The sequence below is a fragment of the Peribacillus sp. Hz7 genome (genome assembly GCF_042136355.1).
In the GTDB taxonomy this organism is placed as follows: Bacteria; Bacillota; Bacilli; order Bacillales; family DSM-1321; genus Peribacillus; species Peribacillus asahii_A.
Genome location: NZ_JBHHJV010000002.1, coordinates 230,687 through 288,357, shown reverse-complemented (window position 1 = coordinate 288,357; position 57,671 = coordinate 230,687). Strand labels below are relative to the sequence as shown.

60 protein-coding genes and 1 other RNA gene (2 of these 61 running past the window's edge) are annotated in these 57,671 nt (G+C 38.2%); 57 read left to right on the top strand and 4 right to left on the bottom strand.

What is annotated here, in order from left to right:
* The 28 genes from der to ACE199_RS04855 form a co-directional block, all read left to right on the top strand.
* Positions 1-198, top strand: the end of a protein-coding gene (der, locus tag ACE199_RS04990; protein ID WP_252290482.1) for a ribosome biogenesis GTPase Der. 1,113 nt of this gene lie to the left of the window's left edge; 198 of the gene's 1,311 nt are visible here — the last part of the coding sequence; the start codon falls outside the window, past its left edge; its stop codon occupies positions 196-198.
* Positions 199-215: 17 nt separating this feature from the next.
* Entirely contained in the window at positions 216-1,265 is a 1,050-nt protein-coding gene (locus tag ACE199_RS04985; protein ID WP_252290480.1) for an NAD(P)H-dependent glycerol-3-phosphate dehydrogenase, read from the top strand.
* Between the two features lie 293 nt (positions 1,266-1,558).
* Positions 1,559-1,756 (top strand): DUF2768 domain-containing protein, encoded by a 198-nt coding sequence (locus tag ACE199_RS04980; RefSeq protein ID WP_119115356.1) that lies wholly within the window; start codon positions 1,559-1,561, stop codon positions 1,754-1,756.
* Positions 1,757-1,772: 16 nt separating this feature from the next.
* On the top strand, positions 1,773-2,495 hold the full coding sequence (locus tag ACE199_RS04975) for a hypothetical protein (protein ID WP_375348835.1): 723 nt from the start codon (positions 1,773-1,775) through the stop codon (positions 2,493-2,495).
* A gap of 491 nt (positions 2,496-2,986) precedes the next feature.
* Positions 2,987-4,465: a stage IV sporulation protein A gene (gene spoIVA / locus ACE199_RS04970; protein ID WP_252290476.1), complete on the top strand. Its 1,479-nt coding sequence runs from the start codon at positions 2,987-2,989 to the stop codon at positions 4,463-4,465.
* Positions 4,466-4,999: 534 nt separating this feature from the next.
* Positions 5,000-5,272, top strand: coding sequence for an HU family DNA-binding protein (locus ACE199_RS04965; protein WP_127761182.1), 273 nt, complete (start codon positions 5,000-5,002; stop codon positions 5,270-5,272).
* 332 nt (positions 5,273-5,604) lie between these two features.
* Positions 5,605-6,171 carry a GTP cyclohydrolase I FolE gene (gene folE / locus ACE199_RS04960; RefSeq protein WP_375348834.1) on the top strand — a complete coding sequence of 189 codons (567 nt, stop codon included), beginning with the start codon at positions 5,605-5,607 and terminating at the stop codon, positions 6,169-6,171.
* A gap of 21 nt (positions 6,172-6,192) precedes the next feature.
* Entirely contained in the window at positions 6,193-6,426 is a 234-nt protein-coding gene (mtrB, locus tag ACE199_RS04955) for a trp RNA-binding attenuation protein MtrB (protein WP_127761180.1), read from the top strand.
* 449 nt (positions 6,427-6,875) lie between these two features.
* A complete protein-coding gene (locus ACE199_RS04950; protein WP_375348833.1) occupies positions 6,876-7,700 on the top strand; it encodes a heptaprenyl diphosphate synthase component 1 in 825 nt (274 codons plus the stop codon).
* Positions 7,701-7,703: 3 nt separating this feature from the next.
* Complete coding sequence (locus tag ACE199_RS04945) at positions 7,704-8,411, top strand: demethylmenaquinone methyltransferase (RefSeq protein WP_375348832.1); 708 nt, start codon at positions 7,704-7,706, stop codon at positions 8,409-8,411.
* A 34-nt stretch (positions 8,412-8,445) separates the two neighbouring features.
* Complete coding sequence (gene hepT / locus ACE199_RS04940; protein ID WP_375348831.1) at positions 8,446-9,408, top strand: heptaprenyl diphosphate synthase component II; 963 nt, start codon at positions 8,446-8,448, stop codon at positions 9,406-9,408.
* Between the two features lie 106 nt (positions 9,409-9,514).
* A complete protein-coding gene (gene ndk / locus ACE199_RS04935) occupies positions 9,515-9,961 on the top strand; it encodes a nucleoside-diphosphate kinase (RefSeq protein WP_119115347.1) in 447 nt (148 codons plus the stop codon).
* Between the two features lie 161 nt (positions 9,962-10,122).
* Positions 10,123-10,899: a CheR family methyltransferase gene (locus tag ACE199_RS04930; RefSeq protein ID WP_375348830.1), complete on the top strand. Its 777-nt coding sequence runs from the start codon at positions 10,123-10,125 to the stop codon at positions 10,897-10,899.
* 448 nt (positions 10,900-11,347) lie between these two features.
* Positions 11,348-12,520, top strand: coding sequence for a chorismate synthase (gene aroC / locus ACE199_RS04925; protein WP_375348829.1), 1,173 nt, complete (start codon positions 11,348-11,350; stop codon positions 12,518-12,520).
* Between the two features lie 3 nt (positions 12,521-12,523).
* Positions 12,524-13,609: a 3-dehydroquinate synthase gene (gene aroB, locus ACE199_RS04920; RefSeq protein ID WP_127761174.1), complete on the top strand. Its 1,086-nt coding sequence runs from the start codon at positions 12,524-12,526 to the stop codon at positions 13,607-13,609.
* Between the two features lie 20 nt (positions 13,610-13,629).
* A complete protein-coding gene (gene aroH, locus ACE199_RS04915; RefSeq protein ID WP_127761173.1) occupies positions 13,630-13,992 on the top strand; it encodes a chorismate mutase in 363 nt (120 codons plus the stop codon).
* 22 nt (positions 13,993-14,014) lie between these two features.
* Positions 14,015-15,112, top strand: coding sequence for a histidinol-phosphate transaminase (gene hisC, locus ACE199_RS04910; RefSeq protein ID WP_375348828.1), 1,098 nt, complete (start codon positions 14,015-14,017; stop codon positions 15,110-15,112).
* A gap of 223 nt (positions 15,113-15,335) precedes the next feature.
* The gene (locus tag ACE199_RS04905) at positions 15,336-16,439 is read left to right on the top strand and encodes a prephenate dehydrogenase (protein ID WP_375348827.1); all 1,104 of its coding nucleotides are present in this window, start codon (positions 15,336-15,338) and stop codon (positions 16,437-16,439) included.
* 37 nt (positions 16,440-16,476) lie between these two features.
* Positions 16,477-17,748, top strand: coding sequence for a 3-phosphoshikimate 1-carboxyvinyltransferase (gene aroA / locus ACE199_RS04900; protein WP_375348971.1), 1,272 nt, complete (start codon positions 16,477-16,479; stop codon positions 17,746-17,748).
* Between the two features lie 624 nt (positions 17,749-18,372).
* A complete protein-coding gene (locus ACE199_RS04895; protein ID WP_375348826.1) occupies positions 18,373-19,632 on the top strand; it encodes a tetratricopeptide repeat protein in 1,260 nt (419 codons plus the stop codon).
* A gap of 56 nt (positions 19,633-19,688) precedes the next feature.
* Positions 19,689-20,240 carry a ReoY family proteolytic degradation factor gene (locus ACE199_RS04890; protein WP_119115626.1) on the top strand — a complete coding sequence of 184 codons (552 nt, stop codon included), beginning with the start codon at positions 19,689-19,691 and terminating at the stop codon, positions 20,238-20,240.
* Positions 20,241-20,444: 204 nt separating this feature from the next.
* Complete coding sequence (locus tag ACE199_RS04885) at positions 20,445-20,903, top strand: YpiF family protein (RefSeq protein WP_375348825.1); 459 nt, start codon at positions 20,445-20,447, stop codon at positions 20,901-20,903.
* A 159-nt stretch (positions 20,904-21,062) separates the two neighbouring features.
* Positions 21,063-21,569 carry a Rieske (2Fe-2S) protein gene (locus tag ACE199_RS04880; protein ID WP_375348824.1) on the top strand — a complete coding sequence of 169 codons (507 nt, stop codon included), beginning with the start codon at positions 21,063-21,065 and terminating at the stop codon, positions 21,567-21,569.
* A 3-nt stretch (positions 21,570-21,572) separates the two neighbouring features.
* Positions 21,573-22,247: a menaquinol-cytochrome c reductase cytochrome b subunit gene (gene qcrB, locus ACE199_RS04875; RefSeq protein WP_119115336.1), complete on the top strand. Its 675-nt coding sequence runs from the start codon at positions 21,573-21,575 to the stop codon at positions 22,245-22,247.
* Positions 22,248-22,323: 76 nt separating this feature from the next.
* Positions 22,324-23,094 carry a menaquinol-cytochrome c reductase cytochrome b/c subunit gene (locus ACE199_RS04870; protein WP_375348823.1) on the top strand — a complete coding sequence of 257 codons (771 nt, stop codon included), beginning with the start codon at positions 22,324-22,326 and terminating at the stop codon, positions 23,092-23,094.
* A gap of 134 nt (positions 23,095-23,228) precedes the next feature.
* Positions 23,229-23,819, top strand: coding sequence for a lipoprotein heptaprenylglyceryl N-acetyltransferase LhaT (gene lhaT, locus ACE199_RS04865; RefSeq protein ID WP_375348822.1), 591 nt, complete (start codon positions 23,229-23,231; stop codon positions 23,817-23,819).
* A 156-nt stretch (positions 23,820-23,975) separates the two neighbouring features.
* On the top strand, positions 23,976-24,773 hold the full coding sequence (ypjB, locus tag ACE199_RS04860) for a sporulation protein YpjB (protein WP_127761163.1): 798 nt from the start codon (positions 23,976-23,978) through the stop codon (positions 24,771-24,773).
* A 77-nt stretch (positions 24,774-24,850) separates the two neighbouring features.
* Positions 24,851-25,525, top strand: coding sequence for a zinc metallopeptidase (locus ACE199_RS04855; RefSeq protein WP_127761162.1), 675 nt, complete (start codon positions 24,851-24,853; stop codon positions 25,523-25,525).
* Positions 25,526-25,689: 164 nt separating this feature from the next.
* Here ACE199_RS04855 and ACE199_RS04850 read toward each other — a convergent pair whose 3' ends face one another.
* Complete coding sequence (locus tag ACE199_RS04850; protein WP_375348821.1) at positions 25,690-26,562, bottom strand: YitT family protein; 873 nt, start codon at positions 26,560-26,562, stop codon at positions 25,690-25,692.
* A 221-nt stretch (positions 26,563-26,783) separates the two neighbouring features.
* Here ACE199_RS04850 and ACE199_RS04845 point away from each other — a divergent pair, with 221 nt between their 5' ends.
* The 17 genes from ACE199_RS04845 (at position 26,784) to ACE199_RS04765 (ending at position 42,201) form a co-directional block, all read left to right on the top strand.
* Positions 26,784-27,116, top strand: coding sequence for a nucleotide pyrophosphohydrolase (locus ACE199_RS04845; RefSeq protein ID WP_119115330.1), 333 nt, complete (start codon positions 26,784-26,786; stop codon positions 27,114-27,116).
* Between the two features lie 16 nt (positions 27,117-27,132).
* Positions 27,133-27,933, top strand: coding sequence for a 4-hydroxy-tetrahydrodipicolinate reductase (gene dapB, locus ACE199_RS04840; protein WP_375348820.1), 801 nt, complete (start codon positions 27,133-27,135; stop codon positions 27,931-27,933).
* Between the two features lie 21 nt (positions 27,934-27,954).
* Positions 27,955-28,353: a methylglyoxal synthase gene (locus ACE199_RS04835; RefSeq protein ID WP_127761158.1), complete on the top strand. Its 399-nt coding sequence runs from the start codon at positions 27,955-27,957 to the stop codon at positions 28,351-28,353.
* A gap of 10 nt (positions 28,354-28,363) precedes the next feature.
* Positions 28,364-29,068 carry a bacillithiol biosynthesis deacetylase BshB1 gene (gene bshB1, locus ACE199_RS04830; RefSeq protein WP_252290437.1) on the top strand — a complete coding sequence of 235 codons (705 nt, stop codon included), beginning with the start codon at positions 28,364-28,366 and terminating at the stop codon, positions 29,066-29,068.
* A gap of 1 nt (position 29,069) precedes the next feature.
* Positions 29,070-30,197: an N-acetyl-alpha-D-glucosaminyl L-malate synthase BshA gene (gene bshA, locus ACE199_RS04825; RefSeq protein WP_375348819.1), complete on the top strand. Its 1,128-nt coding sequence runs from the start codon at positions 29,070-29,072 to the stop codon at positions 30,195-30,197.
* Positions 30,198-30,212: 15 nt separating this feature from the next.
* The gene (locus tag ACE199_RS04820; protein WP_375348970.1) at positions 30,213-31,406 is read left to right on the top strand and encodes a CCA tRNA nucleotidyltransferase; all 1,194 of its coding nucleotides are present in this window, start codon (positions 30,213-30,215) and stop codon (positions 31,404-31,406) included.
* Complete coding sequence (locus ACE199_RS04815; protein ID WP_252290431.1) at positions 31,391-32,368, top strand: biotin--[acetyl-CoA-carboxylase] ligase; 978 nt, start codon at positions 31,391-31,393, stop codon at positions 32,366-32,368. The genes ACE199_RS04820 and ACE199_RS04815 overlap by 16 nt, the downstream gene beginning before the upstream one ends.
* Positions 32,369-32,788: 420 nt before the next feature.
* Positions 32,789-33,625 carry a 3-methyl-2-oxobutanoate hydroxymethyltransferase gene (panB, locus tag ACE199_RS04810; RefSeq protein ID WP_375348818.1) on the top strand — a complete coding sequence of 279 codons (837 nt, stop codon included), beginning with the start codon at positions 32,789-32,791 and terminating at the stop codon, positions 33,623-33,625.
* Positions 33,622-34,467 carry a pantoate--beta-alanine ligase gene (gene panC, locus ACE199_RS04805; RefSeq protein ID WP_375348817.1) on the top strand — a complete coding sequence of 282 codons (846 nt, stop codon included), beginning with the start codon at positions 33,622-33,624 and terminating at the stop codon, positions 34,465-34,467. Before panB ends, panC begins: the two co-directional genes overlap by 4 nt.
* A 26-nt stretch (positions 34,468-34,493) precedes the next feature.
* Positions 34,494-34,877 (top strand): aspartate 1-decarboxylase, encoded by a 384-nt coding sequence (gene panD / locus ACE199_RS04800; RefSeq protein WP_127761153.1) that lies wholly within the window; start codon positions 34,494-34,496, stop codon positions 34,875-34,877.
* Positions 34,878-35,045: 168 nt separating this feature from the next.
* Entirely contained in the window at positions 35,046-37,829 is a 2,784-nt protein-coding gene (gene dinG / locus ACE199_RS04795; RefSeq protein WP_375348816.1) for an ATP-dependent DNA helicase DinG, read from the top strand.
* Between the two features lie 383 nt (positions 37,830-38,212).
* Entirely contained in the window at positions 38,213-38,383 is a 171-nt protein-coding gene (locus ACE199_RS04790) for a YpmA family protein (protein WP_375348815.1), read from the top strand.
* A 14-nt stretch (positions 38,384-38,397) separates the two neighbouring features.
* Positions 38,398-38,874, top strand: coding sequence for a cell wall elongation regulator TseB-like domain-containing protein (locus ACE199_RS04785; RefSeq protein WP_375348814.1), 477 nt, complete (start codon positions 38,398-38,400; stop codon positions 38,872-38,874).
* A gap of 19 nt (positions 38,875-38,893) precedes the next feature.
* Positions 38,894-40,078, top strand: coding sequence for a pyridoxal phosphate-dependent aminotransferase (locus ACE199_RS04780; RefSeq protein ID WP_252286572.1), 1,185 nt, complete (start codon positions 38,894-38,896; stop codon positions 40,076-40,078).
* Positions 40,079-40,304: 226 nt separating this feature from the next.
* Entirely contained in the window at positions 40,305-41,003 is a 699-nt protein-coding gene (locus tag ACE199_RS04775; RefSeq protein ID WP_375348813.1) for a DnaD domain protein, read from the top strand.
* Between the two features lie 14 nt (positions 41,004-41,017).
* Entirely contained in the window at positions 41,018-41,674 is a 657-nt protein-coding gene (gene nth, locus ACE199_RS04770) for an endonuclease III (protein ID WP_375348812.1), read from the top strand.
* Entirely contained in the window at positions 41,671-42,201 is a 531-nt protein-coding gene (locus tag ACE199_RS04765; protein ID WP_375348811.1) for a YpoC family protein, read from the top strand. Before nth ends, ACE199_RS04765 begins: the two co-directional genes overlap by 4 nt.
* Before the next feature lie 22 nt (positions 42,202-42,223).
* Here the strand turns inward: ACE199_RS04765 and ACE199_RS04760 are convergent, their stop codons facing one another.
* A complete protein-coding gene (locus ACE199_RS04760) occupies positions 42,224-44,956 on the bottom strand; it encodes a transglycosylase domain-containing protein (RefSeq protein ID WP_375348810.1) in 2,733 nt (910 codons plus the stop codon).
* Between the two features lie 30 nt (positions 44,957-44,986).
* Positions 44,987-45,598: a Holliday junction resolvase RecU gene (gene recU / locus ACE199_RS04755; RefSeq protein WP_119115313.1), complete on the bottom strand. Its 612-nt coding sequence runs from the start codon at positions 45,596-45,598 to the stop codon at positions 44,987-44,989.
* 227 nt (positions 45,599-45,825) lie between these two features.
* On the opposite strand from recU, the gene ACE199_RS04750 reads away from it, so the two are divergent.
* The 4 genes from ACE199_RS04750 to ACE199_RS04735 all read left to right on the top strand — a co-directional run bounded on the left by ACE199_RS04750 (position 45,826) and on the right by ACE199_RS04735 (position 48,294).
* Positions 45,826-46,752, top strand: a complete 927-nt coding sequence (locus ACE199_RS04750) for a DUF2515 family protein (protein ID WP_375348809.1) — start codon at positions 45,826-45,828, stop codon at positions 46,750-46,752.
* A 121-nt stretch (positions 46,753-46,873) separates the two neighbouring features.
* Positions 46,874-47,137: a hypothetical protein gene (locus ACE199_RS04745; RefSeq protein ID WP_127761143.1), complete on the top strand. Its 264-nt coding sequence runs from the start codon at positions 46,874-46,876 to the stop codon at positions 47,135-47,137.
* A 141-nt stretch (positions 47,138-47,278) separates the two neighbouring features.
* Positions 47,279-47,677, top strand: coding sequence for a YppE family protein (locus ACE199_RS04740; RefSeq protein WP_375348808.1), 399 nt, complete (start codon positions 47,279-47,281; stop codon positions 47,675-47,677).
* 71 nt (positions 47,678-47,748) lie between these two features.
* On the top strand, positions 47,749-48,294 hold the full coding sequence (locus ACE199_RS04735; protein ID WP_252282557.1) for a YppG family protein: 546 nt from the start codon (positions 47,749-47,751) through the stop codon (positions 48,292-48,294).
* Positions 48,295-48,495: 201 nt separating this feature from the next.
* On the opposite strand, the gene ACE199_RS04730 is transcribed toward ACE199_RS04735, so the two are convergent.
* Entirely contained in the window at positions 48,496-48,966 is a 471-nt protein-coding gene (locus ACE199_RS04730) for an Hsp20/alpha crystallin family protein (protein WP_375348807.1), read from the bottom strand.
* A 132-nt stretch (positions 48,967-49,098) separates the two neighbouring features.
* Between ACE199_RS04730 and ACE199_RS04725 the strand changes: the two genes are divergently transcribed.
* The 8 genes from ACE199_RS04725 to ACE199_RS04690 form a co-directional block, all read left to right on the top strand.
* Positions 49,099-51,345 carry a DEAD/DEAH box helicase gene (locus ACE199_RS04725; protein ID WP_375348806.1) on the top strand — a complete coding sequence of 749 codons (2,247 nt, stop codon included), beginning with the start codon at positions 49,099-49,101 and terminating at the stop codon, positions 51,343-51,345.
* Positions 51,346-51,378: 33 nt separating this feature from the next.
* A complete protein-coding gene (locus ACE199_RS04720) occupies positions 51,379-52,641 on the top strand; it encodes a ribonuclease H-like domain-containing protein (RefSeq protein ID WP_375348805.1) in 1,263 nt (420 codons plus the stop codon).
* 237 nt (positions 52,642-52,878) lie between these two features.
* A complete protein-coding gene (locus ACE199_RS04715; RefSeq protein WP_375348804.1) occupies positions 52,879-53,349 on the top strand; it encodes a CotD family spore coat protein in 471 nt (156 codons plus the stop codon).
* Between the two features lie 61 nt (positions 53,350-53,410).
* Entirely contained in the window at positions 53,411-53,959 is a 549-nt protein-coding gene (locus tag ACE199_RS04710) for an SLOG family protein (protein ID WP_375348803.1), read from the top strand.
* A 201-nt stretch (positions 53,960-54,160) separates the two neighbouring features.
* A complete protein-coding gene (gene gpsB / locus ACE199_RS04705) occupies positions 54,161-54,475 on the top strand; it encodes a cell division regulator GpsB (RefSeq protein ID WP_375348802.1) in 315 nt (104 codons plus the stop codon).
* 73 nt (positions 54,476-54,548) lie between these two features.
* Positions 54,549-54,938, top strand: an RNA gene (gene rnpB / locus ACE199_RS04700) — RNase P RNA component class B.
* Positions 54,939-55,109: 171 nt separating this feature from the next.
* A complete protein-coding gene (locus ACE199_RS04695; RefSeq protein WP_375348801.1) occupies positions 55,110-57,188 on the top strand; it encodes a sensor domain-containing protein in 2,079 nt (692 codons plus the stop codon).
* 12 nt (positions 57,189-57,200) lie between these two features.
* A protein-coding gene (locus ACE199_RS04690) for a THUMP domain-containing class I SAM-dependent RNA methyltransferase (protein ID WP_375348800.1) crosses the window boundary here: on the top strand, positions 57,201-57,671 show its start. 669 nt of this gene lie beyond the right edge of the window; only the first 471 of its 1,140 coding nucleotides appear in the window; the start codon lies at positions 57,201-57,203; its stop codon lies beyond the right edge, outside the window.

The following is a 57,671-nucleotide window of genomic DNA, read 5'->3' as shown; positions in this document are numbered from 1 at the left end:
ACACCGACACATAATGGCAGTCGTTTGAAAATTTATTACACGACTCAAGTGGCCATTAAACCACCGACATTTGTTGTATTTGTCAATGATCCCGAACTATTGCATTTCTCTTATGAGAGATTTTTAGAAAATCGGATTCGTGAGGCCTTTGATTTTGAAGGCACACCGATTCGAATTTTTGGACGCCAAAGAAAATAGAAAGGGCGATGCTTACAATGGTGAAAGTGAAAGAAAGTATTGCGGTGATTGGGGCTGGAAGTTGGGGGACAGCTTTAGCTATGGTTTTGGCTGATAATCAGCATGAAGTTAGGTTATGGGGACATAATCAGAAGCAGATTGATGAAATTAATCAGTTCCATATAAATGAAAAATATTTACCAGGTATCCAACTTTCCGAAGCGATAAAAGGCTATTTTTCTTTAGAGGAAGCATTAGAGGGAATAGAGACCATTATTTTGGCTGTTCCAACAAAGGCGTATCGTGAAGTGCTGGGGAACATTGCTGTTTTGGCGAAACAGCCGCTTACAGTTGTACATGTGAGTAAAGGGATTGAGCCGGATACGTTATTGCGTATTTCTGAAATGATTGAAGAAAATGCTGCGCCAACCTGGCTGAAAGATGTCGTTGTACTTTCCGGACCAAGTCATGCAGAAGAAGTCAGCTTACGACATCCGACAACGGTTACCGTTTCTTCGAAAAATATGAAAGCAGCTGAGAAAGTACAAGATTTATTTATGAACCACCATTTTCGGGTCTATACAAATCCTGACTTGATTGGAGTCGAGATTGGCGGAGCGTTAAAAAATATTATTGCATTAGCTGCCGGGATTACAGATGGACTTGGTTATGGAGATAATGCCAAGGCTGCTTTGATTACGCGTGGTCTTGCTGAAATTTCAAGACTTGGAACGGCAATGGGAGCGAACCCTTTGACATTTTCTGGACTGACGGGTATCGGTGATTTAATTGTGACATGTACAAGCGTTCACTCGCGTAACTGGAGAGCGGGGAACATGCTAGGAAAAGGTCAAAATCTTCAAGATGTGCTCGACAATATGGGAATGGTTGTTGAAGGTGTCCGGACGACTAAAGCTGCTTATCAGCTAGCGAAGAAATATGAAGTAAATATGCCGATTACAGAAGCTCTTTATGGCGTGCTTTTCAATGGACAAGATCTAAAGGGTGCTGTTGATCAATTGATGACACGCATGAAAACGAGTGAGATGGAAGAATTATTTAATATTTTAGACAGCAGACAACAATAGTCATACATTGTTTTAGTATATAAATAAAAGAATTTTCTGAAAATAGGCATTTGAGGAGACCACTTTTTGTTTATATGCATACAATGCAACGATAATAAACTAGTAATTTGACCTCGGTATGGGGCATTTAGTCAAATGACAGAAGATATTTTAAATATCTTCTGTTTTTTTTTTGCTAAGCGATGGTGGATAAAACTTTGATTTTTGGTTTATTTCATACAGGAAGATAACTCATTTATCCAATTATTTTACAGTATATGGTATAATAAAATAGGAAAAGGGGTGGTATTTGGATGACGCCTGGATTGCAAAAAATGTGGATTTCATTTGCTGGAATGGGTTTTATGTTTATTTCCCTTTTATTTATTTATGTTAGTCGTTATAAATTAAAAGGTATTTGGAAGGGACTTGCAGCGGTCATTGCTTATACATGTATGCTTTTAGCTGGTTTTATTATTTTTGTAGTAGTAGTGAGTGGACCTACTGGTTGATTGCGAGGCGATGAGGATGAGAATTTTTGTACAATTGATAGTAGTAATTAGTATTTCCTTTCTTTTAGGAGGATGTTTATATCCTCAAGCAGAAAAACTAAAAAATCAAGTTCCTTATAAAGCACAGATTGACATGGTCCAAAGTGCAGTTGATCAATTTCAAGAAGCTGAACAGGGCATTTTGCCGATTGACACGAAAGATGCGACAACACCGATTTATCATAAATATGTGATAGATTTTTCAAAGCTTTCGCCAAAGTATATGGCAGAGTTTCCTGAAAATGCTTATGAGTCTGGTGGCTTTTTTCAATATGTATTAGTGAATGTAGAAAACGACCCGACTGTGAAATTATTAGATGTTCGTGTCGCTCAAAAAATACAAGACTTAACTTTACGCTTAAATGCATATCGACAAGCAAATGGTTATCCTCCGTTTAAAGAACGGTTAGCGAACCACGTTTTTACGTTAGATTATGAAAAGTTAGGGTTGAAAGAAGCACCTACTGTGACAAGTCCCTTTTCACAAAAAGAACTTTCTCTTATTGTTGATGGAGAAGGAGAGATTTATGTCGATTATACTCCTGATTTATATGAGGCATTACAACAGTATGAAGGGGAGGTTAAGCAAGGGGATGACATTCGTGAAATTTTAGTGAAAACAAGTGATTTTGTCCCAGCGTACTCTCTTGCTTACACGATAAATCACGAACGAACAAAACCGGTATTTCTTGAACAATAGCTGTAGACAAGCTTTCGGTTTGATCATACTTAAGACAGTAAGTATAAACTGTGTTCCAATCTCATTTAGGAGAGTATAAAATTATTGAATTGTGAATCATTGTTTTGATACCCAGCATAAGCAGCTTAGTCCTTGAGCTCTTGGTTTGCTCATCTGCTGAAGTGAAAGAGCGAATTGATTTTTCTGGGTTCGCAAACAGCTGTTGGGGTTAATCAAGTCGTTTGCGCTTTCGTTCTTTGCTACATATGCTCACATTTTTTCATACAAATTTGTCATAACCTTTTTTCTGCAAAATATATTGTAGGGGAAGGGTTATTTTCATTCTTCTTAACTATTAAAATAACAATTCTTATATACATGCAGGGGGAAGGGAGAAGAAGTTCAAAATAACCGGAATAATTTTTTAGGACAACAACATAGATATGGACTATCCAATATAAATGAAAGTGGATAAATGAGATCCCAAAACGCTAATTTCGGGAGGGGATACCTTGGAAAAGGTGGATATTTTTAAAGATATTGCTGAGCGTACAGGCGGTGATATTTATTTAGGAATTGTTGGAGCTGTGAGGACCGGAAAATCGACATTTATTAAAAAGTTTATGGAACTTGTCGTCCTTCCTAATATAGCGACAGAAGCAGATCGTGCTAGAGCACAGGATGAATTACCTCAAAGTGCAGCTGGAAAGACGATTATGACAACAGAGCCAAAATTTGTTCCGAATCAGGCTGCTTCTATTCATGTTGCTGAGGGGCTTGACGTTAATATCCGTCTTGTCGATTGCGTAGGATATACCGTACCAGGGGCTAAAGGTTATGAGGATGAGAATGGGCCAAGAATGATTCATACGCCGTGGTATGAGGAGCCAATTCCATTTCACGAGGCAGCGGAAATTGGCACACGTAAAGTTATTCAAGATCATTCTACACTAGGTGTTGTTGTAACGACAGATGGAACGATTGGTGAAATTCCACGTAGCGATTATTTAGAGGCAGAGGAACGGGTCATCGAGGAGCTGAAGGAAGTTGGTAAGCCATTTATTATGATTATCAACTCTGTACAGCCACATCATCCGGACACTGATTTACTCAGAGAGTCGCTTCAAGAAAAATATGATATTCCTGTACTTGCCATGAGCGTCGAGAGCATGCGTGAATCAGATGTATTAAATGTTTTACGTGAAGCATTATATGAATTTCCTGTGCTCGAAGTGAATGTCAATTTGCCTAGCTGGGTAATGGTTTTAAATGAAAATCATTGGCTGCGTGAAAGCTATCAAGAAGCCGTTAAAGAAACGGTGAAGGATATTAAAAGACTTCGCGATGTAGACCGTGTTGTTGGCCATTTTAATGAATTTGAATTCATTGATCATGCGGCCTTAGCAGGAATTGAGATGGGGCAGGGAGTAGCCGAAATTGATTTATATGCTCCAGAGGAATTATACGATGATATTTTGAAGGAAATTGTCGGAGTTGAGATTAGAGGAAAAGATCATTTGCTAGCTTTAATGCAGGAATTTGCTCATGCGAAAGCAGAATATGACCAAGTCGCAGAAGCCCTTAAAATGGTAAAGCATACGGGTTATGGGGTAGCGGCCCCTTCATTGCATGATATGAGTCTTGATGAGCCGGAAATTATTCGCCAAGGTTCTCGGTTTGGTGTACGGTTAAAGGCAGTAGCACCGTCTATTCATATGATTAAAGTAGATGTCGAATCGGAGTTTGCTCCAATTATCGGTACAGAGAAACAGAGTGAGGAGTTAGTTCGTTATTTAATGCAGGATTTTGAAGAAAATCCATTGTCCATTTGGAATTCTGAAATTTTTGGTCGGAACTTAAGCTCCATTGTTCGCGAAGGAATTCAGGCAAAGCTGGCAATGATGCCTGAAAATGCCCGTTATAAATTAAAAGAGACCCTTGAACGGATTATTAATGAAGGATCGGGTGGTTTAATTGCTATTATTTTATAGTCCATTCACTTCGTTTTATACAGTGTGTTAGGCCACTCCTTAGGGAATGGTCTTTTTTCTTGCTTTATTTAATAGCACGGTCTTACACAAAGGAGCCATAAATCAACAGCGCCATATAACAGAAGCTTTTTATTAAAAAAGTCATCTAGAAATCGAATATATATTTATAAAGTGATATATTTAAAAGATAAGTGCATTTATTGTAGAAAAAACGTGAATTTAATCAGATTTTCACTCTTTTTTCCCATAAAAGATTATACTCATGAAAAGATTCCCATTATTTTTTGAATTTCCTTGCTAAGCAAATAGGATTTGTGATAATCTACATACAGAAAACGCGTTATAACAGCGATTTCGGCTAGTTTTAAATATTTAGCATAAATAATTTTTACGGAGTTTAACCAAAAATCCCCTAGTAAGCAGTTTGAGCTTTAAGGGAATATATAATCTATTTAGAATGGGTAACAAATCACTATTATGTCGTTGTAATAATGATTTTTTATAAAGATCCTTTTTTGGGAGGAGGTGAATGGCATGAACAAAACAGAACTAATTAATGAAGTTGTAGCAGCAACTGAAATTTCTAAGAAAGATGCTACAAAAGCTGTTGATGCTGTTTTTGATACAATCTTAGAAGCTTTAAAAAATGGAGATAAAGTTCAACTAATCGGTTTTGGAAACTTTGAAGTACGTGAACGTGCGGCTCGTAAAGGTCGTAATCCACAAACGGGTGAAGAAATTGAAATTGCAGCTAGTAAAGTGCCAGCTTTCAAACCTGGTAAGGCACTGAAAGATGCTGTGAAGTAAAATTATACATACGGGTGCTTACCGTGAAAAGGGACCGCGTGCGAACGCGGTCCCTTTTTTTGCTTTTCTATGTATGATAAGATAAAAGATGGTGTAAAAGAAAGTATAAACCTATTTGTTAGTTTTCGTTTATAATCTGTGGGATACCTTCGGATTTTCTATTTACGTACGCAGTACACAGCTTACCTTGGACCTTCTGTTTAGCCAGAGGAACAGGTTGTTACTTATACGATGGATTTAAACTTGTCAGCAACGTCGAAAGGAATTCTATGCAGCCAATTGATAAATGCTAATCATATAAAAAATTCATGGGTGTATTAGGAGGAAAAGTAATGGCAAATGTGAATCATGCCAAAATTGAAGAAGCAGTGAAGATGATTTTGGAAGCAGTTGGAGAAGATCCAGAGCGAGAAGGTTTACTTGATACTCCACAGCGAGTAGCGCGAATGTATGAAGAAATTTTCTCGGGTTTAAACCAAGATCCGAAAGAATGTTTCGAAACGGTTTTTGGAGAAGATCATGAGGAACTTGTGCTTGTGAAAGATATTCCTTTTTACTCAGTATGTGAGCATCATTTAGTTCCTTTTTACGGAAAAGCCCATGTTGCATACATTCCGAGAAATGGACGAGTGACAGGGTTGAGTAAATTAGCGCGTGCTGTAGAAGCGGTGTGCAGACGTCCGCAACTTCAAGAGCGAATTACAGCAACAGTTGTTGACTCGATTATGGATAAACTTGAACCGCACGGCGCAATGGTTGTTATTGAAGCAGAACATATGTGTATGACAATGCGCGGGGTGAAAAAGCCTGGTTCGAAAACGGTTACATCTGCTGTAAGAGGAGTATTTGCAGAAGACTATCGAATGCGAACGGAAGTATTAGCCTTTATTAAAGAGTGATAAAGTGGAGAGGATAAAAGTATGGAAAATAAAACGATTAATGAATTTGTAGTTATTAAAGCATTAGAAGATAGTGTAAATGTCATCGGGTTAACAAGAGGGACGGATACTAAATTTCATCATTCTGAAAAATTAGATTCTGGAGAAGTGATGATTGCTCAATTTACGGAGCATACCTCAGCCATTAAAATTAGAGGGGCTGCTAAAATTTATACAGCTTATGGCGAAGTAGAGAGTGAGTCTAAAAAAGGATAATTTAATCCTGAGTACTTGTACACCATTTATCCCACTCTTAACGGGCAGTAAGACCCCCACCTCAAGATTCAGGGTGAACAAGGAAGATAGGTGGGGAACAACTGCCCGTAAAGGTCCGATTGGTTCAACTAACCATCAGTGGGGATGGAGAAAACCCCCCACTGATGGAAGTTTCACTTTATCGTTTGATTCGTGACGAAAGTTTAGTTATTACAGTATAGAGGCATTCCATCTGATTGTTTTTATGGTATAATGGTGTGTGTTTTATACAAAATGTACAGATTAGACGAGTAATGAATTTTTGCGTCGGCCTTTATGTAAAGAACCTGATGAACGATTTCCTTTCATAGGCTGTGCGCTTTACTTAGTAGAATACTCCTTGCTGGCTTATTAGGGCAGAGGCGGGAATGCATTTAAAATTATCATTCGGGGATGCAGGGTGATCTCAATTGTTAAACATAATAAATGATGTAAAGGAATTACGGCAATTAATCGAAACAAAAGCCCATCATTCTTATTTACAAAAATATATAGAAGAGCCATTTGTTGATGAAGATAAGCTGCTGTTACTGTGGGGCTTGTTTAACGAATTGGAGATTTCAGACAATGAACGGAATCATTATATGCTGTCGACGATGCTTGTTCAAATTGCACTAGATACGCATGAAAAGGTATCGAATACAAATGTAATGGAGAGTCCGGGTTTACTTAAGAATCGTCAATTAACAGTTCTTGCTGGGGATTATTACAGTGGTCTGTATTATCAGGTGCTGGCGGAAGTGGGAAATATTAATATGATTCGTGCGCTATCGAGCGCTGTCAAAAAAATCAATGATCATAAAATTCTTTTGTATCAATATACGCTAAATAACATCCCTGCTTTGCTCAATAGCTTCCGGGCAGTAGAATCTTCGTTAATTTATAAAATAGCGGAATATTATCAAAAACCTGTTTGGATGAATGGAGCAGAGAATCTGCTGTTATTAAAACGATTGTATCGAGAAAAAGAGCAGTATCGGGAAACAGGACAATCTCTTCTTGTAGAAGGGATACGTCTCATTTTATTCCCTCATATAGCAATGGAAATAGAACTTTCTAAAGAACAAATGTCACAAGTGGAAAATACGATGGATTCTTGTATTGAGTATGCGATACAGTCTGTCAAACAGTCAAAAGGTGAACTTTCTTTAGCTAATGTGGAACTTCATCAGCGGATGGATGACATGTTATCGTTTACAGAGCTTAAAGTAAATTCATATGTGAAAGAAGGGTGAGCGATGGAACAGTCTAAAGAGCAAAAAGTTCATCATGTATTTGAGAAAATTTATGACAATTATGACACGATGAATTCAGTCATTAGCTTTCAACAACATGTTAAGTGGCGAAAAGTGACAATGAATAAGATGAAGGTTCCTAAAGGGGCTAAGGCGCTTGATCTTTGCTGCGGAACAGCAGATTGGACGATTGCACTTGCTGACGCGGTTGGAGAAACAGGGGAAGTATATGGCTTAGATTTTAGTAAAAATATGCTGAAAATCGGTAAAGAAAAAGTACAAAATCGTAAGCTTAATCAAGTAACATTATTGCATGGGAATGCGATGGATCTTCCGTTTCCTGACAATAGTTTTGATTACGTGACCATCGGGTTTGGACTTCGAAATGTACCGGATTATATGCAAGTCTTAAAAGAAATGAATAGAGTATTAAAGCCAGGAGGTATGGGAGTATGTCTGGAAACATCCCATCCAACTTTATTTGGCTTCAAGCAATTGTTCTCTTTTTATTTCCGTTTTATTATGCCGGTATTTGGGAAAATATTCGCTAAAAGTTATAATGAATATTCATGGTTGCAAGAATCAGCCCGAGATTTCCCAGGGATGAAAGAGCTTGAAAACATGTTCAAGCAAGCTGGTTTTGAGCAAGTGAGTTATAAGGCTCATACCGGCGGAGTAGCGGCAACTCATTTCGGGATTAAACCAAATTGAGCATGTTAGCAATGAACAAAGCTGGGTGGAATGTATGAAATATAAATTGAAGTATTCGTTTTTAAATTCTGATTTACAATTAGTTGAAAAAGAATTGGAAGCTGCTATTCATGCCGATTCAAATGTTTTGACAGAGGCATCCCTTCACTTGCTGCAATCGGGAGGGAAGCGAATCCGGCCTGTTTTTGTATTGCTAGCTGCAAGGTTTGGCGATTATGATATCCATGTTGTAAAGCATGTAGCAGCGACGCTGGAGTTGATTCATACCGCTTCATTAGTGCATGACGATGTTGTCGACGATGCCGATTTACGTCGTGGATCTGCGACGATTAAGTCTAAATGGGACAATCGTGTTGCTATGTATACGGGTGATTATATTTTTGCGCGGGCACTTGAAATGATGAGCGAGATTAACAATCCACGGGCACATCAGATTTTAGCGAATACTATGGTTGAACTATGTCTAGGGGAAATTGAACAAATTAAGGACAAATTTAATTTCGAACAAAATTGGCGGATTTATTTTAGAAGAATTAAACGGAAAACAGCCTTATTGATTGCCTCTAGTTGTCAATTAGGAGCTATTGCTACAGGGGCCGATGAATGGATACAAAGAAGGCTGTTTAGATTCGGTTATTATGTCGGGATGAGTTATCAAATCATGGATGACATCTTAGATTTTACCGCTTCAGAAGCAGAGCTTGGAAAACCTGCAGGCAGTGATTTGCTTCAAGGAAATATTACATTACCTGTATTAATTGCGATGAAAAATCCTGCTTTAAAGGAAATCATCAAAACGGTGCATGAGGAAATGTCGAAGGAAGATATGGGGGCAATTATTCAGGCTATTAAAGCATCCGGAGCCATCGAACAAGCCACAAGGATTAGTGATCAATATTTGGAAAAGGCTTTTAGAGAATTAGAAGGGTTACCTTCTAATAAAGCTCGGAAAACGCTGTCTCAAATTGCGCAAAACATTGGAAAAAGAAAGTTCTAGAGGTTTTTTATACTTAGAGTTGCGAAACTTAACAAATGATGATAAGATTTCTAGGTGATTGCCTGAAAAAGGCAAATAATTTTGATACATAGTAGGAGTGACTATAATGGAAAGAACATTTTTAATGGTAAAGCCTGACGGCGTACAACGTAATCTAATCGGAGAAATCGTTTCTCGTTTTGAAAAGAAAGGCTTCCAACTTGTAGGAGCTAAATTAATGCAAATTTCTCAAGAATTAGCTGAGCAACATTACGGTGAGCATAAAGAGCGTCCTTTCTTCGGCGAACTAGTTGATTTCATTACATCAGGCCCAGTATTTGCAATGGTATGGGAAGGTGAAAACGTTATCGCAACAGCTCGTCAAATGATGGGTGCTACAAACCCTAAAGATGCTGCTCCAGCAACAATCCGTGGTGATTTTGCAGCAACTGTTGGTAAAAACATTATTCACGGTTCTGATTCACCAGAAAGCGCAGTACGTGAAATTGGTTTATTCTTCAAAGAAGAAGAAGTAGTAGAATACTCTAAATTAATCAGCGAGTGGGTATACTAATTCAATGTATGGCAATCAAACAGGTTTTTCGTTCTAAACGAAAAACCTGTTTTTTTATGTCTTTTGGTACTTGATTATATTTAAATTAGTAAAGATTTGTATCTTTAAGCCGATATACACAATGAATAGTATACATAAAAATAGATGAAGGGGTCGGAGCGATGCCTCAAGGGTACGAAGAATTTACTCAAAATATAAAAAAACTAACAGGAGTTGATCTTTCCTTATATAAGGAAGGGCAGATGAAGCGAAGGCTTACTTCTCTTTACGAAAAAAAGGGATGTAAGTCGTTTCAAGAATATTTTCGAGTGATTCAGTCTAATCGTGAAGCATTGAATGAATTTTTAGATCGAATGACGATTAATGTATCTGAATTTTATCGAAATCAAAAACGATGGGAAGTATTAGAAAAGAAAATTCTGCCTTCACTTTTAGCTTCTTCAAAGAAATTAAAAGTTTGGAGCGCGGCTTGTTCGACAGGAGAAGAGCCTTATACGATTGCAATGATTTTATCCAACTTTATGCCGCTTCATCAAATTGATATTTTAGCGACAGATATTGATGAAAATGTGATTGCACGAGCTAAGCTAGGTTTGTATCCTGAACGTTCCTTGGCAGAGGTTCCTGCTAATATGAGGCAAAAATATTTTACACAAGAAGGAAGCGGCTTTTATAAAGTAGCAGATGAAATTAAACGAACAGTAACGTTTAAAAAACATAATTTGCTTGCGGACCGATTTGATGCGGGATACGATTTAATCGTTTGCCGTAATGTACTTATTTATTTTACAGAAGAAGCAAAGAACACGCTGTATGAGAAATTTAGTACGGCTTTGAAGAAAGATGGCGTGTTTTTTGTTGGAAGTACAGAGCAGATTTTTAATCCGATTAACTATCAATTAGAAACGCTTGATACATTCTTTTATAAAAAGATTTAATGAAAAAGGGCTGTCCGTTTTAAACGGAGGGCCCTTTTTGTTGGAGGCATTGTTAAACAATCATGTATGATCTCCTGCAAATCAACATGTCATATATATAAACTGCTAATCGACTTCTAGTACTCGTGCTTTATCCCTCGTTATATTAAAGCAATAGCGTTAATCAAATGAGTTAGCAATTAACACTGATGTTTAAATAAAGCTTTTTTGTTAAATAACGGTAGAAAGGGTAAGCTAGAAGCAGTTCATTTTGAGGTAATTGACTTAATATTCCGTAAAAGATAGGAGAGTTCGTGATTAAAATATATCGAAAAAAGTCGATAACGTGTAAAATAATATAAGGACGTAAAACAAAAAGTCATTTTGTTTCTTTCATATTCCCACTTTTCTTAAAATTGTGGTATATTGATACATACATCCTTTAAAGTGCTAAAAGGGGGCAAATCAAATGAGATATTTAACAGCTGGGGAATCACACGGTCCACAACTGACGACAATTATTGAAGGATTGCCGGCAGGAATGCCGATTGAAAATGTTGATATTAATGAACAATTGGCGCGTCGCCAAAAAGGACATGGCCGTGGCCGCAGAATGCAAATTGAAAAGGACACAGCGTTTATTTCGTCTGGAGTGAGACATGGCTATACGCTTGGATCACCAATTGCTTTAGTCGTTGAAAACGATGACTGGAAGCATTGGACAAAAATTATGGGCAGTGAAGGACTTACAGAAGAAGAAGCCGAAGAAATTAAACGAAAAATTACTCGTCCACGACCAGGTCATGCCGATCTGAATGGTGGAATTAAATATGGTCATCGCGATTTACGAAATGTATTAGAACGTTCATCAGCTCGTGAAACAACAGTTCGGGTAGCAGCGGGAGCGGTTGCTAAAAAATTATTATCTTTGCTTGGAATTGAAGTAGCTTCACATGTAGTAGAAATTGGAGGCATCAAGGCAAATCCAGCACCTTATGAAAGTATTCAACAATTGCAAGAAGTAACAGAAGCATCGCCTGTTCGTTGTTTTGATAAGGAAGTAGAACAACAAATGATGGATGCAATTGATGATGCGAAGAAAAAAGGCGATTCTATTGGTGGAATTGTCGAAGTGATTGTGGAAGGAATGCCTGTAGGTGTTGGAAGCTATGTGCATTATGATCGAAAACTTGATGCAAAGCTTGCAGCAGCTATCGTCGGGATTAACGCCTTTAAAGGTGTCGAAATTGGTTTAGGCTTTGAGGCAGCGCATCGCTTCGGCAGTGAAGTGCATGATGAAATTGCATGGGATAAGGAAAAAGGCTACTACCGTAAAACAAACCGTTTAGGCGGCTTTGAAGGTGGAATGACTACAGGAATGCCAATTGTTGTCCGCGGTGTGATGAAGCCGATTCCAACACTATATAAGCCATTAAAAAGCGTAGATATTGATACGAAAGAAGTATTTGAAGCAAGCGTTGAACGTTCAGATAGCTGTGCCGTGCCAGCAGCAGCAGTAGTGGCTGAAGCTGTCGTTGCATGGGAATTAGCAGTAGCGATTGTAGATCAATTCCCTTCCGATCGTTTTGATCAGTTAGCAGATTATTTGAAAGCGTACCGAGAAGAAGTGAAGGAGTTTTAATTCATGGAATCGATTACGGTTAAAACATCCTCTAAGCAATACCCAGTATTTATTGGGAAACAAGCAATCGATACATTGCCGCACTTCATCGAGAGTCATGTATCGAAAGCCAATAAAATTTTAATTATTACGGATGAAAAAGTGGCAACACTTCACTTAGAAGCTGTTCAAGCAGTGCTGTCGGCTACGGGTAAACAAGTGTTTACACATATTGTCCCACAAGGGGAATATGCGAAAACATTTGATGTGTATTATGAATGTCAAAGCTATTGTCTATCACAGCAACTCAATCGAAAGTCATTAATTATCGCTCTTGGAGGCGGTGCTGTCGGTGACCTTGCTGGTTTTGTTGCAGCTACATTTATGAGAGGCATTCCGTTTATTCAAGTGCCAACGACATTGCTTGCTCATGATAGTGCTGTCGGTGGGAAAGTAGCGATTAATCATCCGCTTGGTAAAAATATGATTGGTGCTTTCTTTCAACCGGAAGCAGTCATTTATGATTTGAACTTTCTTGCAACATTACCCGAGCAGGAATTACGATCAGGTTTTGCGGAAGTGATTAAGCATTCCTTAATTGCAGATAGAGAATTCTATCATTGGTTAATGACAAATATTCAAGATTTGACGAAGATTACCGATGAACAATTCTTCAAGATGATTAAAAGAGGAATTGAGATTAAAGCAGCGGTTGTGGAAGAAGATGAGAAAGAAAATGGCGTACGTGCCTATTTGAATTTTGGACACACTCTCGGGCATGCAGTAGAGGCTTCGATGGGGTATGGTAAGTTTACACATGGTGAATCGGTGTTAATTGGGATGGTATACGCGCTTAAACTAAGCCAGAAAAAGCAACAGCTTGTATTTGATTACAATTCTTTTGTGGAGTGGGTTCAAGCGTTGGGGTATCGAACAACGATTCCGAAGCATCTGAAGATTGAGCCGTTATTACAGCTCATGAAAACGGATAAAAAATCTGTTACCAATTCAGCGACATTCGTTCTTTTAGAACAGGTTGGTGCACCGTTATTAACGGAAATGGCGGATGAAGACCTATTAAATGAAATGGCGAATTTCATCGAAAGATAATAGGAGAGGACGGAGAAATAGTGATTAGAGGGATAAGAGGTGCAACGACGGTCGAACATGATACAGAAACCGAAGTAATGGCTGCGGTTGAAGAATTAATGGCTGAGATGATTGCGGCAAATGATATTGACCCTGAGATGGTTGCTTCTGTATTTTTTTCTGCAACGGATGACATTAGCTCTGTCTTCCCAGCAAAGGCGTTACGAAATATAGAAGGCTGGAGATATGTTCCCGTTACTTGTATGGCTGAAATTGCAGTCGAAGGGGCCTTAACATCTTGTATTCGAGTAATGCTGCATGTCAATACGACGAAATCTCAACGAGAGATTCAACATATTTATCAAGCTGGTGCAAAAGTGTTGCGACCAGATTTAGCGGAATAATTCATTTATAGAGGTGAGCGTAATGAAATGGAATAAGGCAGTGCTTTCTTTAAAGCCTTACCAACCTGGTAAATCAACAGATGAAGTAAAACGTCAATATGGACTTAAAAAAATTGTGAAATTAGCTTCCAATGAAAACCCTTTTGGTTGTTCAGAACAAGTAAAGAAAAGTATTCAAGAATTTAATAAATCTTTTGCTATTTATCCAGATGGCTATGCAACCGTGCTTCGTTCAGAGGTTGCTAAGCATACTGGAGTTAAAGAAACAGAGCTTATTTTTGGAAATGGATCAGATGAAAATATCCAAATTATTTCACGAAGCTTACTTGGACCGGGGAAAAATACAGTAGCTGCTACAGGAACATTCTCACAGTATCGTCATAATGCAACTCTTGAAGGGGCGGAAGTGCGTGAAGTACCTCATGCGGATGGCGACCATGATTTAGATGCTATGCTTGCAGCTATTGATGAAAATACGGCTGTCGTTTGGGTATGTACACCGAACAATCCAACAGGAAAGTATATTCCAGAACAAAAGCTGCGTTCTTTCTTAGATCAAGTACCTGAAGATGTACTTGTTGTGTTAGACGAAGCATATTCTGAATATGTTGTGGCAGAGGATTATCCACGAACAAATCATTGGCATGATACATATAAAAATATTATTGTGCTACGTACTTTTTCAAAAGCTTATGGTTTGGCAAGTCTTCGCGTAGGGTATGGAATTGCTTGTGAAGAGATTATTCAAAGATTAGAGCCTGCACGTGAGCCATTCAATGTTAATACATTAGGGCAAATAGCGGCTGTTGCGGCTCTTTCTGACCAAGAATTTATCGAAACGTGTCGTGTGGCAAATCGAAAAGGTATGGAGCAGTATTACCAATTCTGTGAACAGGAAAATCTATCGTATTATCCTTCACAAGGAAATTTCATTTTCATACATTTTAAACAAGATGCGGATGAGGTTTTCCAATATTTGCTTGAGCGTGGTTTTATTGCTCGTTCTGGTAAATCATTTGGTTTCCCAACTAGCTTGCGTGTAACGGTTGGTTCTCAAGAAGAAAATGCAGGTATGATTGAAGCTATTAAAGGGTTTTTGCGTGCCGCTTCAGAGAAATAACTAAGGGAAGCCTCCAAGTCTAATAGATGGTTATTGTAAATCATTTTGTAAATCGAACTTAATCATGTTTTACAATATAGCCAAATATATAGAAAAAAGCGACGAAGTGGTTCTCGAGTAGATGAGCCACTAGTCGTCATGATATTTATACTATCGTCGAATGTTCAGGATTTCTAAACAAAGGGCATTTGAACGGGCAGTATAAAAAGCGGAGGGAAGCAACGTGAATGGTAAGGTTTTTATAATTGGTCTTGGCCTAATCGGCGGGTCGTTAGCAATGGCTATTCGTCAAGCTCATGAAAGTGTTCATATTGTTGGTTACGATGTGAATGAAAGTAATATTCAGCTCGCTAAATTACTAGGCATTGTAGATGATTCTGTTGATTCCATTGCAGAAGGTGTTCTTGAGGCGGACTTAATCTTACTTGCTGTTCCGGTTGAACAAACAGAAAAAATTGTTATACAATTAGCGGATATGAAGCTGAAAGATGATGTGATTGTAACAGATGCGGGCAGTACAAAAAGTACCGTCGTTGAAGCGGCAAAGCATCTAATGAATCGAGGCATTACTTTTATTGGCGGTCATCCGATGGCAGGGTCACATAAAAGTGGGGCTGGGGCGGCTAAACCGCATTTATTTGAAAATGCTTTTTATTTATTAACACCTTCAGATGACCACCATACGAAGGAAATTAATCAATTGAAGGAATGGTTAAAAGGGACAAAAGCGAACTTTTTAGTTGTTAGTCCTCATACGCATGATTGGTTAACAGGTGTCATTAGTCATTTTCCGCATATTGTTGCCGCGGGACTTGTTAAGCAGGCGCAAACATATAGCGAAGAAAATGAGCTTGTTGCGCGATTAGCGGCTGGAGGTTTTCGCGATATTACAAGGATTGCTTCAAGCAGTCCAGAAATGTGGCGCGATATTCTTTTACATAACCGCGATGTTCTGTTAAATCTAATGGATGATTGGATAACGGAAATGACCAATATTAAAGAGCTTGTATCGAATCGAGATAGCGAAGAGATTTACCGCTTTTTCGCTGAGGCGAAGGTATTTCGTGATGATATGCCCATTCATGCAAAAGGCGCTATTCCTGCCTATTATGATTTATATGTCGATATTCCAGATACGCCAGGTAGTATATCAGAAATTACTGGCTTATTAGCGCAAAAAGGGATTAGTATTACGAATATTCGTATTATCGAGACGCGAGAAGAGATTTATGGAGTACTCGTTATTAGCTTCCAAAACGAAGAGGATCGTTTAAGAGCAGCAGAAGCTATTGGAAACTATACGACTTATGAAACGATTTTGGCGTAATTTTTAAAAAGTAAAGGGTGATTGCGTGAATACAAAAATATTGCAAACAGACATACAATCATTACGTGGAGAAATTGCCGTTCCGGGCGACAAATCTGTCTCGCATCGTTCCATTATGTTTGGAGCCCTTGCTAATGGAGAAACAATTGTTACAAACTTTCTTCCTGGTGCAGACTGCTTAAGTACAATCGCTTGTTTTCAAAAGATGGGGATTACGATTGAACAGACGGGCAAGCAGGTTCGTGTGATGGGAAAAGGGTTTAAGGGATTAACGGAACCAAGTGAAATTCTCGACGTTGGTAATTCTGGAACTACAATACGATTGATGATGGGGATTTTAGCTGGACAAGACTTCTCCGCTGTATTAGCAGGTGATCATTCGATTGCCAAGCGAACAATGAAGCGAGTTGTTGAACCGCTTCGAGAAATGGGCGCTGTTATTGATGGTAGAAATAATGGGGAATTCACTCCGCTTCACATTCGTGGAGGAAGTTTAAAACCAATTCGCTATAAGCTTCCAGTTGCTAGTGCTCAAGTAAAATCTGCTATTTTGTTAGCAGGCTTGCAGGCTGAAGGAGAAACGGTCGTTATTGAGCCAGAAGAAACGCGTGACCATACAGAGCGAATGATTCGTCAATTTGGCGGACAAGTGGTAAAAGAAGGTCAAGAGATTAAAGTGCAAGGTAATCAAGTGCTCACAGGTACTGAAATTTATGTGCCGGGAGATATTTCATCTGCTGCTTTCTTCATGGTCGCTGCCGCTATTACACCAAATAGCGAAGTAGTGTTGAAAAATGTCGGACTTAATCCGACACGAGTAGGAATTATTGAAGTTATGCAAAAGATGGGGGCGGATATTACGGTTGAAGAGCTTCCGTCAAAAGGTGAACCAATCGGTACGATTACCGTTCGCAGTTCGAAGCTTAAAGGCACGACGGTAAGTGGAGAGTTAATCCCACGTTTAATTGATGAAATCCCTATTATCGCTCTTTTAGCAACACAAGCTGAAGGTACGACCGTTATACAAGATGCAGCTGAATTGAAAGTGAAAGAAACGAATCGTATTGACACAGTTGCTCATGAGTTATCGATATTAGGGGCGGATGTGAAACCGACGGATGATGGTTTAATTATTCAAGGCGGCACACCGCTTCACGGTGGAGAGGTAACGAGTCATGGTGACCATCGAATCGGCATGATGCTTGCTGTTGCTGGTTTAATTGCTAAAGGGAAAATTGAATTGCATGACCCTGCTGCAATTAATGTATCTTATCCAGAGTTTTTCGAGCATTTAGGACAGTTGATTTAAAGATGGTGTATGAGTTGAGCCACGTCCTTCATGTAGGATAGCTATAGATGCCCTTCCTAATTGATTTGCTGAAATCAATTGGGAGGGGTTTTTATGTGCCTGCTTCTATATACGATATAACAACTAGCACAAAAAGTATGTGCATCCAATCGAGAATAAGCTGAAAATATGGTTCAAATAGCGAAAAATGTAGAAAACGTATCACATATTGCCGAGATTTTACATGATAGTGTAAGTGCATGTACTGTATAGTACGGCAATCTTAGTTAAAATAGGCCAAAATTCAACAAGATTATATAATAAATGATAGAATCTTAATTTTTAACACCCACTGTAAAATACATGTTTACGATGGGTTTTCTTTATCTGACTGGAAAATTTTAAAAAAAATCACTTTTAATAGAAAAAGGAGAATGAGTATTAGGTGGAGAATGTTATTTTAATCCTTTTTTTAAGTAAGCGATGCTGAACAGCGTACGAAAGTGCGGTTTCACAAGAGATGAGCTAAAGCAAAAAGTTGTGTGTACTCGTAAGGAGTCCAGCAACCGAGAATGGAAATAAACGATATGTATGTGATAAACTAAGGACGGTTTGATTAATGAGCGATAAAGGAAGGAAATATGTATGAGTTCAGTGGATAAAGTGTTACAACTTTTAAAAAAAGGGGAATTAACCGAAGCAACTTCACATATAAATCGAATAACAACAATGGAATCAGCGGAGAATATATTATCATTAGCTGAAGAAATTTCTCAATTAGGGTTCTTGGATGAAGCGAAGAGATTGTATGAACATTTGCTTCAATTATATCCAGGAGAAGGAGAATTGCTTATTTCGATTGCTGAGATTTTAATTGACAGTGATCAAGAAGACGAGGCAATGCTAATGCTTGAACAAATAAGCTCCGATGATGAGATGTATCCAAGTGCTCTTCTTTTGGAAGCAGATTTGTATCAGTTGCAGGGAATGGATGAAGTAAGTGAAAGAAAGTTGCTTCAAGCAAAAGACTTACTGCCTAGTGAGAGTATTATTGATTTTGCCCTAGGAGAGTTATATTATCAGCAAGGAAGAAATCAAGAAGCCATTTCAGCATACATAAAGGTATTAGAACATGAGGAAGAAATTGGTGGAGTGAATCTAAATCAACGTCTTGCTGAAGCATTAAGTGGGGCAGGAAAGTTCGAAGAGGCACTTCCATACTTTGAGAAGGCACTCGAAAATCATTTGGAAATTAATACGTTATTTGAGTATGCGCTGACTGCTTATCAAGCGGGAATGTATCAAACAGCCATCCAGAAATTTGTCGAATTGAAGGAGCTAGATCGTGAATATCACTCGATGTATTTATATTTAGCTCGTGCTTATGAACATCTTGAAAATGTTGACGAAGCACTAAAGACAGTAAAAGAAGGAATTCGAGCAGACGAGTATAATAAAGAGCTGTATTTCTTTGGCGGCAAGCTTGCTTTGAAAAAAGGATTAGACGAAGAAGCGGAAGAATTCTTCAAAGAAGCGTTAGCGCTTGACCCAGGTTATTTAGAAGCGACTCTTACTTTATTAAAATTGTATATGCATCAAGAAAAGTATGAAGATGCGCTTGAATGTATGGAAGAAGTGCGAAAATACGGTGAAGATGACCCTCAATTTGATTGGATTGAAGCTGTCAGTTATCAAAAATTAGAACAATATGAAAAGGCATTAAATAGTTATAGTAAAGCATATAATGCATTTAAGCACAATGAAGATTTCTTAGAGGATTATGGTTTCTTTTTAGTAGAAGAAGGAGACCGTACTACAGCCAGAGAAGTATTTACTACATTACTTCAAAGCAATCCTGCTAATGATGAATATGTACAAATCTTAGAGAGACTTCATGAGAACTAGGGAGAAGATACGAAGCCGAAATGAAAAAAATATCAAGACAGAGGAGGGAATTCATGATGGCTGCCCCTGTTTCTGTGAACGAGAAGAAGGATTTTATTCGCTGGTTTTTAAATCATTATCAATTGAAGCGTAGGGAATGTGTGTGGATTTTAAACTATTTGATGAGTCATGATCAATTGATGAAGAAAGTGCATTTTGTTGAAAGTGCCCAATACTGTCCGCGTGGATTGATTATGTCGACTCATTGTGTCGATGAAGTACCATTTAGATTTTATAAAGCTAATATTATGACTACAGATGCTGAAAAATCTTTTCATGATATTCGACTAAACCGTGATGAAGAAATTTTTATTCAACTTAATTTTAAGTCTGCCTACTCCTCTCATCAATATGCGGCAGTGTTAGAAGAAAATCCTTATATGCCTAAATCCAAAATTGCTAATGAAAAAGATCAACAGCTAGTTGAACAATTTTTAGAAAACAGTATCGTCTCTTTCCAAAGGGAGCGCCTCCTTAAAAAGATTGATGAAGCACTTGATCAGCATGATGAAGAAGCGTTTAAGAGTTTAACGAAAAAACTTCATTCTTTAAAAGTTGACTTAAAATGATAATGAACGCCTTTCCGTTTATCGGAAAGGTTTTTTTATTGTATCGCTTTGTTTCAATAACATTGTGGAATATTATTGGAGTCTAATGATAAAAACTGGTTTTTTGTAAATAATAAGGATATATAGTAAAGATATTCCACTTAAACAAAAGATGATACAATAAAAAGGAGTTGATTATACAAAAATTGGGAGTGGTGAATCGGTATGAAATGGAATGCAACAGATGTCGAATTATATATAACAGCTAAAGAATATGTGGATACGGCGTTAGTGCCGCTTATTCCAATTTCCTTTGATGATCGAATGAAACAAGTATCATCTATGAGTGAATTTCTATCCATTTTAAGTACGGAAATTGAAAAAAAATTTAAAGGTCGTATTTTATTAATTCCGACGTTTCATTATGTAATGGATGACGAAAAAAAGGTCGAAGGATTACAAATTTGGGAAAGGAAATTACAGCAAGCCGAATTTAACCACATTTTTTTCTTAACATCCGATATTAACTGGAAAAAAGAGGAGAGTTATCTGTCTAGTTCACTCGTTTGGATTCCAGCTATTAACTTAGAATCCTTGCCGATGGAACAGGCTAGAGAGGTAATGAAACAACAAGTAGAACAGATTATTTCCTTATTTATGAATAGATGGAAAGATGGGTATTAAGAGGATTTTTTTTGATTTTTCCAAAACATTTGGTATCTTTTGGAATTTCCAAATATTGACCTTGGTAAATTATTGATATATCATGGAATTGTCCTAGTTTTATAGTGTTACTATGAATGGGTCTATTTGACTCGATTTAGTAATAAGGGGGGAAAATGCATGAGCAAGCGTAATGTTTCGCGTCGTCAATTCCTTAATTACACACTAACTGGTGTAGGTGGTTTTATGGCAGCGGGTATGTTAATGCCAATGGTTCGATTTGCGGTTGATCCCGTTCTTGCGGGAGGCGGTGAATCAGACTTTGTTGCCACAAAACAAAAAATTAAAGATCTTAGTACCGAACCAACACGAGTGGACTTCAGTTTTACCCAAGTTGATGGCTGGTATGAATCAGAGGTAACAAACACAGCTTGGGTGTATAAAACCAAGGATGGCAAGATTGTAGCCTTATCGCCTATCTGTAAACATTTAGGGTGTACAGTAGACTGGGGCGGTGACAAAGAACATCCAGACCAATTTTTCTGTCCTTGTCATTATGGGCGGTATACAAAAGACGGGATGAATGTGAAAGGAACACCACCGATTAGTCCACTTGATGTTTTTACAACAAAAGAGAAAGATGGAATTCTTTATTTAGGTCAACGAAAACCACATGGGGAGGCGTAAACATTGTTAACAAAAATTTATGATTGGGTTGACGAACGTTTAGATATTACGCCACTATGGCGGGATATAGCTGACCATGAGGTTCCAGAGCATGTGAATCCTGCCCATCATTTTTCAGCATTCGTTTATTGTTTTGGGGGATTAACATTTTTTATTACCGTTATTCAAATTCTTTCAGGTATGTTTTTAACAATGTACTATGTGCCTGACATTAAAAATGCATGGGAATCGGTTTATTATTTACAAAATGAAGTGGCTTTTGGCCAAATTGTCCGTGGAATGCACCACTGGGGAGCGAGTTTAGTCATTGTTATGATGTTCCTACATACTCTTCGTGTGTTTTTCCAAGGAGCTTATAAAAAACCACGTGAATTAAATTGGATAGTAGGCGTTTTAATCTTTTTCATTATGTTAGCTTTAGGTTTAACAGGTTATTTATTGCCATGGGATATGAAAGCATTATTTGCGACAAAAGTAACATTAACAATTGTAGATTCTGTGCCATTGATTGGCCCGGCTATGAAAACATTAATAGCTGGAGATGCGACGATTGTTGGGGCACAAACATTGACTCGATTCTTCGCCATTCATGTGTTCTTCTTACCAGCCGCTCTTTTTGCTTTATTAGCTGCTCACTTTTTGATGATTCGTAAACAAGGAATTTCTGGCCCACTGTAAAGTGTGAATGAAACCGTTTTAAAAATCAGATTAATCAGAATTATAAAAACCTTTTCATGAAGGAGGGGGATTATTTATGCACCGTGGGAAAGGGATGAAATTCGTTGGAGATTCTCGAATTCCTGCAACGGGTCGTAAACCGAATATTCCGAAAGACTATTCCGAATATCCAGGAAAAACAGAAGCATTTTGGCCAAATTTCCTTTTAAAAGAATGGATGGTAGGAGCGGTTTTTCTTGTCGGTTATTTATGTTTAACAGTCGCACATCCATCTCCGTTAGAGAGAATTGCGGACCCGACGGACACAGCATATATTCCATTACCTGACTGGTACTTTTTATTTCTTTATCAATTATTGAAATACACGTATGCGTCAGGCCCTTACAATATTATTGGAGCGCTTGTAATTCCTGGTTTAGCCTTCGGGGCGTTATTACTTGCACCATTTATCGATCGTGGTCCAGAGCGAAGACCGGCTAGACGTCCATTTGCGGTAGGTTTTATGCTGCTGGCACTATCGGGAATTGTGTATCTAACTTGGGAGTCAGCGGCTCACCATGACTGGGAAGCGTCTAAAAAGCAAGGAGCTATTATAGAAGGAGCGGAGTTTGATAAAGAAAGTGAAGGTTATCAATTACTTGATGCTAATGGCTGTATTAGCTGTCATGGAGCTGAATTAACGGGCGGGGCAGCTGCACCGAGTTTAGTAGATACTGGTTTAACACCTGAAGAAATCGCAAATATTGCGGTTAAAGGTCAGGGTGGAATGCCAGCTGGCATGTTTAAAGGAAGCGATGAAGAATTGGAGAAATTAGCTGAGTTCGTTTCGAGTTTGACGGCAAAATAAAGTGAAAAAACTGATGACTTTTGTTATCAGTTTTTTATTTTGTATTGAAAAAAAGCAGGGAGAATGAAAAACTTGGATTTATAGGGGAAGAAAGGGTAAGATGAGAATATGAGACGTTGAAAGAGGGAACTTATATGAATTGGATGTATAGTATACTGGCTAGCAAGCAAATCCTTCTGCTGCTATTACTAGTTAATATTTTTGGAACAATCTATGGGTATATATGGTATGGAAGTCAATTGGCAGAAACGCCTGATATCTTTTTGGCCTTTGTACCAGATAGCCCAACAGCTAGTTTATTTTTTGTCTTTGTCTTGTTTGCTTTTGTACTTAAAACAAATTGGGGCCTTATGGAGGCTTTAGCGATTATAACATTGTTTAAGTATGGAATATGGGCTGTTGTGATGAATATATTAACGCTTATAACAACAGGAGAATTGCCATGGGAAGGCTATATGTTAATTGCTTCTCATTTAGGGATGGCGATTCAAGGTGTGCTATATGCTCCTTTCTATCGCATCAAGCTTTGGCATCTCATTGTCGCTGCCATTTGGACGATTCATAATGAGATGATTGATTATGTGTTTAAAATGATGCCGCGTTATGGGGATTTAATGCAATATATGGATGCTATTGGCTATTTTACATTTTGGCTTAGTTTATTTTCTATTTTTGTTGGCTGGTATTTTGGCTATCGTAAAGATCGCTGGACTCTTAGGATTTAGGATTTGTTAGCTGCCGTTGTTAACTTTAGTGTGATTACATAGTTGTAAACGTCCAGCATAGGACCTGTACTTGTTATAGGTCTAATATAAAAATTTGGTCTACTCTTGTTTTCTTATTCATATCGTGTAGTAGAGATATGAGGAGGGACAAGGAGTATGCTTAAAAAAATCTTATTATGCATCATCGCATTATTAATTGTGATCCAACATCCTGCTTTTGGACAAACCTCTTCAAGTTTAGAGCAATTAGATGCTCTGTCTGATAAGGCGCTTGAAATGACAAAACTAAAGCGATATGAAGATTCAGAAGCCATGTTAACGCATTTTTCAGATGTATTTTTACAGTTAACGGCAGAAGAGTCGATTTTTGATATGGATGAATTACGTATTATAACAGTGGCTCATAACGAGGCGTTAGGCGCGGTTCAGGATGAGGAGATTACTGATAGTGAGAAGGTTAACGCCGTAACTAAGTTCCGTTTAGTCATTGATGCTGTTAAATCGACTCACCAACCACTGTGGACGAACATGGAATCTTCGATGATGGATACATTTAGTCAAACAAAAGAAGCAGCTCTTCAACAAAATGCCGATAAGGTTGAAGAAGAACTGTCTACATTATTTGCTCAATACGATATGATTTATCCGAGCTTGAAGGTGGATTTATCATCGGAAACGATTCAGCAATTGGATACACGCATTCATTTTCTTAATCAAACGCGCACAGACTTAATGACTGATCAACAGGCTCAGCGTGAATTAGACGCACTTCGCTATGATTTAGAATCAATTTTTGAAAATATGGAAGAGGATGAAGCAGATCCATCTCTGTGGTGGGTTATTATAACGACAGGAAGCATTATTATTAGTACACTTTCTTATGTTGGGTGGAAAAAATATGCTGCTGGTAAAAATGAAATTAAAACACGAAAGAAACAAGATGATGAATACTAGGTATATAGGAACACTATATTTGACATGAAATCCTTCGTTTCATACAATAAAAATAACTACATTATGAGGAGGACGCTATGTTTTTCGTTTATTTGGCGATTATTATTTTAATCCCGATTTATGCACAAATGAAAGTTAAAAGTACGTATAAGAAGTATTCACAAGTTGCTGCATCTTCAGGAATGACGGGGGCTGAAACAGCACGGGCAATTCTCGATCAAAACGGCCTTTATCATGTACGCGTAGAGGAAACGCCAGGCGTGTTATCTGATCACTATGATCCACGTGATAAAACGGTTCGTTTGTCAACAGATAACTATCATGGACATTCTGTAGCTGGTGTGTCAGTTGCTGCTCATGAGGTTGGCCATGCGATTCAAGATCAAGAAGGTTATGCATTTCTTCGTATTCGCCATGCATTAGTACCGGTTGCGAATTTCGGGTCAAATATATCGTGGATTTTGATTTTAATTGGGATGCTTGCAAGTATGTCAGGCTTGCTGCTTGCTGGTATTATCTTTATGGCAGCAGCTGTATTGTTTCAAATTGTGACGCTTCCGGTAGAATTTAACGCCTCTTCACGAGCAATGGACCAAGTCGTCGCTTTAGGAGTTATTCGCAATGATGAAGAGCGTGAAACGAAAAAAGTTTTAAATGCTGCCGCTATGACGTATGTAGCAGCTGCGTTAGTCGCTGTACTAGAATTAGTTCGTTTAATTTTAGTGTATACGGGTATGAGAAGCGAAGATTAATCAAAGAAGGGATTCCTAATTCGGAATCCTTTTTTTGTTATGTACAAAAGCATTTCGGTAAGTCTTAATGTTTAGTGTAAGAGCATAGCTCCTCTATGTCCGATCTACTTGAAAGGTGAAGTCCAAGAACGGCTCCACCTTCTAGCTTGCCACTTTCGCGCTTTTTATGAGTGAAGCGGGTTTTTATTTTCATCTAATGTAAACCCTTCTCCTAGTACATCATGTACTTCACTAACCGAAACAAAGGCATGTGGATCAATAGAAGTAATAACGTTTTTCAGGCGAAACAGTTCATTTTTACTGACTACGCAATAAAGAACTTCTCGTTGTTGTTTTGTGAATGAACCGTATCCGTTTAAGACGGTTACCCCTCGATCCATCTCTCTCATTATTTTTTTAGAAATTTCCACGTTTTTTTCCGAGATAATGATGGCTCCACGTGCAGAGTAGGCTCCTTCTTGAATAAAATCAATGACCCGTGCTCCAATAAAAACAGCAACAAGTGTATACATTGCTTCTCGATAACTTAAATAAGTCAGGATAGATAAACCGATTACCATCGCATCAAACATAAACATGGCTCGTCCAATGCCAATCCCGAAATAGCGGTTTGCAAAACGGGCAATAATATCCACTCCTCCTGTTGTTCCTCCGTAACGAAAAATAATGCCGAGTCCAACCCCGATAGATACCCCGGCAAATAGTGAGACAAGCATTAAATCGTTTCCAAGAGCCATCGGAATTTGGTAGCGTTCGAAAATCCAGAGCCAGAAAGATAAGCCGACCGTACCAATAATGGTATAATAAAAAGCAGTTCTGCCTAAATACTTCCACCCAATAATAAAAAGAGGAATATTTAAAAGCAAGTTTGAATAAGAAGGTTTGAATCCAGTTAATTGATATATAATCAGAGTGAGACCGGTGAATCCGCCTTCCGCTAAATTATTTTGCATATTAAAGTGAACTAAGCCAAATGCAAAAATGGCTGCTCCTAACAGGATCAATACAATATTCTTGATTCGTAAGCTATGGTTCATATTGAGTACCTCCAAAGCTTAATATACGTTCAATTCAGTTATTTTAATCAAATGACTCGTTTCTTATGAAGTTTCCTGTGGTGACCCGTGCTGAAAATGTTGTCATTAGCGTCAGTTTTAGCTAACATAATGAGAGTAGATTTTAAATTGCAGCTATTGTTAATTAACAGAGTCATTTAACATAGCTGATTGTACAAATTGTTGGAAGAATGGGTGACAAGATGGACAAGCAAAAAACGATGCAAGAAATGCAAGCTGAAGTTGACCAATATATTAGTCAATTTAAGGAAGGATATTTTAGTCCGTTAGCGATGCTAGCGCGTTTATCGGAAGAACTTGGTGAATTAGCAAGAGAAGTTAATCATTATTATGGAGAAAAGCCAAAGAAAGCGACAGAAGAGGCTAATACGATTGACAATGAATTAGCGGACATGCTATTTGTGATTATTTGCTTCGCCAATTCACTAGGCATAGACTTACAAAAGTCACACGATCAAGTCATGCATAAATTTGCAACACGTGACAAAGACAGATGGACAAAATTAGAAGACTAGAAGGGGTAGAAACAACATGGCAAATATTAAAGTAATCGTAGCAGGCCCACGCGGGAGAATGGGCTTTGAAGCAGTGAAATTAGTACATAATACAGAGCATTTTGATCTTGTGGCCGTTATTGATCGCAAACATAATGGGGGAAATCTTTCGGATGTAGAAGGCTTTCAAGGAATTGATGCGCCGATTTTTTCTGATATAAAAGAATGTTTTTCAAAAGTGGAAGCAGATGTACTAGTTGATTTAACGACGCCAGAAGTAGGGATGTATCATACGGAAACAGCTTTGCAATATGGCATTCGTCCTGTCGTTGGAACGACTGGTTTTACAAAAGAGGATTTAGCTAAGCTTGATGCCTTAACGAAGGAAAAAGGGTTAGGCTGTATCATTGCCCCTAACTTTGCAATCGGTGCTATTCTTATGATGAAATTTTCGCAAATGGCTGCTAAGTATTTTAAAGATGTAGAGATTATTGAAATGCATCATGATCAAAAGTTGGATGCTCCATCAGGAACAGCAGCTAAAACAGCAGATTTAATCTCTTCTGTTCGTGAAGCAAAAGTTCAAGGACATCCAAGTGAAAAAGAAACGATTCCAGGAGCACGTGGTGCAGATGTGGAGGGGATGCGTATTCATAGCGTTCGCTTGCCTGGTCTTGTTGCACATCAACAAGTGTTATTTGGAAGCGCTGGTGAGTTATTAACGGTTCGCCATGACTCTTTTAACCGCGGTTCATTTATGTCGGGTGTAAAGCTTTCTGTTGAGACGATTATGAAGCTTGATGTGCTTGTCTATGGTTTAGAAAATATTATCGAGTAATATACAGAGGAGCGGGAATTTATGAAAATCGCTTTAATTGCCCATGATAAGAAGAAAGAAGATATGATTGGATTCGTCACAGCCTATAAAGATATTTTTGCACAACATGAGTTATTTGCAACAGGGACAACAGGAAAAAGAATTATTGAAGAAGTTTCATTACCTGTTCATCGCTTTCATTCGGGTCCCCTCGGTGGTGATCAGGAGATTGGTGCGATGATTGCAAAAGATGAAATGGATATGGTTTTGTTTTTCCGCGATCCACTTACTCCGCAGCCGCATGAACCAGATGTAACAGCTCTTATTCGTCTTGCGGATGTTTATCAAGTTCCTCTCGCTACAAATATGGGAACAGCAGAAGTGCTCGTAAGAGGCTTAAAAGATGGCTTTATGGATTGGCGTAAACTAAGAGATAATTAAGGTGAACAATATGAATGAAACAATAGATATATTAGCTTTTGGCGCTCATGCTGATGATGTTGAAATCGGCATGGGTGGTACGCTTGCGAAATATGCGCAAATGGGAAAGAAGATTATGATTTGTGATTTAACAAAAGCAGAAATGTCTTCTAATGGAACGGTAGAACGAAGAATCGAAGAGGCAAATCAGGCAGCTAAGATTTTAGGTGTTGAACGAATGTCACTGAATTTACCTGATCGTGGATTGTATATGAAAGAAGAGTATATCCAAGAAATTATTACAGTGATTCGTACGTATAAGCCGACTCTCGTATTTGCGCCATACACAGTGGACCGGCATCCCGATCATGGGAATGCAAGCCGTTTAGTAGAAGAAGCTGTCTTTTCTGCAGGTGTTCGTAAATATATGGAGAATGTCGGGTTGGGTGCGCACCGTGTACAAAATGTCTATTTTTATATGATTAATGGTTTTCATAAGCCGGATTTTGTTATGGATATTTCAGCATTTATGCAAAAAAAAATAGATAGTCTTAAAGCATATGAAAGTCAATTTGTTAAAAGTGATGCAACGGTAGATACACCGCTTGTAAATGGCTATATCGAAACAGTAGAAGCACGTGAGCGGATGTTTGGGAAAGAAGTGGGAGTAACATATGCAGAAGGCTTTATGTCGAAAAAGCCGTTGCTGATTAATGTCGATTTATTAGGAGAATAATATGAAGTTGAAAATTGGGATTACGTGTTACCCAACTGTAGGTGGGTCAGGGGTTATTGCTACTGAACTTGGTAAACTGCTTGCTGAAAAAGGACATGAAATTCATTTTATCTCGACAAGTCTGCCATTTCGTCTAAATAAAATGTATCACAATGTATATTATCATCAGGTAGAAGTGAATTCTTACTCCGTGTTTCAGTATCCCCCTTATGATTTAGCGCTTGCTAGTAAAATGGCCGAAGTAATACAACGGGAGAATCTTGACATTCTGCATGTGCATTATGCGATTCCACATGCCGTTTGTGCGATTTTAGCCAAACAGATGGTTAAAACCGATGTGAAAATTGTGACGACTCTTCATGGTACCGATATTACTGTCCTTGGAGAGGATCCTTCGCTCACCAATTTAATTAAATATGGCATTGAACAATCTGATGTCGTCACCGCTGTTTCTTCTTCGCTTGTTGAACAAACAAAGGAACTAATTGCTCCTGATAAGGAAATTAGGACGGTTTATAATTTTATTGATGAGCGCGATTATCATAAGGTAGATTCCAGTTATTTACGCACGGAATATGGCATTGAAGAGCATGAAAAAGTTATCATTCATGTTTCGAATTTTCGGACGGTGAAAAGGGTAACCGATGTAGTGCGCACTTTTCAATTAACTGCCGAGCAAGTACCTGCTAAGCTTTTACTCGTTGGAGATGGACCAGAAGTGACCGTCGTTTTAAAACTCGTTCGAGATCTTGGCATAGAGGAGCGAGTATTATTTCTAGGAAAACAGGATAATTTAGCTGAACTTTATTCGATAAGTGATTTAATTCTTCTATTATCAGAAAAAGAAAGCTTTGGTTTAGTGTTATTGGAAGCAATGGCTTGCGGTGTTCCTGGCATTGGTACAAATATTGGCGGTATTCCGGAAGTTATTGTGGATGGTGAAACAGGCTTTTTATGTGAAGTAGGAGATGTAGAAACGGCAGCAGCCCATGCAGTTAAACTGCTGCGTGATGATCATTTCCATCAACACTTCTCGAATGCAGCTTTTAGACGAGTTCATGAAACATTCGGCTCAGCTTTTATTACCGCTCAATATGAAGCGATTTATCGACAACTTCTCGTTCGATAAGGAGGACTCACATTGATGGATTCATTATTTATACAGGCTGTGCCGATTATTGAAAGAATCGAACAAGCAGGATATGAGGCCTATTTCGTCGGCGGTTCAGTTCGTGACCAGATTATTGGCCGAGCGATTCACGATGTCGATATTGCTACGTCAGCAACGCCAGGAGAGATTAAAGCAATCTTTCCACGCACCGTCGATGTTGGAATTGAACATGGGACCGTTCTTGTTATCGAGAAACATGGTTCATATGAAATTACTACTTTTCGAACAGAAAGTGGCTATAGTGATTTTCGCAGACCAGATGAGGTAAGATTTGTCCGATCATTAACGGAAGATTTAATGCGTCGTGATTTTACAATGAACAGCATGGCTATGGATAAAAACGGTAATATCATTGATCCATTTGGCGGTCAAAAAGCAATTATGGATAAGCGAATTGTTACCGTTGGCAATTCTTATGAACGCTTTCATGAAGATGCTTTACGGATGATGCGAGCGATTCGATTTGTGAGTCAACTTGGCTTTACATTAGATTCAGAAACATTGCGTTCCCTTCAGGAAAATGGGGCACTGCTAAAGCATATTGCTATCGAGCGTGTCCATGCTGAATTTGAAAAGCTTTTGGCGGGACCGTATCGTGTTCAAGGCTTACAGCTTTTAGTGCAAAGTGAGTTATATAAATATATACCACGTTTACATAATCAAAAAGACACGCTTAAGCAACTGACAGCGCTGCCAATTGATACACTTAGTGTTAGTGAAATTTGGGCACTGTTACTGATTCAAGGGCGTGTAGAAGATGTTTCGTCATTTTTACGTGATTGGAGGCTGCCCGTAAAGCAAATTAAAGCAATTCAAAGAGTCGTTTTCTTTGCGGATAAACCTTCATCCTTTGTAGAACATGTATATGATTTGTTTGAAATTGGATTAAGTGAAGGAGTTCAGGCTGCTAAAGTTAGAGCGGTCGTTCATGGAGACAGCGTGTCTGATGCAGAGGCTTTGGTACGGAAAAAGTACGCTGATTTAGTCATTAAAGACATGTCGGAGCTCACGGTTGGCGGTGCTGATTTATTAGTTTGGCGTAACGTGAACCCTGGTCCATGGCTAAAAGAATATTTACAAATGATTGTAACAGCGGTATTAAAAAGAGAAGTAGAAAACGATAAACAGAAAATAAAGGAGTGGCTAGTACAGTGCAATCTGATGTAAGAACGAAGCTAATAGAAGCCTTTTCAAATGCCAATGGAACATTTATTTCAGGTCAACAGATTGCAGACTATATCGGATGTTCAAGAACCGCTGTTTGGAAGCATATTGAAGATTTGCGAACAGAAGGCTATGTTGTCGAAGCGGTCCGAAATAAAGGCTACCGAATTATTACAACACCTGAAAAAGTGACAGCCAATGAGATTCAACTTGGTCTACAAACGAAAATACTTGGGAAAAAAGTTCATTATGAGGAAAGCGTAGAGACAACACAGAAAATTGCTCATAAGCTTTCAAATGAGGGAGCTCCTGAAGGAACGCTTGTCGTAGCTGAAGAGCAAAGAGGTGGAAAAGGGAGACTGATGCGTCCTTGGTATTCACCGAAATATACGGGAGTATGGATGAGTTTAATTTTACGGCCATCGATACCTTTTCATCAAGCCCCTCAGTTAACATTGCTTGCCGCTGTTGCTGTTGTTCAAGCGATTGAAAATACAACAGAGTTGAAGCCGCAAATTAAATGGCCGAATGATATTTTAATTAATCGTAAAAAAGTAACAGGTATTTTAACCGAATTACAAGCAGAGTCTGATCGGATTCATTCTGTTATTATTGGAATCGGGATGAATATTAACCAAAAACAAACGGATTTCCCTGAGGAACTGCAAGATATTGCTACGTCTCTTGCAATAGCTGGCGGACAAAATATTTCACGCGCAAAAGTCATTCAAGAAGTGCTTATACGTTTAGAAGCGTTGTATGAGCTTTATCTAGCAGAAGGGTTCTTACCAATTAAAGGTTTGTGGGAAAGCTATGCTGTTAGTCTTGGTCAAGAAATTAAAGCAACGACTGTGAATGAGACGATTGTTGGAAAGGCATTGGGCATTACAGATGCTGGTGTATTACTTCTAGAAGATCAAAATGGCAAAGTTCATTCTATTTATTCAGCAGATATTCATATTTAACGAATGGATGATTGTATATAGTGTTGTTAATTGGGACTTCTTGTTGAAAGGAGTCCCTAATTGTTTCATTAACAAGATGATTCATCAGAGTGCGTGAACAATTTTTGACGAAATGTGAAAAATTATAATAGAAATTTTTGACGGAGCTTGTTATAATGCAAGTGGGCAGTATCGAGAGAGCTGCACCTTTATTTGCCCAAAAAAATTTGAAAATCTGCCTTGATCCAATGGGACAGGGACGGAGGGATGAAACTTCTGATGTTAACAAAGAGATTAGCTAATGATTTATAAACTGTAGTTGGAACGATGTTCGTTCATGCGGTTTTTTATTTAGCTAGTCTCTTTTTTACGTAACGAAACTAGACACCAGTGCAGTCAACTGATGTTTTCATCTCCTCTATGTAAATAAGGGGGAACGTTATGAAATTATCTGGAGATTTTTTGAAAATGAAGCAAAATAAAGAAAAGATTGTGATGCTGACGGCTTATGATTATCCAGCAGCGAAGCAGGCGGAGCAAGCGGGAGTCGATATGATTCTCGTTGGAGATTCGTTAGGAATGGTTGTGTTAGGATATGAATCGACAATTCCTGTTACGGTCAATGATATGATTCACCATACAAAAGCGGTGAAACGTGGAGCTCCTCATACATTTGTTGTAACGGATATGCCGTTTATGAGCTATCATCTTTCTCTTGATGAAACGTTAAAAAATGCTACACGCATTATGCAAGAAGGCGGAGCTGATGCGGTTAAAGTAGAAGGCGCAGGTGAGGTCGTAGAAAAGATTGCCGCGATGACAAAGGCTGGTATTCCTGTTGTAGCGCATCTTGGTCTAACACCGCAATCTGTAGGAGTTCTTGGTGGTTATAAAGTACAAGGAAAGAGCCTAGAAGCAGCTCAGCAACTATTAGAGGATGCGAAGAAATGTGAAGCGGCTGGAGCTTTAGCCATTGTGTTTGAGTGTGTTCCTCATCAAGTAGGTACACTTGTGACGGAAGCGCTTTCTATACCAACAATTGGAATTGGTGCTGGAGTGGATACAGATGGACAAGTTCTTGTGTACCATGACATTCTTTCGTATGGAGTTGATCGTGTTGCGAAATTTGTAAAAGTATACGGAAATGCTAATGAATTAATGAACCAAGCCATTTCACAGTATGTAAGCGAAGTGAAAACGGGTGAGTTTCCAACACAACATCATACTTTTACGATGAAAGAAGAAGAACTGATGGCTTTATACGGAGGAGTCAAATGAAGATTGTTACTACTATAGCAGAATTAAAGCAAGCTTTACGGGCTGAGAAACAGAACGGAAAAAGCATTGGATATGTTCCGACGATGGGGTTTTTACACGAAGGTCATGTGAGCCTGATGGAGCGTGCACGTAAGGAAAATGATATCGTTGTATTAAGTATTTTTGTAAATCCATTACAGTTTGGACCCAATGAAGATTTTGAGACATATCCACGTGATATTGAACGAGATGAGAATATTGCTAGAAATGCAGGCGTGGATTATATCTTCTACCCTCAAGTAGAAGAAATGTACGGCTCAAAGCCATCTGTTACTGTACGAGTAGAAAGTCGTACAGATTGCTTATGCGGGACAAAACGTCCGGGACACTTTGATGGTGTTGCGACGGTTTTAACGAAATTTTTTAATATCATTGGCCCCGATAAAGCGTATTTTGGGCTGAAAGATGCTCAGCAGGTGGCAGTCGTGAGCGGGCTGATTGAGGACTTTAATTTTCCAGTAGAACTTGTACCGGTTGATATTGTTCGAGAGGAAGATGGCTTAGCTAAAAGTTCACGAAATGTTTTTTTAAGTGAAACAGAGCGCCAAGAGGCGAAAGAGCTGTACCAAGGTTTATTGCAAGCGAAAAAAGCAATTGAAGCTGGCGAGAGAGACCCAAATCAAGTTGCTCAGATTGTAGAGAATCATATTAACACGCATACGAATGGTACTATTGACTATGTTGAAGTATACCGATATCCAGAATTGCAACCAATGGAAACTCTTTCAGGGCACATCATTATTGCAATGGCTGTGAAGTTTGCAAATGTTAGACTCATTGATAATCTTACACTAACAATATAAAAGCTTAGAAAATAGGGGGAGTTTCCATGTTTCGTACAATGATGAATGCCAAAATCCATCGTGCTCGTGTAACAGAGGCGAATTTAAATTATGTAGGCAGCATTACAATTGATGAGGATATCCTTGATGCGGTTGGTATTTTACCTAATGAAAAAGTAGCAATCGTCAACAATAATAATGGAGCGCGTCTAGAAACGTATGTGATTGCCGGGGAAAGAGGAAGCGGCGTTGTTTGTTTAAATGGTGCAGCAGCAAGACTTGTCCAACCAGAAGATGTTGTAATTATTATTTCCTACGTTATGGTAGCGGAAGAGAATCTTCCTAATCACAAACCAAAAGTAGCGATTATGAATGAGCATAATGAAATTGTTGAATTAATTTCCCATGAACCAGCAGCAACAATTATGTAAGAAATGAACCGGCTGAAAGCGATGAAACGCTTGAGGTCGGTTTTTCTTGTTATCAAGATTGAACGAATTGTAAAGTTTCTAGTATTATATAGAAGTTTCACTTTATTTCTTCTTTGTGGTATAAAAAAGTGAGGGAAACAAGGAAAGTAAGTTTGAGGTGTACAAAACATGACACAACGATATGTAGTGATCGATTTAGAAACAACAGGGAATTCTTCGAAAAAAGGAGATCGAATTATCCAGTTTGCGGCAGTAGTGATCGAAGAGGATCAAATTGTTGAGGAATTTTCGACCTATATTCATCCAGAACAAGAGATTTCTTTGTTTATTGAAGAGTTAACCGGAATTAGCAATGAGACAGTAAAGGATGCTCCTATTTTTGAAGAGGTGGCGGAACACATTGTGAGCTTATTGGAAGGCGCTTGTTTTGTTGCTCATAATGTCCTGTTTGACTTATCGTTTTTACAAGAAGAGTTGACTCGATGCGGGCATGAGCCATTTTACGGGTCTACATTAGATACAGTTGAGTTAGCAAAAATATTAAAACCGACTTCGGATGGTTACAAGCTTCATCAGTTAGCAAAGGAAGATCGTATTGAGCATTTACGGCCTCATCAAGCTGATAGCGATGCGTATGCAACGGCTTTATTGCTGTTATCATTTAAAGAAAAGCTGCTAAGTTTGCCTTTGATGACGTTAAAGCAGCTTTATCGATTGTCTTTTTCATTACAAAGTGAAGTGTCGGAGCTCATTAATGACTGTATGGCTATCAAGCTATCTAAGGCTGAAGTGCATGAGCCAAATCTTGTTACCTATCGAGGACTTGCTTTTAAAAAGGGCAAGCAAGGATTAGAAGATAACTATCAAGAAAATGAGTATCCAACCGATCGACAGATGAAAATAAAGATGTTAAAAGCAGCATTTCCTGAGTTTGAGAGTCGATTCGGGCAGTTGCAAATGATGGATGTCATTTATGGTTCTTTTGAAAGCGAGAAGGATGCTATTATTGAAGCCGGTACAGGGATTGGTAAATCGTTAGGATACTTACTGCCGGCGGTTTATTTTGCGAAAAAAAAGCAACAGCCTGTCGTTATTTCTACTTATACATTACAGCTTCAGGATCAGTTATTGCAAAAGGAAATACCGAAGTTAAAGGAAATCCTCCCCTTTGACTTTCAAGCTGTTCTTCTGAAAGGACGAAGCAATTATTTGAGTTTAGCAAAGTTTGAGCGAGCTCTTCGGGAAAAAGATGATCATTATGAAAGTGCGTTAACCAAGATGCAGATTATCGTTTGGCTAACAGAAACTGAGACAGGTGATCGGGATGAATTAAACTTGTCAAGCGGCGGGCAGCTCGTATGGAATCGACTGCAAAGTGATCATTTCGTCTATCCAGGGTTAAAAAAACCATGGATAGAGATGGATTTTTTTGAGAAAGCAAAACGGACGGCGGCAAGAGCAGATTTGATTATTACCAATCATGCTTTTTTAATGACAGATTTAATAACAGACGATGCTATTTTGCCAAAACAAGGCTATATCATCTTAGATGAAGCTCATCATTTAGAACAGGCAGCTTCTAAACAATTTGGACGTCGCCTTGATTATATATTTGTCAAAACGTTTTTGAACCGTCTTGGCACGTCTGAGCAAAAACAGCTTTTGTATCGTTTGGAACGAATCGTTGCTAATCATGGGCTAGAAATAGAAAGAGCTAAAGAAAATTTAGATGGAAAACTGACTGATTTTGCCTATGAGTTCGAGCAATTATTTGTTATCATTGCGAACCAGACTAATAAGTTAGTAAAAGGAATCGTTCCTAAGCGGCTTGCTTTCAAAATAGAAGAACATATTCATTGGCAGCGAGCAACATTGTTAGCGGAACGATTATATGATCTGCTTCAGTCCATTGTACATCTGTTAGGAGAAAAATTGGATGTTCTAAAACAGCATGAAGCATCTTTAGGAAAAAATGCGTTATTTTATATAAATGATTGTGAAGTGATTCTTGGGCATTTTATTGAAACGAAAGATATCCTTTTTGAATTTTTTATTCAGCCTAGAGAGGATTATATTTACTGGCTGGATTGTATGAATACATCTATGCCAAATGGAGTTGTTTTATCTGCTCAGCCTGTACTAGGAAGCGAAGAATTATGGAATGCATATTTTGGTCAACAAAAAAGTGTGATTATGACATCGGCAACCCTTTCTGTTAAGCAATCGTTTCAGTTTTTTAAAACACAGTTAGGTATCGAGAAAAAAGACATCTATACCGCAAGCTTTCCTTCGCCGTTTCATTATAAAGAACAAGTAAAAGTACTTGTTCCGCGTGATATACCTGATATTCAAACATTGTCGATTGAAGAATTTGCAGAAGCATCTGCAAATTACATTATTGCTGGTGTTCAAGCGGCACAAGGTCGAACGATGGTGCTGTTTACGTCGCATGAAATGTTACGCGCTGCTTATTATACGATTAAAGACTGTGGTTTATTGGATGATTATACGTTATTTGCTCAAGGGATTTCAGGCGGAAGTAAGATGAGGCTGCTTAGAAACTTTCAAACGTTTGATAAAGCCGTTTTATTTGGGACGACAAGTTTATGGGAAGGAGTCGATATTCCAGGTGAAGACTTGTCTTGCTTAATGATTGTTCGCTTGCCGTTTTCGCCACCGGATGAACCTATAACGGAAGCTAGATGTCAGTTGTTAGCTAAAAAAGGAAAGAACGCTTTTTCCAGCTATTCTTTACCTGAAGCATTGTTAAGGTTTCGACAAGGATTTGGTCGGCTTATTCGTACATCCAGCGATCGTGGTGTATTGGTCGTGCTTGATCGCCGTGTTTTGACGGCTAAGTACGGAGTAGAATTTCAACGCGCGCTTCCGCCTGTGGAGTGGCAGGAAGTATCGATCAATGAAATGGCGACGGTGATTGAAGAATGGGTATAAGAGAATTGTTCCATGTTCTTGAAAAGAATGCGTTCCATAATAAGATGGATTAACAGTTTTTTTGAAGTAGAGTCTTCAACAAAGAAGCAAGAATAAAGATTCGATATGTATGGATATTCAGTGTTTGTGAAGGCTCTATTATATGAAGTTGTTGATTTTTGGCGGATGTGTGACCGTGGTCTCACAGGCCTTTTGGCAGAGCTAAGGGATGTATTATCCACAATATTATGTAAAAAAAGTCTTTATGAAAATAGTTAAAATTTTTATAAAATAATAAAGAAAATGAACGATGAAACTGATATAATGTGAAATGAAGTGATGTCAAACCCCTTAATCTGACAGTGATTATTGACAATTTTCAGGTGATTGGAGGATGGATTTTCATGGAGAGCAAAGTTGAAGTGATTTCAACAGTCAAGGTGCAAGCTTCACCTGATTTATATAAAATTGTCGATGCATTGAATCGAAATTTGAAAAAACAAGATTTAATGTTTGGGTTGGCATTGGATTCAGAGGATCAAAAACAAGCTATCTTTACCATTTATCGTACATAGAAAGAGGGAAGAGATTGAAAAAGTGGTTAATCATTTCTTCTGTTCTTGTTGTTTGTTTTCTCGTCTTCGTGGCGGGTGCCTATATTAGAGCATTACAACCGAAAAATGAGGCGGCAGACATTGCGCTTGCAACAGCAGAAGAAAAAGCGGGAATAGAAAAGATGGATGAATTTTACCTGTATAATGGACACGAGTCTTATTCAGTGGTCGTCGGTACAACAAGCGGTGGAGATAAGCAAATCGTGTGGATTCCCGAAAACGATGAACAAAAAGTTGTCGTTGAACATGCTCGCAACGGTAAGTCTAAAGAAGACATACTTTCACAGGTTAAGAAAAACCGTAATCCTGCTGAAATTGTATCTGTTAAGCTTGGAATGGAAAAAAATGTGCCACTTTGGGAAGTGACGTATTTAGACGAGTCCAATAGCTATAACTACGATTATTACGATTTTAAAACAGGTGAATGGCTTAAATATTATCGCAGTATATAGAATGGAGGATTTTTTAATTATGAAATTAGCAAAACGAGTTCAAGCATTAACACCATCTACTACATTGGCTATTACAGCAAAAGCAAAGGAACTAAAAGCTCAAGGATTAGATATTATTGGACTAGGAGCAGGGGAACCAGATTATAATACACCAGCTCATATTATTGAAGCAGCGGTTCAATCAATGAATGAGGGACAAACAAAATATACGCCATCTGCTGGTTTACCAAAGTTAAAAGAAGTAATTATTGCTAAATTAAAGAAAGACCAAGGCTTAGACTATACACCATCTGAAATAATCGTTGGTACTGGTGCGAAGCATGCTCTATATACATTATTCCAAGCGATTCTAGATGAAGGCGATGAAGTGATCGTTCCGACTCCATATTGGGTAAGCTATCCTGAACAAATTAAATTAGCAGAAGGAACACCTGTATATGTAGAAGGAAAAGAGGAAAATCAATACAAAATTACAAAAGAGCAGTTAGAAGCAGCCATCACAGACCGTACAAAAGCGATTATCATTAATTCACCAAGTAACCCAACTGGTATGCTTTATACGAAAGAAGAGTTACAAGCGCTAGGAGAAGTATGTTTAGCACACGATATTCTAATCGTATCTGATGAAATTTATGAGAAATTGGTTTACGGTGGTGCACAACATGTATCAATTGCACAGCTTTCACCACAATTAAAAGAACAAACAATCATCATTAATGGGGTATCTAAATCTCATTCAATGACGGGTTGGAGAATTGGATATGCTGTAGGGAATGAAGCAATCATTAAAGCGATGACAAATTTAGCGAGCCATAGCACATCTAATCCTACAACAACAGCTCAATACGGAGCAATTGCTGCTTATGAAGGCACACAAGCACCAGTTGAAGAAATGCGTCAAGCATTTGAAAGTCGTCTAAATACAATTCATGCTAAATTAGTAGAAATTCCAGGCGTAACATGTATTAAGCCTCAAGGTGCGTTCTACTTATTCCCGAACGTAAAAGAAGCAGCTACATTAACTGGATATAGCAATGTTGATGATTTCGTAAAAGCGTTACTAGAAGAAGCGCTTGTTGCTGTTATTCCTGGTTCAGGTTTCGGTGCGCCTGATAATATTCGTTTATCTTATGCAACATCTCTTGAGCAGTTGGAAAAAGCCGTTGAAAGAATTCATACATTTGTTACAAATAAATTAGCATAATAAGTATTGAAAAGCTTGCAGGCTGTAACAGGCCTGCAAGCTTTTTTGCTTTGTTAAAGGCGTGTGAAACTATTGTTTCACACGCCTAAGCTAAAAATTATATGAGTCAATGTTATTTAGCAAAGTTTTATTAAAAAATCAACCGCGCTCGGCTTTTCTCGTTAAAATTATCCGCTTATTCGAATGCTGTGATTCATGTTATACTAAAATGGAGGTGTTCAAATATATGATAAAAGATCAACTGCAAGCGTGGTTTAAGCAAGGAACGCTTACCATTCCAACTTACTTATTAACTCATTATAAAATCATGGGGTTAAATGAACAGGAACTCGTCCTTTTACTTCAACTTCAAAACTTCACAGAAAAAGGGAATTCCTTTCCAACTCCTTCTCAATTATCAGAAGTCATGACATTTCAGGAATCGGAATGTCTGTTTTTAATTCAAAGCTTAATACAAAAAGGCTGTATTGGAATAGAAGTGGAGAAGAGTCAGGAATTTGGAAATGAGAAATATACTTTAGAGCCGTTATATGAAAAAATGCTGACCAGCTTTTTATTAACATTAAAAAAAGAGGAAGCGCTTGAAGCGCAACAATCAAGCGAGAGCCTTTATACGATTGTAGAACAAGAATTTGGCCGGCCTCTATCTCCATTTGAATGTGAAACATTGGCTATGTGGATAGATGATGGTCATGAACCGGATATTATTAAAGCAGCTTTAAGAGAAGCGGTCATTTCAGGGAAAATAAACTTCCGCTATATTGATCGAATTTTATTTGAATGGAAGAAGAATGGAATAAAAACACTAGAACAAGTACGTAAACAAACACAGAAATTTAGAGCCTACCAAAAACGAGATCGCACACAAGAGCAAACATCTTCTGTAGTAAAAGATATACCGTTTTATAATTGGCTTGAACAATAAAAAGGAGAGTACCTATGTTAACGAAAGCTCAAATTCGTCATTGTTTGGATGTTATGGCCGATATGTATCCAGATGCCCATTGTGAGCTCAATCATTCAAATCCGTTTGAATTGGTCATTGCGGTTGCTTTATCAGCGCAATGTACAGATGCGCTCGTCAATAAAGTAACGAAGAATTTATTTCAAAAATATAAAACACCGGAAGATTATTTGAGTGTGCCACTTGAAGAGCTGGAAAATGATATTCGCTCTATTGGACTATATCGGAATAAAGCAAAAAATATTCAAAAGCTCTCTAAAATGTTAATTGAGGATTATGGAAGAGAGGTGCCGCAGGATCGCGATGAATTAACGAACTTACCTGGTGTAGGCCGTAAAACAGCCAATGTCGTTGTTTCCGTTGCATTTGGTATTCCAGCTATGGCTGTGGATACTCATGTTGAAAGAGTGTCCAAGCGTCTTGGTATTTGTCGCTGGAAGGATAGTGTATTGGAAGTAGAAAAAACGTTAATGAAAAAAATTCCACGTGAAGAATGGTCGATTACGCATCATCGACTTATTTTTTTTGGCCGTTATCATTGCAAAGCACAATCACCGCAATGTGAGAAATGTCCGTTGCTTGACTTATGTCGAGAAGGAAAGAAACGAATGAAAAAGGTTATAGCTCCATGAGTGGAACGAATCGGTTACGTGTTCCAATAGAACTGCAATGTTCTTTGTTTTTTTCTGAAACAGAAATTATTGTGCCTGTTCAGGATATACAAAAGTGGGGAAAAATTGACAGGTGTATAATATTTCCTTATGACATGGCTTTTTTTGCTGGAATAGAGGCATATAAACCGTGGGAACATGTTCATAAACATATCCCGGATCTTTTGGGGAAGTGGAAAGAAATAGAGGAGTCTTGTCGTACCTACTTTACGGAACGGCAAGCTAAACGGGCTCTGGAGCCGATGAAAGAGGGAATCGCTCTTTTATTTATGATGTTGTTTTGGGTGCATGGTAAGCCTGTGTATCTGCAGGATTGGCCATTACACGTCGATACACTTGATATTAAACCAGTGAATGCAGTAGAACGTTTAACCTTTATTATGCAAGGTCCAGCACGTTATCATGCTTTTGTTCAACTGAGCGAATTGTTTCGCGAATTAGAAAAGCACTATGTAAAGAATCAAATAAAAAATCGCCTAAGGCAGTGAGCCTAGGCGATTTTTTATTTGATTATTGGCTTTGGTCCGTTTCACCAGGATCTGTTGTTTCTTCTTCTACTGCACCATCTTCTTCATCATCTTCTCGATTTCCTGGATTATTATTGGAACCATTGCCATTCCCATTACTATTGCCATTATCATTTCCATTACCGTTACCATTTCCATTATTTTTATCTGGATTGTCTGGGTTAGTTTCTGGATTATTATTCTCTTGGTCTGGTGGTGTGACATCATCTGGCTGTTCTTGTTCAGGGTTCGTTTCTTCAGGATTTTCTTCTGAACCATCCTCCAGTGCAGGATCTTCGTCAATTAGCTCTTCTTCTTCTGTACCATCAGGTATTGAAACGGAAGCTGAAACAGGTTTACTAGATTGACCATTCACAGTAGCAACAACTGAGAATGTATACGTACTACCAGGTGTAGGAGCATTCATCGTTAAGCCCATATCCTTTGTTGACGAAAGAACGGTTGCAGCTCCACCATCGACAGATACTTTTACCTCAAATTGAGGTGAGTCTTCTGGCTTTGGATAGCCCCATGATACATTAATAGCGTTACTTTCAGCATTATAGCTTGCGGATACACCTGTTGGTGCATTGGATTCTTTTTCTTTTTCTTTTTCCTTTTCTTCTTCTGTTTCTTTAGTATACTCTGTTGTGACTTGTTTTGGTTCGTGTCCTTGTACATAATACTCATAAGTTATTTGATCGCTAGGTGTGTATTGGTTAGCCTTTACAGCGGGATTTGACCCTTTAATAATGCCTACTTTTACGACACTGCTTGGCTGTTTAAAGTCTTCGGTTTGTTTTCCATTCGACACGTATTGCATGATGTTTTTGAAAATATACTTTGGTATTCTTTGAGAGGATTCTCCGAGATAATCAAAATCCTCCTTCGAACTATTATTATATCCAGCCCAAACCGTGAGTGTATAATTTGTTGTATACCCGGCCATCCAACTGTCTTTTACAGCAGAAGATGGAATATTATGTTCCGCTCGTTCAGCTGGAGTAAAGTTTGTTGATCCTGTTTTACCGGCTACTGGAAGACCTGGAATATTCGCAAGTTGACCAGTACCGTAGCTTTCTGAAAGAACACTCTGCAGCATATTTGAAACGATGAAGGCTGTTGAGTCTTTCATAACCGGCTCTGATACGGTTTTATTTTTAATTTCTGTTTTATCACGTAAAACGATTTTTTTAATCGTATGCGGCTTATTATAGATACCGTTATTTCCAAAGGCACTGTAAGCACCGGCTAGTTCCAATGTAGAAACTTCCATTCCGCCGCCGAGTGCAGATGATTCAACAATTCCTTCTTTCGGGAAGGAGATGCCTAGATTTGTAGTGAATTGTTTAGCATTGTCTAAACCTACTTCTTGTAATGTTTTTACAGCAGGAATATTCAATGAACGACCTAGTGCTTCACGAACGGTCATCGTACCATAATGGCGACCAGATGCGTTTTTAAGCGGTGTGCCATCGCTATATGCGTAAGGTTCATCGGTAATTTGATGATACGTAGACCAGTTTAAATATTCAACCGCTGGACCGTAGTCAATAATCGGTTTAATCGTTGAACCTGGAGAACGTTTCGTATCTGTTGCATAGTTCCAACCGCGTTTTACGGTTGTATTGCGTCCGCCGCCTATAGCTCGTATTTCGCCTGTTTGTGTGTCGAGCAGCGTAATACCAGCTTGAAGGGTTTCGTTTGGATAGCTGATGGTATCATTGCTATTTAATAGATTAAAGACATATTCTTGAGCATCTTTATCAATCGTTGTATAGATTTCAAGTCCATCTGTAAAGATGTTATAGTCGCCCATTTCTTGTACTTCCTCAATTACTAAATCGACAAAGGCATCATAAGGCGTTGTGTCCACTTGACTTGTATCTTTTGGTTTTAATCCTTCTTCAATGCTCTTGCTTTGAGCGTTTTTCATTTCTTCGTCTGAAATGTATCCGTGTTTATTCATTAAATGTAACACTACATTGCGGCGTTCTTTTGCTCGATCTGGGTGTCCGTATGGTTCATAGCGACTTGGGCTTTGAGGAAGACCCACAAGCATTGCTACTTCATGTAATTCTAATTCATCTAAATCTTTTCCATAATACGTTTTAGCAGCCGTTAAAATCCCGTTTGCACTATTAGCGAACCAGATTTTATTGACATACATTTCTAGTATTTCTTCTTTTGTATATTTACGTTCAAGTTGAATAGATAACCACATTTCTTGTACTTTTCGTTTAATCGTTTTATCTGGTGTTAGATAAGAACGCTTGACGACTTGCTGCGTAATCGTACTACCGCCTTGTGACCCGAATCCGCTAGTGATATTAGCCATAACAGCGCTAGTGAAACGAAGAAAATCGACCCCGTTATGTTTATAAAATCGACTATCCTCCGTTGCTAAAAAGGCGTTTTCAACGAGATCTGGAATGTCTTCATAATTGACGTAATCGCGCTTTTCTTTACCGACTTCGGCTAATAATTCGCCGTCTACATCTCTAATTTTTGAAGAAACGGGATCTTTTAACAAGCTTTCATCTAAGTCTGGAGCATCGCTAATAAAATAAGCTAAAGTTCCTAATCCAGCGAGTAGAACGACAATTCCAATTGTTACGAGAGTCAGAAAAATTCGTTTGAGCAACGTTTTAGGCTGTTTAGGGCCTTTGGATTCCTTTTTCTGTTTTTCCGCTTGTTTACGACGTCGTTCGCCTCGCGTTGTATATTTTTCATCCATGATGCTAACCTGCCTTTCTAAACAAACATACTAAAAATTTTCTTTAATAAGTAAATCTATTACTTTAATATAGTCAATTCTTGGTTGAAAGCCAAGAGGAATCTTTGTTGAGGTTGTCTCTACCTCTTGGATTGTAATGGATTTACGCCCCCCGGCATGCATTCTTTCCCAATAAACAAACAACTCCTTTGCAGGCATAAGGTAAATCGTATCTGTTATTGAAAAGCGCATAATGACAAAGGCAATTCCTCCTTGTGCCGTAACAGCCTGCATATGCTTAATCTGATGGTCATGAAAGTTTTTTAATGGAAAGGAAGCCGTGCTCTTTGTTTCCTTCGCTTCAAAATCAATATATTTTCCTTTATATACACCATTATAATCAGTTGTTGATGCCTGTTTAAAGTAGGCTTCTTTAATAATTGCGGCACTTCTTTTAGGGTAATGGACATCAACGATTTGAATCGGCGTTGGTTTTTTGTGAATAACAGCAATTCCATTTGTTAAGTAGTATTGATTGGTTTCGTTTAAATCGTCCTCCAATGTTTTTCCTCGATTACTATAGCTCATTTCTTTTGAGTGTGAGGGTTTTATTTTAGCTGGTTGCGGCATAAATTTACGCCCATTGGGATAATGAAAGGCCAACGTTCTTCCTCCTTTTTCACCTAATCGTATGATAGCAAAAAAAGTGAAAAAAAGGTGAATAAAACGAATCATTTCTCAAAACGATAGAGAATAGCTACGAAAAAACTATAAAATTGTCACAATTTACCATGAATGGTTATGTAATGACGGTAATGTCGTTGTTTGATTCCTTTCATTAATCATAGTATCTCACATAGTCTATCAAAACATAAATAGGTGGTATGTAGATGAATCAGCAACTTCTTAACACAATAAAAGGTTTAACGGAAAAAGGGAATAGAGATAATATCTCAAGAACAAAGGCCTATGAGCATTTTTTTAGCAAACATCCGGAAATTAGATGGTCCTTATTGGCTGGCGTAGTGTCTAGAAATGCAGGGTGGAATATGTGTGATCTTGCAGGGGACTGGTTGCCGCATATTTTGACAGAACGCTATCGACGCCAATTATTTTTAACGTATGAAGAAGCTAATTGGAGAATTTTTCAAGATGCTTACCCGCAATTATTGCTCTACCATTATTCGAAGAAATACAATCGTCCTTTGTTCCATTTAGGGAAACATTTTTTTATGACGACTTTCATGGAGAAAGAGTGGCAGCGGTTTTGGCAGCTTCGAGATGAAAAGCGGCTCGTATATGCCTTAATTATTAATGAGCAGCATGTTATTGAGCGGCCGGTTATTCGAAAACGCTCGTTTGTTTTTCATTCTGTTTTATTTTTACTGCAAGATTGGCTTCATTACAGTATGGTTTTGTTTCCAACTTGCTTCGGGCAACTGTATGGTTTTTCCGTTGCGAATTTTTGCGATGTAGATGCCCGTATCCATCTTGGGAAGAAACTATATGAGCTTCTATTTTCACCGGACCTATTTCCTTTCTTCTATCAATTTGTTCTTACAACAGAGCCGACGGGGGCGCGCTATGATTATGAACAATATGGGAATCATATTCCTACAGCAATGACACCGACCCTGCGAAAGACATATCCCATTATTTATCATTCAATAGATGGAACGGATCAATGGGATGTAAGAAATAGGATTAAATCGAAGTGGTTCCGTGCACCCAAAACGATGAAAAAAGCTTGCTTAACAGATTCGTATTATAAGAAACAGCAGCATATAGAGACAATAGTTAATATAATGTCGAAGTAACTGATAAATAGAGAATTTAGCACTTTTTTTGCCGATTTCCTTCTAGTTTTGTCAGGCAAGAAGGTCTTAGCTAACAAAGCAAGAATAGTATTAACTAGTAAAGACAGGGAGGGATGAACAAATGAGAAATAAAAACGTTGCAATCGATGAGATGTTGGCGATGATTGCAGATATTCATTCAAGCCTAGATGGTTTAGAAAAATCCTATGGCCTTGCTGTTAATACGGAGCGCTGTAAGCTATGGGCTGAGCAATATAAAATGGTCAATCAAACACAAGAGGCATTAGACGCAGTTGAGTCATCCTTAAAACAGAGTCCTGCGTATTCGATAAAGTTAGAGAAAGTACCTAAGAACATACAAGTAACGCCTAGTTTAGGCTATTAATAACAAGATGCAGCTGGAATTCAGCTGCATTTCTTTTTGAGCCGTTCTCTATTATAATTTAGAAGGCTATGTTTATTGATATTATTGAATTTAGAAGATATTTAACAGTGCTAATTAGAAAAAAGTAAAGTAGGGGAACGTATGGATGAGTACCAAAAAGTTATAGATTTAACAGAGCAATTAATTGTATTGGCAAAAGAAGCAGATGCAATCTACGAAGAGGTTCGAAAGGATGGGGAAGAGAAGGATTTCTATCATGAAGTTAAGCCGTTTGCAGATCGAGTACAGCTCGCCTGTGAACAATGGGAACAAAGAGTAAAACAATGGATGAAAGAAGCGGAGTTTAAGCACTTATTTCCGCAACAAATCGAACAGACTGCTCAGAACCTCACAGATGTATCTGTTCAAGCTTTTTTTCCGAAAACAAGTTATAAACGATTTAAGAGTCATGTGCAGTCAGTGTTATTTATTCTACAAAATGTTAAGATGGAAAGCGTGCGTATATTGGCACAAAAAGGTAAAGAAGACTCCTCACTTTAACTCACTATCTGTTGTTTCTTCACATATAGTATAGAAGAGAATGTCAGGAAATGGAGGAGGTTTCTTTCAAGATGATGAGAGCGAATTATCATCAAGGACATCCAAATCCCGGTTATTATCCGCAATCGATGCCGAATTATTGGGGAGGGTATTCTGAAGGGATGCAGTACCATGCTCAACCGATGCTATCGTATCCATTTCATGTAGCGGGTGATAGTGTGATGCAGCCGTATCAACAGAGTGGCATCCAACAAGAACCATATTCTTTTCAACCATATCCACAGCAGCCGATGAATATTGGAGGGGCTCAGACTCCGCAGGGAGCAACAATGTCGTCTTATTCTCCGACATCGCAATCATTTAATCCATTTGATAATCCATTGCAGCCACAAGTAAAGCGTCCGCCGTACCAAGCGTTCTCCAACCCTTATCCTAAACAGCAATTTATGCAAAAGGCACAGCCTTCGGGTTTTCAGTCTGTGCTTAATCAATTTAAAACACAGGATGGTTCCATGGATGTTACTAAAATGATGAATACAGCGGGGCAAATGGTTAATACATTTACGCAAATGTCATCGGTATTTAAAGGGGTAGGAAGTTTATTTAAAATAACATAAGAAAAGTGTAAGGCGCTCGTTTAGCGGCGGCAAGTATAAGATAAGCGGCTGGCAGATATGTTCTTTGTCTGTCGAAACGATTGGTTCAACTAACCATCAGTGGGGATGAAGGAAAACCCCCACTGATGGAAGTTTCACTTTATATTTTCTTATCTTTGAAAAAGGCAGAGGTTTATGTGCTATAACATAAACCTCTGCCTTTTATTCATGAATATTAATTTTGTTTCCTTTTAACTTAGGCAGCTTCAATTGGAGAATTCCATTACGATGAGAAGCAGTGACGTTCTGTTCATTAATAGGGGTAGGCAGGTGAATCGTTTTAGTTACTGTATTAGTTCCTTGTTTTCGATGAAAGAAACGAGAGGAAGGATGTTCAAGTGTTTCGCTTTGTGTATGTGTAATCGTAATTGTCACAGCTTGTGGCAATAGTTCAATGTTGATTTGCTCTTTTTTAATTCCTGGAAGGGAGGCAGTAATCAGATAATAATTAGGTTTATTAAAAAACTCTGTAGGAAAGCTTCGTTCTCTCATGGAGCCGAAGAAGTCATCAAGTGATTGCAGCATTCCCTTTACAGGCTTTTCTGAAAAAAGACGGTCCATCGTATGCATAAATTGTGAAAAAGGCTCTCGAGACAATTGCTTATCGTTATTTTTTTTATCAGAGGAGGTCATCGCACTGCTCCTTTCGGTTATTTCTTCACCTATAACCTATGTCAACCTAATGGGAAGGGTGAATGGTTAATCATACATCTAGTCATCTGAATGAATCTTCGTTACACTGTACAAATAAGGGGTGTAACGGAGATGAAGAAGAAATCACTTTCTGATGTAATTAAGGAATTAAGAACGAATGAGCAGATTATTCATTGGCATGAAATAGAGCCGAAGGAAGCGCGGACGAAAGCGCTGCCGAATGAAGTAGATTCACGTATTCAGGCGGCTTTGAAGAGGCGAGGAATCGATAGGCTATATACGCATCAATATAGCGCCTTTCAAACCGTTCAAAAAGGGGAACATATTGTGGCTGTTACGCCAACAGCGTCTGGAAAAACACTTTGTTACAACTTACCGGTTCTACAAGCGATTGCTGAAAATAATCAAAATCGAGCTCTGTATCTCTTTCCTACGAAAGCACTAGCTCAAGATCAAAAAAGTGAATTAAATGACATCATTAATGAGATGGGAATCGATATTAAAAGCTTTACCTATGATGGAGATACATCACCTGCTATTCGACAAAAAGTTCGAAAAGCAGGGCACATTGTCATTACTAATCCAGATATGCTTCATTCAGCGATTCTTCCTCATCATACAAAATGGGTGAGCTTATTTGAAAATCTAAAATATATTGTTATTGATGAGTTACATACGTATCGAGGTGTATTCGGGAGTCATGTTGCGAATGTAATCCGCCGTTTAAAACGAATTTGTGAATTTTATGGGAGCAATCCGGTTTTTATTTGTACATCAGCGACGATTGCGAATCCGAGAGAACTGGCCGAACAATTAACAGGGCATTCGATGCGGCTAATCGATGATAATGGGGCACCAAGCGGTCGAAAGCACTTTGTTTTTTATAATCCCCCGATTGTGAATCAGCCGCTTAATATAAGAAAAAGTGCAACTGTTGAAGTGAATCATTTAGCCAAGCAATTTTTACAAAATAATATTCAAACGATTGTTTTTGCAAGAAGTAGAGTACGGGTAGAAATTATTTTAAGCCATCTACAAGAGCTAGTAAAAAAAGAACTTGGTTCCAAATCGATTAGAGGATATCGCGGAGGATATTTACCGAAGCAGCGACGAGCAATTGAAAAAGGACTTCGAGAAGGAAGTATTATCGGGGTTGTTAGTACGAATGCGTTGGAACTAGGTGTTGATATTGGTCAGCTGCAAGTGTGTGTGATGACAGGATATCCAGGAAGCGTAGCAAGTACTTGGCAGCAAGCAGGACGAGCAGGAAGACGGCATGATGAAGCGTTAATTATTATGGTTGCGAGCTCTACTCCAATTGATCAATATATTGTGCAAAACCCTGATTACTTCTTTGATCGTTCACCAGAATATGCACGAATTAATCCTGAAAATCTCATTATTCTCGTAGATCATCTTAAGTGTGCGGCTTATGAATTGCCTTTTCGAACAGGAGAATCGTTTGGCTTGCTAGAAGTAGATGAACTACTAGAATATTTAGTAGAAGAGCGTGTACTACACCAAAATGGTGACAAATTTTATTGGGCTAATCAATCTTTTCCAGCGACCAATATTAGTTTGCGTTCCGCTTCTCAGGAAAATGTCGTCATTATTGACCAATCAGATGTCGCGAACGTAACTATTATCGGGGAAATGGATCGTTTTAGTGCAATGACACTGTTGCATGATGAAGCGATTTATTTACATGAGGGCATTCAGTATCAAGTAGAAAAGCTAGATTGGGAGCATAAAAAAGCGTACGTCAGAAAAGTAGATGTAGAATACTATACGGATGCCAACTTGGCCGTTCAGCTTAAAGTATTGGAGATTGATCGATCCGTAAATCGGAAACAGACAGCGATTCATTATGGTGATGTAACTGTTAATATGCTCCCGACGATTTTTAAAAAAATCCGTTTGACGACATTTGAAAATATCGGTTCGGGCCCTATTTATTTACCTGAAGAAGAATTGCATACGAGCTCTACTTGGCTTGAATTAAGAGAAGTAGACGAAGGGATAGGAGAGAAAGTGCTCGAGCAATTACTGTTAGGTATTGCTCATGTGCTTCAGCATATTGTCCCGATTCATGTGATGTGTGATCGACAAGATATCCATGTTGTTTCCCAAATTAAAGCGAATCACACTGGGTTACCAACGATTTTTTTATACGATCATTACCCAGGTGGAATTGGTTTGGCAGAGGATGTGTACAAACGGTTTGATGACATTCGAGCAGCAGCTGTACATTTAATCAGTCAATGTTTATGTGAGAACGGTTGTCCATCATGTGTTGGGATGGAACTAGACGGTATGAATGTGAAGCAAGCATGTATCAATCTGCTCAAGCAGTTTTAATCATTTGATCAGTAAATAGAGGTGTATGATATTTTGTCATTAAAATCGAAATTAAATCGTCTTAAGCTGCATATGAATAGAGAGGTGGAGCAGAATTCGCTTCAGACAAAGTCGGAAGAAAAAGCAATCCATCAAGTCGACATTCCATATGAAGATAAATGGCATCAAAATGATACAAGCTGTTATCATTTTGATGAATCTTATTGTTTTATTCGCGAAGTCCGCTATCCGCTTGATTATCAGCATGGTCGTTACTCTTTTTCACAATTACAAACTATTATGAAACAGTGGAACGCGGTGTCTTTTGATCACCCTCTATCTGGGAAGGGACTGGATAGTGGAGATTTATTCTTCTTTGATACTGAAACAACAGGACTTAGCGGTGGTGCAGGAAATACGATTTTTTTGCTCGGGTATGCCTATGTAACGGAAACAGAAGTGATTGTGAGACAGCACATTTTGCCGCAGCCAGGTCATGAAATTCCCCTGTATCAAAGTTTTTTAGAGCGAATTAATTATGAAACACTCGTTACCTATAATGGTAAATCTTTTGATTGGCCACAGTTAACGACACAGCATATGCTCATTAAAGAGCATGTGCCGAAGCTTCCGGAGTTTGGTCATTTTGATTTGTATCATGCTTCAAGACGACTTTGGAAAGATCAATTAGAGCGAGTTAAATTATCCGTTGTTGAAACAGATATTCTTGGAGTTGAACGAGTAAATGATATCCCTGGTTATTTAGCTCCAATGATTTATTTTGATTTTGTTGAGCGGAAGGATCCAGAAATTTTATTTGGAATTTTGAAGCATAATGAGTTAGATATTTTATCGCTGATTTCTTTGTACATTCACATTTCGAGACAAATTTTACAAATGGATGGGCATACCGATGAATCTATTAAAGTCGCTCGCTGGCTTGATTACATTGGGGAACAAGAAGTCGCTGTTTCAACGTATGAAGCAGTGAGAAAGTCAGGAAGTAATGGAGATCGGTTAACTGCTAGTCATGCTCTTGCTTTTCAAAAAAAACGTCATAAGCAGTTTCAAGAGGCCCTGGATCTTTGGCAAGAGATTGTGAAACATGGCAATTCGCAGCAGCGAATAGAAGCGAGTATTGAATGTGCAAAATTACACGAACATCAATTTAAGGACGTTGCCTCGGCCCTTGAGTATACGGAAAAAGCTTTGCAGGAAATAGAGAAAATCATAACAAAGAAAAGCGTGTCTAAATGGCAAGAAAATCTTGAAAGAAGAATCAGTCGTCTAAAACGTAAACGAAATCATGATGATTAACACTTTACTGTATTGAAATATATAGAAAGAAAGTGGAGATTGGAAGCATGTATAAAACGACTTTAGTTTTATTTTTTGTTGTCCTTTGCCTAACGATTATTGTTTTGACAACGTTTAAAGAGAGTTTCTATTCTTTTTTATGAAGAAAAATTAGGTCTTTTCATCAGTACACGTGTACCTTTCGCTTCATAGTCTGTAAGTGTAAGGCAAAACTAAGACGAAAGGGGACGCTTTTATATGTTTAATCGTAACTCGGGCGGTTATAAACCATATCCTGGAAAGATGCCTACAAACGTTGCAGGTGCTGCGATGGGAGGAGCACCTTATTGTCCACCAACGAACGTCTCGCCGGCACAATTTGGCCCTATGCCACCTAACGTCTCGCCAGCACAAATGGGTCCTATGCCGACTCAAGTCTCGCCAGCACAATTTGGCCCTATGCCAACACAAGTTGCACCAACACAAGTTGCTCCGGCACAAGTTTCACCAACTCAACAAGTAGTGAAAACAAATGTAATGAATACGGTTGTTCCACATGTTCATCCAACACATACAACGACTGTCAATAAACATGTGTTTACGCATCAACATTATTTTCCTCAGACACAATCGGTTGTGAATCAGTGCTTTAATCAACAAATGGTATGTTGTCCGCCGCCTCCGTGTCCACCACCTTGTCCACCGAGACCATTCGGATTCGGATTTTAATCCATACAAGGGCCAAAGCTGCCCTTGTATTCATACATAAGAAAGGAATGCATAACGTTTAATGAAAGTTTTGTATGTAACAGGTTATAAAGCATTTGAATTCGGTATTTTTAAGAACGACCATGAAGCGGTAAAATATATTAAAAAAGCGATAAGAAATCGCCTGCAGCCTTTAGTAGAAGAAGGGCTGGAATGGGTGATTATTTCTGGACAGTTGGGAACGGAATTGTGGGCAGCTGAGGTTGTTTTTGAGTTGCAAGAAGAATACTCGGATATTAAGCTTGGTGTTTTATTGCCTTTTTTAAAGCAAGAAGAATCGTGGAATGAGTTAAATCAAGCATACTATGAATCGATACTAGCACGAGCTGATTTTGTGGACGCTATTTTTAAAAAGCCTTACGAAGGGCCACAGCAATTACGTATTAAAAATGAGTATATGATTCAAAAAAGTGACGCTATGCTGATTGTTTATGATGTAGAAAAAGAAGGATCACCGAAGTTTGCTTATTTCGCCGCGCTAAAGCGTCATGAACAGGAGGAATATCCGATTTTGGTTATTAGTTTGGATGACCTTCAGCAGGCCGCTGAAGAAAGCGAGTGGACAGATTAATCGTTAGCGTACATTGTTTCACGTAAGGTTCCGTTAGCGAATGTTGTTGATTTATGCGATTTTGGCTTAAATGAGCCAAAAATCAACAATATTATTTACAGAACCTGACGTAAAAATGATCAGTTTCGTTGACAAATCCGTAGAGATTTGAAAAAATATAATCAAATTCGATGATTAGCGAAAGTATTGAGGTGAAATCTTATGCTATCTGATAAGATCAAATTAACGGCTAAAGATATTTTAGAGAAAGATTTTAAAACAGCTATGCGCGGTTATAAACCAGAAGATGTAGATCAGTTTTTAGATTTAATTATAAAAGATTATGAGGCCTTTCATCAAGAAATTGAAGACTTGAAGCAGGAAAATCTCAAGTTGAAGAAACAATCGGAGACTGTTACACCCCAACGCCCGGCACAGCCTGTACAAAGCACGTCTCCAGGGACAACAAACTTTGATATCTTGAAACGTCTATCCAACCTAGAGAAACACGTTTTTGGCAGTAAATTGTTTGATTAGGAACTGATTTTTTTAGTCTGGTATTAATTTCTATTGTTTTTTATTATGAAGTTGGATATACTTATTTGTGTTGACGTTTGGGTAATTGCTGTAGCATTTTTTGCTATAGAGGAAAGTCCATGCTCGCACGGGCTGCGATGCCCGTAGTGTTCGTGCCTGGCGAAAAAATAAGCTTGGGCAACAGTTGAACTGTTGACGGCCGGGAAAATGCCTAAGTCCATTTTGGATATGGCATGAATACCTATAAAAGTGCCACAGTGACGTAGCCTTTCTAGAAATAGAAAGGGTGGAACGCGGTAAACCCCACGAGCGAGAAACCCAAATTATGGTAGGGGCGCTTTCTTTCTCGGAAATGAACGAGAAGAAGGACAGAAGCAATTGTTTCTGTAGATAGATGATTACCACCAAAGTACGAGATGATAAGTCGTTTGCAGTACTGAGGAACAAAACATGGCTTATAAAACGTCTTCATACATGAATGGCAACCTATAACTCTCCTTTCAATAAGGAGAGTTTTTGTCTGTTTGTTAAACTTTCACAAATGAGTAGGTAAATCTACTTAAATCTCTACACGAAATAAGTAAAATCGCTTATTATAAGGAGAAGTGTAAATTTAATCGGGGGTTTGAAGGAAGTGACAGACATACAATCGAAAATCACTATTCCAGATATTTATTCTTTAGTACAATCTGCGCTGCAGCAAATGGAAGAAGGCGCACTTGTTTTTTCACAAGATGGAAAAATTCTTGACTCTAATAGTTCAGCAGAGATTATTACAGGGTATTCAGGGTTTGAATTACATACGGTATTTTTTTCGTCCTTGTTATCGAATAGAGAAGACTATTTATCGATTCGCAAGGCATTAGAGAAGGAAGTTTATCATATTAATTCATTCGATATGGTTCGAAAGAATGGAGAACATTATACGAGTAAGATTAAAATTAGTAAAACAGAAATTGGTCAATCGACACAGCTTTTTTTAGTTACTTTTGAGAATAGTTCTTTTCAAAGTAGAGCAGAGCAAGAACTATTAGTTGCTAGAAAAATATATGAAAACATTGAAGAAGGCGTGTTATACACCGACCACAAAGGGAAAATTCTATCTGTTAATCCAGCATTTGAAATCGTAACAGGGTATTTAGAAGAGGAAGTACTTGGAAAAAACCCGAATATTTTGCAATCGGGTTACCATCAAGCTGATTTTTATCAAGCGTTGTGGAAGGATGTTCATGAAAAAGGATATTGGAAAGGCGAGATTTGGAATAAGAGAAAGAATGGTGAGATTTTCCCCGAATGGCTCACGATTAGTTCTGTTTCTAATGAGTATGGCTGTGTAACGAATTATGTAGCTGTATTTTCCGATATTACAGATCGCAAGCAAAAAGAAAAACAAATTCAAAAGCTATCCAATTATGATGCATTAACAGGTACGACGAATCGTTATATATTATCTCAAGAGTTGCTGCGGCTGATTGAAACAGCTAATAAATATAATCAATTGCTTGCTGTTTTATTTCTTGATTTAGATCGATTTAAAGTGATTAACGAAACATTAGGACATAATTATGGAGATTTATTATTAAAAAAAGTTGCCTCTCGTATTAAAGGGATGTTAAAAAGTAAAGATTTAATTGCACGTTTTGGTGGCGATGAATTTGTCATCGTTTTGCCGAATATTAAGCATGCGAGGGAAGCCGTTCAAATTTCAGAGGATATTATACAGGCTTTGGAGCAACCTTTTTTGCTTGATAATCAAGAAGTGTATGCGACGACGAGCATTGGTATTTCCTTATATCCACATGATGGTGATGGCGTAGAGGTATTGATTAAAAATGCAGAAAAAGCGGTGCATAAAGCAAAAGCGAATGGCGGAAGCAGCTTTGAATTATTTTATGAAGAACTGCAGCCCTTTAATAAGTCAAGGCGCATCATTCTTGAAAATGGATTGCGAAAAGCGATAGAGAATGATGAACTAATGCTATATTATCAGCCGCAAGCTTCTTTGAAGACCGGACATTTCACTGGAGTGGAAGCGCTTTTACGTTGGCATCATTCAGAATTGGGCTATATTTCTCCAGGGGAGTTTATTCCAATAGCTGAAGAAACAGGATTGATTATTCCAATTAGTGAATGGGTTATTAATCAAGCTTGTGAAGAGGTTAAACGATTACATGTTTCAGGGTATACTAATCTTAAAGTCGGGATTAATATTTCAGGCGTGCACTTTAGTCAAAGTGATTTTTTGAAAAGGGTAAGTGAAATTATTCAAAATACAAACATTAATCCATATAATGTGGATTTAGAATTAACAGAAAGTATGATTATGCCTAATGCAAAGGATTCCATTGATAAGTTAGTGAAGCTTAAGCGAATGGGTCTGAAATTATCGATTGATGATTTTGGTACAGGCTATTCATCTCTTAGCTATCTTCATCGCTTTCCAATTGATACATTAAAAATTGATCAAAGCTTTATTCAAAATTTAATGTCGGTTAAAGGAGACGCGGCGATTATCAAAGCGATTATTACGATGGCTAAAACACTACAGCTAGATATTATTGCTGAAGGAGTCGAAGATAAAAAACAATTAGACTTTCTTGAGCAGGAGAATTGTGATATTATTCAAGGGTTTTATTTATCTAAACCGATCCCTTTTTCAGAGCTAGTGCAATTTTTAGAAATGTGGAATCCGGACATGTTAAGCGGAAAGTAGGTGCTATACAAAATGAAATCATTTGACATCATTGCCACATCAGCAATGGGATTAGAGTCTGTTGTAGCCAAGGAAGTGCGTAATCTCGGCTACGAATGTACAGTAGACAATGGGAAAGTTATATATAAGGGAGATGCGGCCGCGATTGCGCGCTCTAACCTTTGGCTAAGAAGCGCCGATCGGATTAAGATTAAAGTGGGCGAATTCAAGGCAACTACATTTGATGAATTATTTGAAAAAACGAAAGCATTAAATTGGGAAGATTATTTATCGGTGGATGCGGAGTTTCCTGTTAGTGGAAAGTCCGTTAAGTCTACTTTATACAGTGTGCCGGACTGTCAAGCGATTGTTAAAAAGGCTATCGTTGACCGATTAAAGCATAAATATAAACAAGTATCGTGGTTTACGGAGAGCGGTCCGCTTTTTAAAATTGAGGTAGCGATTTTAAAAGATATTGTTACGTTAACGATTGATACATCCGGA

What these genes read in the sequence shown, in the direction of transcription:
- ACE199_RS04985 (WP_252290480.1), top strand. Translation starts at nt 216, where the DNA reads ATGGTGAAAGTGAAAGAAAGTATTGCGGTGATTGGGGCTGGAAGTTGG.
- ACE199_RS04980 (WP_119115356.1), top strand. Translation starts at nt 1,559, where the DNA reads ATGACGCCTGGATTGCAAAAAATGTGGATTTCATTTGCTGGAATGGGT.
- ACE199_RS04975 (WP_375348835.1), top strand. Translation starts at nt 1,773, where the DNA reads ATGAGAATTTTTGTACAATTGATAGTAGTAATTAGTATTTCCTTTCTT.
- ACE199_RS04965 (WP_127761182.1), top strand. Translation starts at nt 5,000, where the DNA reads ATGAACAAAACAGAACTAATTAATGAAGTTGTAGCAGCAACTGAAATT.
- folE (WP_375348834.1), top strand. Translation starts at nt 5,605, where the DNA reads ATGGCAAATGTGAATCATGCCAAAATTGAAGAAGCAGTGAAGATGATT.
- mtrB (WP_127761180.1), top strand. Translation starts at nt 6,193, where the DNA reads ATGGAAAATAAAACGATTAATGAATTTGTAGTTATTAAAGCATTAGAA.
- ACE199_RS04945 (WP_375348832.1), top strand. Translation starts at nt 7,704, where the DNA reads ATGGAACAGTCTAAAGAGCAAAAAGTTCATCATGTATTTGAGAAAATT.
- hepT (WP_375348831.1), top strand. Translation starts at nt 8,446, where the DNA reads ATGAAATATAAATTGAAGTATTCGTTTTTAAATTCTGATTTACAATTA.
- ndk (WP_119115347.1), top strand. Translation starts at nt 9,515, where the DNA reads ATGGAAAGAACATTTTTAATGGTAAAGCCTGACGGCGTACAACGTAAT.
- ACE199_RS04930 (WP_375348830.1), top strand. Translation starts at nt 10,123, where the DNA reads ATGCCTCAAGGGTACGAAGAATTTACTCAAAATATAAAAAAACTAACA.
- aroC (WP_375348829.1), top strand. Translation starts at nt 11,348, where the DNA reads ATGAGATATTTAACAGCTGGGGAATCACACGGTCCACAACTGACGACA.
- aroB (WP_127761174.1), top strand. Translation starts at nt 12,524, where the DNA reads ATGGAATCGATTACGGTTAAAACATCCTCTAAGCAATACCCAGTATTT.
- hisC (WP_375348828.1), top strand. Translation starts at nt 14,015, where the DNA reads ATGAAATGGAATAAGGCAGTGCTTTCTTTAAAGCCTTACCAACCTGGT.
- ACE199_RS04895 (WP_375348826.1), top strand. Translation starts at nt 18,373, where the DNA reads ATGAGTTCAGTGGATAAAGTGTTACAACTTTTAAAAAAAGGGGAATTA.
- ACE199_RS04890 (WP_119115626.1), top strand. Translation starts at nt 19,689, where the DNA reads ATGGCTGCCCCTGTTTCTGTGAACGAGAAGAAGGATTTTATTCGCTGG.
- ACE199_RS04885 (WP_375348825.1), top strand. Translation starts at nt 20,445, where the DNA reads ATGAAATGGAATGCAACAGATGTCGAATTATATATAACAGCTAAAGAA.
- ACE199_RS04880 (WP_375348824.1), top strand. Translation starts at nt 21,063, where the DNA reads ATGAGCAAGCGTAATGTTTCGCGTCGTCAATTCCTTAATTACACACTA.
- ACE199_RS04870 (WP_375348823.1), top strand. Translation starts at nt 22,324, where the DNA reads ATGCACCGTGGGAAAGGGATGAAATTCGTTGGAGATTCTCGAATTCCT.
- lhaT (WP_375348822.1), top strand. Translation starts at nt 23,229, where the DNA reads ATGAATTGGATGTATAGTATACTGGCTAGCAAGCAAATCCTTCTGCTG.
- ypjB (WP_127761163.1), top strand. Translation starts at nt 23,976, where the DNA reads ATGCTTAAAAAAATCTTATTATGCATCATCGCATTATTAATTGTGATC.
- ACE199_RS04855 (WP_127761162.1), top strand. Translation starts at nt 24,851, where the DNA reads ATGTTTTTCGTTTATTTGGCGATTATTATTTTAATCCCGATTTATGCA.
- ACE199_RS04850 (WP_375348821.1), bottom strand. Translation starts at nt 26,562, where the DNA reads ATGAACCATAGCTTACGAATCAAGAATATTGTATTGATCCTGTTAGGA.
- ACE199_RS04845 (WP_119115330.1), top strand. Translation starts at nt 26,784, where the DNA reads ATGGACAAGCAAAAAACGATGCAAGAAATGCAAGCTGAAGTTGACCAA.
- dapB (WP_375348820.1), top strand. Translation starts at nt 27,133, where the DNA reads ATGGCAAATATTAAAGTAATCGTAGCAGGCCCACGCGGGAGAATGGGC.
- ACE199_RS04835 (WP_127761158.1), top strand. Translation starts at nt 27,955, where the DNA reads ATGAAAATCGCTTTAATTGCCCATGATAAGAAGAAAGAAGATATGATT.
- bshB1 (WP_252290437.1), top strand. Translation starts at nt 28,364, where the DNA reads ATGAATGAAACAATAGATATATTAGCTTTTGGCGCTCATGCTGATGAT.
- bshA (WP_375348819.1), top strand. Translation starts at nt 29,070, where the DNA reads ATGAAGTTGAAAATTGGGATTACGTGTTACCCAACTGTAGGTGGGTCA.
- ACE199_RS04820 (WP_375348970.1), top strand. Translation starts at nt 30,213, where the DNA reads ATGGATTCATTATTTATACAGGCTGTGCCGATTATTGAAAGAATCGAA.
- panB (WP_375348818.1), top strand. Translation starts at nt 32,789, where the DNA reads ATGAAATTATCTGGAGATTTTTTGAAAATGAAGCAAAATAAAGAAAAG.
- panC (WP_375348817.1), top strand. Translation starts at nt 33,622, where the DNA reads ATGAAGATTGTTACTACTATAGCAGAATTAAAGCAAGCTTTACGGGCT.
- panD (WP_127761153.1), top strand. Translation starts at nt 34,494, where the DNA reads ATGTTTCGTACAATGATGAATGCCAAAATCCATCGTGCTCGTGTAACA.
- dinG (WP_375348816.1), top strand. Translation starts at nt 35,046, where the DNA reads ATGACACAACGATATGTAGTGATCGATTTAGAAACAACAGGGAATTCT.
- ACE199_RS04790 (WP_375348815.1), top strand. Translation starts at nt 38,213, where the DNA reads ATGGAGAGCAAAGTTGAAGTGATTTCAACAGTCAAGGTGCAAGCTTCA.
- ACE199_RS04780 (WP_252286572.1), top strand. Translation starts at nt 38,894, where the DNA reads ATGAAATTAGCAAAACGAGTTCAAGCATTAACACCATCTACTACATTG.
- ACE199_RS04775 (WP_375348813.1), top strand. Translation starts at nt 40,305, where the DNA reads ATGATAAAAGATCAACTGCAAGCGTGGTTTAAGCAAGGAACGCTTACC.
- nth (WP_375348812.1), top strand. Translation starts at nt 41,018, where the DNA reads ATGTTAACGAAAGCTCAAATTCGTCATTGTTTGGATGTTATGGCCGAT.
- ACE199_RS04765 (WP_375348811.1), top strand. Translation starts at nt 41,671, where the DNA reads ATGAGTGGAACGAATCGGTTACGTGTTCCAATAGAACTGCAATGTTCT.
- ACE199_RS04760 (WP_375348810.1), bottom strand. Translation starts at nt 44,956, where the DNA reads ATGGATGAAAAATATACAACGCGAGGCGAACGACGTCGTAAACAAGCG.
- ACE199_RS04750 (WP_375348809.1), top strand. Translation starts at nt 45,826, where the DNA reads ATGAATCAGCAACTTCTTAACACAATAAAAGGTTTAACGGAAAAAGGG.
- ACE199_RS04745 (WP_127761143.1), top strand. Translation starts at nt 46,874, where the DNA reads ATGAGAAATAAAAACGTTGCAATCGATGAGATGTTGGCGATGATTGCA.
- ACE199_RS04740 (WP_375348808.1), top strand. Translation starts at nt 47,279, where the DNA reads ATGGATGAGTACCAAAAAGTTATAGATTTAACAGAGCAATTAATTGTA.
- ACE199_RS04735 (WP_252282557.1), top strand. Translation starts at nt 47,749, where the DNA reads ATGATGAGAGCGAATTATCATCAAGGACATCCAAATCCCGGTTATTAT.
- ACE199_RS04730 (WP_375348807.1), bottom strand. Translation starts at nt 48,966, where the DNA reads ATGACCTCCTCTGATAAAAAAAATAACGATAAGCAATTGTCTCGAGAG.
- ACE199_RS04725 (WP_375348806.1), top strand. Translation starts at nt 49,099, where the DNA reads ATGAAGAAGAAATCACTTTCTGATGTAATTAAGGAATTAAGAACGAAT.
- ACE199_RS04715 (WP_375348804.1), top strand. Translation starts at nt 52,879, where the DNA reads ATGTTTAATCGTAACTCGGGCGGTTATAAACCATATCCTGGAAAGATG.
- ACE199_RS04710 (WP_375348803.1), top strand. Translation starts at nt 53,411, where the DNA reads ATGAAAGTTTTGTATGTAACAGGTTATAAAGCATTTGAATTCGGTATT.
- gpsB (WP_375348802.1), top strand. Translation starts at nt 54,161, where the DNA reads ATGCTATCTGATAAGATCAAATTAACGGCTAAAGATATTTTAGAGAAA.